The 55,239-nt window shown below is 56.9% G+C and carries 57 protein-coding genes and 1 pseudogene (1 of these 58 only partly in view); 33 read left to right on the forward strand and 25 right to left on the reverse strand.

The genetic code is table 11. The features are described from left to right. Positions 1-15, reverse strand: the beginning of a protein-coding gene (locus ACQ4OB_RS07840) for a hypothetical protein (RefSeq protein ID WP_430955420.1). 525 nt of this gene lie to the left of the window's left edge; only the first 15 of its 540 coding nucleotides appear in the window; it begins with the start codon at positions 13-15; the stop codon falls past the left edge of the window. A gap of 144 nt (positions 16-159) precedes the next feature. Between ACQ4OB_RS07840 and ACQ4OB_RS07845 the strand changes: the two genes are divergently transcribed. Together ACQ4OB_RS07845 and ACQ4OB_RS07850 are read left to right on the forward strand one after the other, a co-directional pair. Further along, positions 160-483, forward strand: coding sequence for a hypothetical protein (locus ACQ4OB_RS07845; protein ID WP_430955421.1), 324 nt, complete (start codon positions 160-162; stop codon positions 481-483). A 56-nt stretch (positions 484-539) separates the two neighbouring features. Continuing rightward, positions 540-1,577: a hypothetical protein gene (locus ACQ4OB_RS07850; protein ID WP_430955422.1), complete on the forward strand. Its 1,038-nt coding sequence runs from the start codon at positions 540-542 to the stop codon at positions 1,575-1,577. A gap of 137 nt (positions 1,578-1,714) precedes the next feature. Here ACQ4OB_RS07850 and ACQ4OB_RS07855 read toward each other — a convergent pair whose 3' ends face one another. From ACQ4OB_RS07855 to ACQ4OB_RS07875, 5 genes are all read right to left on the reverse strand, one after another. Continuing rightward, complete coding sequence (locus tag ACQ4OB_RS07855; protein WP_430955423.1) at positions 1,715-2,536, reverse strand: metal-binding protein; 822 nt, start codon at positions 2,534-2,536, stop codon at positions 1,715-1,717. Positions 2,537-2,594: 58 nt separating this feature from the next. Beyond that, positions 2,595-3,923, reverse strand: a complete 1,329-nt coding sequence (locus tag ACQ4OB_RS07860; protein ID WP_430955424.1) for a hypothetical protein — start codon at positions 3,921-3,923, stop codon at positions 2,595-2,597. 489 nt (positions 3,924-4,412) lie between these two features. Beyond that, positions 4,413-4,994: a recombinase family protein gene (locus tag ACQ4OB_RS07865; protein ID WP_430955425.1), complete on the reverse strand. Its 582-nt coding sequence runs from the start codon at positions 4,992-4,994 to the stop codon at positions 4,413-4,415. A 127-nt stretch (positions 4,995-5,121) separates the two neighbouring features. Beyond that, positions 5,122-5,328 carry a hypothetical protein gene (locus ACQ4OB_RS07870; protein ID WP_430955426.1) on the reverse strand — a complete coding sequence of 69 codons (207 nt, stop codon included), beginning with the start codon at positions 5,326-5,328 and terminating at the stop codon, positions 5,122-5,124. Between the two features lie 294 nt (positions 5,329-5,622). After that, a complete protein-coding gene (locus ACQ4OB_RS07875; RefSeq protein ID WP_430955427.1) occupies positions 5,623-5,871 on the reverse strand; it encodes a helix-turn-helix domain-containing protein in 249 nt (82 codons plus the stop codon). 238 nt (positions 5,872-6,109) lie between these two features. Here ACQ4OB_RS07875 and ACQ4OB_RS07880 point away from each other — a divergent pair, with 238 nt between their 5' ends. Next, a complete protein-coding gene (locus tag ACQ4OB_RS07880) occupies positions 6,110-6,304 on the forward strand; it encodes a hypothetical protein (RefSeq protein ID WP_430955428.1) in 195 nt (64 codons plus the stop codon). A gap of 424 nt (positions 6,305-6,728) precedes the next feature. On the opposite strand, the gene ACQ4OB_RS07885 is transcribed toward ACQ4OB_RS07880, so the two are convergent. After that, the gene (locus tag ACQ4OB_RS07885) at positions 6,729-7,595 is read right to left on the reverse strand and encodes a helix-turn-helix domain-containing protein (protein ID WP_430955429.1); all 867 of its coding nucleotides are present in this window, start codon (positions 7,593-7,595) and stop codon (positions 6,729-6,731) included. A 310-nt stretch (positions 7,596-7,905) separates the two neighbouring features. Here ACQ4OB_RS07885 and ACQ4OB_RS07890 point away from each other — a divergent pair, with 310 nt between their 5' ends. The 3 genes from ACQ4OB_RS07890 (at position 7,906) to ACQ4OB_RS07900 (ending at position 10,665) form a co-directional block, all read left to right on the forward strand. Next, positions 7,906-8,820, forward strand: a complete 915-nt coding sequence (locus ACQ4OB_RS07890; protein WP_430955430.1) for a hypothetical protein — start codon at positions 7,906-7,908, stop codon at positions 8,818-8,820. Positions 8,821-9,296: 476 nt separating this feature from the next. Further along, positions 9,297-9,947 (forward strand): hypothetical protein, encoded by a 651-nt coding sequence (locus tag ACQ4OB_RS07895; protein WP_430955431.1) that lies wholly within the window; start codon positions 9,297-9,299, stop codon positions 9,945-9,947. Between the two features lie 184 nt (positions 9,948-10,131). Further along, positions 10,132-10,665: a hypothetical protein gene (locus tag ACQ4OB_RS07900; RefSeq protein WP_430955432.1), complete on the forward strand. Its 534-nt coding sequence runs from the start codon at positions 10,132-10,134 to the stop codon at positions 10,663-10,665. 13 nt (positions 10,666-10,678) lie between these two features. Here the strand turns inward: ACQ4OB_RS07900 and ACQ4OB_RS07905 are convergent, their stop codons facing one another. Together ACQ4OB_RS07905 and ACQ4OB_RS07910 are read right to left on the reverse strand one after the other, a co-directional pair. Then, entirely contained in the window at positions 10,679-12,247 is a 1,569-nt protein-coding gene (locus ACQ4OB_RS07905; protein WP_430955433.1) for a recombinase family protein, read from the reverse strand. 54 nt (positions 12,248-12,301) lie between these two features. Continuing rightward, positions 12,302-12,490, reverse strand: a pseudogene (locus ACQ4OB_RS07910) (FKBP-type peptidyl-prolyl cis-trans isomerase); the annotation flags it as partial. Between the two features lie 145 nt (positions 12,491-12,635). Here ACQ4OB_RS07910 and ACQ4OB_RS07915 point away from each other — a divergent pair. The 3 genes from ACQ4OB_RS07915 to ACQ4OB_RS07925 all read left to right on the forward strand — a co-directional run bounded on the left by ACQ4OB_RS07915 (position 12,636) and on the right by ACQ4OB_RS07925 (position 15,197). Further along, positions 12,636-13,700 (forward strand): M4 family metallopeptidase, encoded by a 1,065-nt coding sequence (locus ACQ4OB_RS07915; RefSeq protein WP_430955434.1) that lies wholly within the window; start codon positions 12,636-12,638, stop codon positions 13,698-13,700. Continuing rightward, positions 13,697-14,020 (forward strand): protealysin inhibitor emfourin, encoded by a 324-nt coding sequence (locus ACQ4OB_RS07920; protein ID WP_430955435.1) that lies wholly within the window; start codon positions 13,697-13,699, stop codon positions 14,018-14,020. Before ACQ4OB_RS07915 ends, ACQ4OB_RS07920 begins: the two co-directional genes overlap by 4 nt. 103 nt (positions 14,021-14,123) lie before the next feature. Continuing rightward, the gene (locus tag ACQ4OB_RS07925; RefSeq protein ID WP_430955436.1) at positions 14,124-15,197 is read left to right on the forward strand and encodes a diguanylate cyclase domain-containing protein; all 1,074 of its coding nucleotides are present in this window, start codon (positions 14,124-14,126) and stop codon (positions 15,195-15,197) included. A 5-nt stretch (positions 15,198-15,202) separates the two neighbouring features. Here the strand turns inward: ACQ4OB_RS07925 and ACQ4OB_RS07930 are convergent, their stop codons facing one another. Next, positions 15,203-15,667, reverse strand: coding sequence for a hypothetical protein (locus ACQ4OB_RS07930; protein ID WP_430955437.1), 465 nt, complete (start codon positions 15,665-15,667; stop codon positions 15,203-15,205). A gap of 316 nt (positions 15,668-15,983) precedes the next feature. Here ACQ4OB_RS07930 and ACQ4OB_RS07935 point away from each other — a divergent pair, with 316 nt between their 5' ends. Further along, complete coding sequence (locus tag ACQ4OB_RS07935) at positions 15,984-17,792, forward strand: monovalent cation:proton antiporter-2 (CPA2) family protein (RefSeq protein WP_074875980.1); 1,809 nt, start codon at positions 15,984-15,986, stop codon at positions 17,790-17,792. A gap of 131 nt (positions 17,793-17,923) precedes the next feature. Next, entirely contained in the window at positions 17,924-19,033 is a 1,110-nt protein-coding gene (locus ACQ4OB_RS07940; protein WP_430955438.1) for a DNA alkylation repair protein, read from the forward strand. Here the strand turns inward: ACQ4OB_RS07940 and ACQ4OB_RS07945 are convergent. Beyond that, positions 19,014-19,586 carry a cytochrome b gene (locus tag ACQ4OB_RS07945; protein WP_430955439.1) on the reverse strand — a complete coding sequence of 191 codons (573 nt, stop codon included), beginning with the start codon at positions 19,584-19,586 and terminating at the stop codon, positions 19,014-19,016. The two genes, ACQ4OB_RS07940 and ACQ4OB_RS07945, sit on opposite strands and share 20 nt — an antisense overlap. 205 nt (positions 19,587-19,791) lie before the next feature. Here ACQ4OB_RS07945 and ACQ4OB_RS07950 point away from each other — a divergent pair, with 205 nt between their 5' ends. Genes ACQ4OB_RS07950 through ACQ4OB_RS07980 form a run of 7 tightly spaced genes read left to right on the forward strand, consistent with a single transcriptional unit; the run spans position 19,792 to position 26,104 of the window. Further along, positions 19,792-20,469, forward strand: coding sequence for a thermostable hemolysin (locus ACQ4OB_RS07950; RefSeq protein WP_430955440.1), 678 nt, complete (start codon positions 19,792-19,794; stop codon positions 20,467-20,469). Beyond that, the gene (locus ACQ4OB_RS07955) at positions 20,459-21,940 is read left to right on the forward strand and encodes an AMP-binding protein (RefSeq protein WP_430955441.1); all 1,482 of its coding nucleotides are present in this window, start codon (positions 20,459-20,461) and stop codon (positions 21,938-21,940) included. Before ACQ4OB_RS07950 ends, ACQ4OB_RS07955 begins: the two co-directional genes overlap by 11 nt. Then, positions 21,937-22,611 carry a TenA family transcriptional regulator gene (locus tag ACQ4OB_RS07960; RefSeq protein WP_102616536.1) on the forward strand — a complete coding sequence of 225 codons (675 nt, stop codon included), beginning with the start codon at positions 21,937-21,939 and terminating at the stop codon, positions 22,609-22,611. The genes ACQ4OB_RS07955 and ACQ4OB_RS07960 overlap by 4 nt, the downstream gene beginning before the upstream one ends. Beyond that, positions 22,598-23,407 carry an SDR family oxidoreductase gene (locus ACQ4OB_RS07965; protein WP_074875968.1) on the forward strand — a complete coding sequence of 270 codons (810 nt, stop codon included), beginning with the start codon at positions 22,598-22,600 and terminating at the stop codon, positions 23,405-23,407. Before ACQ4OB_RS07960 ends, ACQ4OB_RS07965 begins: the two co-directional genes overlap by 14 nt. Continuing rightward, entirely contained in the window at positions 23,404-24,048 is a 645-nt protein-coding gene (locus tag ACQ4OB_RS07970) for a tetratricopeptide repeat protein (protein ID WP_074875966.1), read from the forward strand. Before ACQ4OB_RS07965 ends, ACQ4OB_RS07970 begins: the two co-directional genes overlap by 4 nt. An 11-nt stretch (positions 24,049-24,059) precedes the next feature. Further along, the gene (locus ACQ4OB_RS07975; protein ID WP_074875964.1) at positions 24,060-24,722 is read left to right on the forward strand and encodes a response regulator; all 663 of its coding nucleotides are present in this window, start codon (positions 24,060-24,062) and stop codon (positions 24,720-24,722) included. Then, positions 24,719-26,104 (forward strand): ATP-binding protein, encoded by a 1,386-nt coding sequence (locus ACQ4OB_RS07980; RefSeq protein ID WP_430955442.1) that lies wholly within the window; start codon positions 24,719-24,721, stop codon positions 26,102-26,104. Before ACQ4OB_RS07975 ends, ACQ4OB_RS07980 begins: the two co-directional genes overlap by 4 nt. A 92-nt stretch (positions 26,105-26,196) precedes the next feature. Here ACQ4OB_RS07980 and ACQ4OB_RS07985 read toward each other — a convergent pair whose 3' ends face one another. Continuing rightward, on the reverse strand, positions 26,197-27,093 hold the full coding sequence (locus tag ACQ4OB_RS07985; protein WP_102616533.1) for a LysR family transcriptional regulator: 897 nt from the start codon (positions 27,091-27,093) through the stop codon (positions 26,197-26,199). A 121-nt stretch (positions 27,094-27,214) separates the two neighbouring features. Between ACQ4OB_RS07985 and ACQ4OB_RS07990 the strand changes: the two genes are divergently transcribed. From ACQ4OB_RS07990 to lldD, 3 genes are all read left to right on the forward strand, one after another. Then, the gene (locus ACQ4OB_RS07990; RefSeq protein WP_430955443.1) at positions 27,215-28,885 is read left to right on the forward strand and encodes a GMC family oxidoreductase; all 1,671 of its coding nucleotides are present in this window, start codon (positions 27,215-27,217) and stop codon (positions 28,883-28,885) included. 133 nt (positions 28,886-29,018) lie between these two features. After that, on the forward strand, positions 29,019-30,641 hold the full coding sequence (locus ACQ4OB_RS07995; RefSeq protein ID WP_074875956.1) for an MFS transporter: 1,623 nt from the start codon (positions 29,019-29,021) through the stop codon (positions 30,639-30,641). A gap of 99 nt (positions 30,642-30,740) precedes the next feature. Then, positions 30,741-31,883: an FMN-dependent L-lactate dehydrogenase LldD gene (lldD, locus tag ACQ4OB_RS08000; protein ID WP_429533890.1), complete on the forward strand. Its 1,143-nt coding sequence runs from the start codon at positions 30,741-30,743 to the stop codon at positions 31,881-31,883. Positions 31,884-32,097: 214 nt separating this feature from the next. Here the strand turns inward: lldD and ACQ4OB_RS08005 are convergent, their stop codons facing one another. The 4 genes from ACQ4OB_RS08005 to ACQ4OB_RS08020 all read right to left on the reverse strand — a co-directional run bounded on the left by ACQ4OB_RS08005 (position 32,098) and on the right by ACQ4OB_RS08020 (position 36,610). Continuing rightward, positions 32,098-34,572 carry a TonB-dependent siderophore receptor gene (locus ACQ4OB_RS08005; protein WP_430955444.1) on the reverse strand — a complete coding sequence of 825 codons (2,475 nt, stop codon included), beginning with the start codon at positions 34,570-34,572 and terminating at the stop codon, positions 32,098-32,100. Between the two features lie 105 nt (positions 34,573-34,677). Then, positions 34,678-35,631, reverse strand: a complete 954-nt coding sequence (locus ACQ4OB_RS08010; protein WP_430955445.1) for a FecR domain-containing protein — start codon at positions 35,629-35,631, stop codon at positions 34,678-34,680. Next, complete coding sequence (locus ACQ4OB_RS08015) at positions 35,628-36,149, reverse strand: sigma-70 family RNA polymerase sigma factor (protein WP_074875948.1); 522 nt, start codon at positions 36,147-36,149, stop codon at positions 35,628-35,630. Before ACQ4OB_RS08015 ends, ACQ4OB_RS08010 begins: the two co-directional genes overlap by 4 nt. Before the next feature lie 92 nt (positions 36,150-36,241). Next, positions 36,242-36,610, reverse strand: coding sequence for a DUF427 domain-containing protein (locus ACQ4OB_RS08020; protein WP_430955446.1), 369 nt, complete (start codon positions 36,608-36,610; stop codon positions 36,242-36,244). Positions 36,611-36,870: 260 nt separating this feature from the next. Between ACQ4OB_RS08020 and ACQ4OB_RS08025 the strand changes: the two genes are divergently transcribed. The 4 genes from ACQ4OB_RS08025 (at position 36,871) to ACQ4OB_RS08040 (ending at position 40,724) form a co-directional block, all read left to right on the forward strand. Beyond that, on the forward strand, positions 36,871-38,820 hold the full coding sequence (locus ACQ4OB_RS08025; RefSeq protein ID WP_430955447.1) for a DNA topoisomerase III: 1,950 nt from the start codon (positions 36,871-36,873) through the stop codon (positions 38,818-38,820). 104 nt (positions 38,821-38,924) lie between these two features. Next, positions 38,925-39,446 (forward strand): GNAT family N-acetyltransferase, encoded by a 522-nt coding sequence (locus ACQ4OB_RS08030; RefSeq protein WP_074875942.1) that lies wholly within the window; start codon positions 38,925-38,927, stop codon positions 39,444-39,446. Positions 39,447-39,967: 521 nt separating this feature from the next. Next, the gene (locus tag ACQ4OB_RS08035) at positions 39,968-40,297 is read left to right on the forward strand and encodes a hypothetical protein (protein WP_074875936.1); all 330 of its coding nucleotides are present in this window, start codon (positions 39,968-39,970) and stop codon (positions 40,295-40,297) included. A gap of 124 nt (positions 40,298-40,421) precedes the next feature. Then, positions 40,422-40,724: a hypothetical protein gene (locus ACQ4OB_RS08040; RefSeq protein ID WP_074875934.1), complete on the forward strand. Its 303-nt coding sequence runs from the start codon at positions 40,422-40,424 to the stop codon at positions 40,722-40,724. Here ACQ4OB_RS08040 and cynR read toward each other — a convergent pair. Then, entirely contained in the window at positions 40,710-41,615 is a 906-nt protein-coding gene (gene cynR / locus ACQ4OB_RS08045) for a transcriptional regulator CynR (protein ID WP_430955448.1), read from the reverse strand. The genes ACQ4OB_RS08040 and cynR overlap by 15 nt on opposite strands. Positions 41,616-41,740: 125 nt before the next feature. Here cynR and cynS point away from each other — a divergent pair, with 125 nt between their 5' ends. Next, entirely contained in the window at positions 41,741-42,208 is a 468-nt protein-coding gene (gene cynS, locus ACQ4OB_RS08050; protein ID WP_074875931.1) for a cyanase, read from the forward strand. A 189-nt stretch (positions 42,209-42,397) separates the two neighbouring features. Beyond that, positions 42,398-43,057: a carbonic anhydrase gene (locus tag ACQ4OB_RS08055; protein ID WP_430955449.1), complete on the forward strand. Its 660-nt coding sequence runs from the start codon at positions 42,398-42,400 to the stop codon at positions 43,055-43,057. Between the two features lie 80 nt (positions 43,058-43,137). Here the strand turns inward: ACQ4OB_RS08055 and ACQ4OB_RS08060 are convergent, their stop codons facing one another. The 3 genes from ACQ4OB_RS08060 to glsB form a co-directional block, all read right to left on the reverse strand. After that, positions 43,138-43,488, reverse strand: coding sequence for a BON domain-containing protein (locus ACQ4OB_RS08060; protein WP_074875927.1), 351 nt, complete (start codon positions 43,486-43,488; stop codon positions 43,138-43,140). Between the two features lie 166 nt (positions 43,489-43,654). After that, the gene (locus ACQ4OB_RS08065; RefSeq protein WP_430955450.1) at positions 43,655-45,157 is read right to left on the reverse strand and encodes an aldehyde dehydrogenase family protein; all 1,503 of its coding nucleotides are present in this window, start codon (positions 45,155-45,157) and stop codon (positions 43,655-43,657) included. A 162-nt stretch (positions 45,158-45,319) separates the two neighbouring features. After that, positions 45,320-46,228, reverse strand: coding sequence for a glutaminase B (gene glsB, locus ACQ4OB_RS08070; protein WP_076031393.1), 909 nt, complete (start codon positions 46,226-46,228; stop codon positions 45,320-45,322). A 493-nt stretch (positions 46,229-46,721) separates the two neighbouring features. Between glsB and ACQ4OB_RS08075 the strand changes: the two genes are divergently transcribed. The 3 genes from ACQ4OB_RS08075 to ACQ4OB_RS08085 all read left to right on the forward strand — a co-directional run bounded on the left by ACQ4OB_RS08075 (position 46,722) and on the right by ACQ4OB_RS08085 (position 48,335). Then, entirely contained in the window at positions 46,722-46,940 is a 219-nt protein-coding gene (locus ACQ4OB_RS08075) for an HvfA family oxazolone/thioamide-modified RiPP metallophore (RefSeq protein ID WP_074875921.1), read from the forward strand. 54 nt (positions 46,941-46,994) lie between these two features. Then, entirely contained in the window at positions 46,995-47,510 is a 516-nt protein-coding gene (locus ACQ4OB_RS08080; protein WP_430955451.1) for an HvfX family Cu-binding RiPP maturation protein, read from the forward strand. A 126-nt stretch (positions 47,511-47,636) separates the two neighbouring features. Then, on the forward strand, positions 47,637-48,335 hold the full coding sequence (locus ACQ4OB_RS08085) for a dienelactone hydrolase family protein (RefSeq protein WP_430955452.1): 699 nt from the start codon (positions 47,637-47,639) through the stop codon (positions 48,333-48,335). Positions 48,336-48,472: 137 nt separating this feature from the next. Here ACQ4OB_RS08085 and ACQ4OB_RS08090 read toward each other — a convergent pair whose 3' ends face one another. From ACQ4OB_RS08090 to ACQ4OB_RS08100, 3 genes are all read right to left on the reverse strand, one after another. Further along, on the reverse strand, positions 48,473-49,447 hold the full coding sequence (locus ACQ4OB_RS08090) for a nitrilase-related carbon-nitrogen hydrolase (RefSeq protein WP_430955453.1): 975 nt from the start codon (positions 49,445-49,447) through the stop codon (positions 48,473-48,475). A gap of 104 nt (positions 49,448-49,551) precedes the next feature. Then, positions 49,552-50,484 carry a GlxA family transcriptional regulator gene (locus ACQ4OB_RS08095; protein ID WP_430955454.1) on the reverse strand — a complete coding sequence of 311 codons (933 nt, stop codon included), beginning with the start codon at positions 50,482-50,484 and terminating at the stop codon, positions 49,552-49,554. Positions 50,485-50,626: 142 nt separating this feature from the next. Further along, a complete protein-coding gene (locus ACQ4OB_RS08100; protein ID WP_074875912.1) occupies positions 50,627-50,827 on the reverse strand; it encodes a YbdD/YjiX family protein in 201 nt (66 codons plus the stop codon). A gap of 173 nt (positions 50,828-51,000) precedes the next feature. Here ACQ4OB_RS08100 and ACQ4OB_RS08105 point away from each other — a divergent pair, with 173 nt between their 5' ends. Both ACQ4OB_RS08105 and ACQ4OB_RS08110 read left to right on the forward strand, forming a co-directional pair. Further along, positions 51,001-51,486 (forward strand): adenosine-specific kinase, encoded by a 486-nt coding sequence (locus tag ACQ4OB_RS08105; protein WP_074875910.1) that lies wholly within the window; start codon positions 51,001-51,003, stop codon positions 51,484-51,486. A gap of 67 nt (positions 51,487-51,553) precedes the next feature. Then, positions 51,554-52,606: an alpha/beta hydrolase family protein gene (locus tag ACQ4OB_RS08110; RefSeq protein ID WP_430955455.1), complete on the forward strand. Its 1,053-nt coding sequence runs from the start codon at positions 51,554-51,556 to the stop codon at positions 52,604-52,606. Between the two features lie 136 nt (positions 52,607-52,742). On the opposite strand, the gene ACQ4OB_RS08115 is transcribed toward ACQ4OB_RS08110, so the two are convergent. Both ACQ4OB_RS08115 and ACQ4OB_RS08120 read right to left on the reverse strand, forming a co-directional pair. Beyond that, positions 52,743-53,312, reverse strand: coding sequence for a DJ-1/PfpI family protein (locus ACQ4OB_RS08115; protein WP_430955456.1), 570 nt, complete (start codon positions 53,310-53,312; stop codon positions 52,743-52,745). 208 nt (positions 53,313-53,520) lie between these two features. Further along, positions 53,521-54,000 (reverse strand): GNAT family N-acetyltransferase, encoded by a 480-nt coding sequence (locus ACQ4OB_RS08120; protein WP_430955457.1) that lies wholly within the window; start codon positions 53,998-54,000, stop codon positions 53,521-53,523. A gap of 695 nt (positions 54,001-54,695) precedes the next feature. Here ACQ4OB_RS08120 and yecR point away from each other — a divergent pair. After that, positions 54,696-55,166, forward strand: coding sequence for a YecR family lipoprotein (gene yecR, locus ACQ4OB_RS08125; protein ID WP_430955458.1), 471 nt, complete (start codon positions 54,696-54,698; stop codon positions 55,164-55,166). Positions 55,167-55,239: the final 73 nt, after the last annotated feature.

Consider the following 55,239-nt stretch of genomic DNA (forward strand, 5'->3'; position numbering starts at 1 on the left):
CTTCAAGATAGACATCTGCTTTGCATCACCCTCTGGAATTTTTCACTGATGGCCGTTTAATGCCACGAATACTACCAGACTCCCCCGTCCGTCCTCTCAGCTTGAGCAATCCTTTCGACTCGGATACTGTCTATCCATACAGCATTTGGCGTGACTGCGATGAAAGACAATGCTCAAGATTATTTGATTGATGATTCTGGCTTTGAGCTGGGAATGCCCACGCACGTGGAAATGCTCAAGCACTACAACCAAGTGCTTGAAGCTGAGCTAGAGACAACACGCTGTGACCTACGGAAAGCCCATAAAACCATCGCCGGGTTGATCGTCATGTACCGGGACAGCTCAAAGGAGCTTGCAGCCTTGAAGATTGAACATGAACGTCTCAAGTGGACATTGAGCGACATGTACAGGCGAGAGAGTGAGAGGGAATCGGCACGCATGAGCTACCAGTACGGCGGCTACGAGAAACGCGAGAAATCCTAAGTACGCCCGCCAGCTATAATCATCCCTATAGCTGAAAGGCATAGGAGCGCGGCACTGTGGCGAATTTGGGGAAGCTTTGGGCAGGAAGAGCGTTTGGAACAAACACCGGGAATCTCGCAATCACATTTGAAAAAGACGAAGAAGAGTTAGAGGGAACTATCCGATTTGCTGACGATGACCACGGGCTCGTGGCCTACAAGGTACATGGCACGTATAACGATGAAATAGTGTTGACTGGCAATTCCATTACAGAAACAGAGGGTGTCGAATACGGCGAGCTAACCATTAAAGCAGCCCTCACCCCTGAAGGCAGCATAAGAGGGGAATGGTCAACTTCAATAGGGTCAGGTGGGCCATTCATTGCTCACCCGCACGGCGCTGGGGCCGTTAACACTGTAAAGACAGACCTTGAAATTGAACAGTTCTACACACAGTCGTACACCCTTGGTGCATTGAGCCTTTCAAAAGATGATGTGATATCACTCATGGAGATTGTGAAGAAAGACTTCAACTCTGGAGGAAAGCTGATTGTAACCTACAGAAACGGCGGTGCTGAAGTTACACGACATAGCAAAGATTTCATTGCACAGATGGACGCACTCAAAAAGCTAAACTATTTAAAGCTCTTCATACAAGAACCAGATGAGTTCGAAGTAAACAAGATCGTGCTAATCGAGTTAGCCGAACACGGCATCAACAGGATCGTTGTTCAAGGCGTACGAGAAATTTGGGTGGAAGGCAAAGCCCACACATTACGCAGTGAGCTTACAAAGAATGAAAAGAGCCTTGCTACCAACTTCAAGAAGTTCGGACTAAACCTATCTCAACTTGCACTCTTCGTCATGATAGTCGTAATGGTTGACGTCCAATCCTTCTGGATGAGAGTCGGTATCGGTGCACTCTTCCTAGCCTTGATTAAATTTGTAGGCTGGCTACACGTGACATTCATTCCCAACGCATCCATTCGCCTAACCAATGTCAAGGACACTTGGATCACTCGTTGGGGAGCGTCCATCTTCTCTTGGGTATCGGCACTCACTACCACTGTGATTGGAGGTTACATAGTCTACCTAGCAACACTGCCCCAACAATAGCTGGTAACTGAAAACACAAAGCCCTCTCATTGGCGGGCTTTTTCATTCGTTCTCACGTACCAAGGAGTTGCAAGGCGTCCTAACGACTTCTGAGCAATAGCAACGGTGAACACCCACTCCCATCCTAGCCCTGTACATTAAATCGGATAACTAACAATCGCCATGTGATCCGTGAGAAGTAACATCTGGTCACCTTCTAGTCCAGTTAGTGGAAAACTAGAATATTGGATATAACCGCTTGACAAGTCCACGTGCAATATTTGATCAGTCAGCAGCACTTTAGTAGCGCCTGCTGGATAGATACCCTTCCCTTTTTCTGTGATCGAAAATGCCAGCGGAAAGAATGAGAGAAGGCTAATACAGCAAAGATTCCCCTGATTTCGAAACGCAAACAGCTTTGCACTGATATGGCGACGGTGAGGATAAAACCAGCAGTAGATATCATGCGTATCATCAATAGCAGAATCATTCCCCATTACAAACGCTCTCAACGGATCGAAATAAGGGGCGCCTCTTGAATCTACATGACACTCTTTAACAGATGTCGCAGATAAGATATGACCAATCATAGCCCTACAGAATTTGACAGCATCAAACTTCACTGAGACATGATTGACAGGACTATTTGCGTATTTGAAATGATGCTTTATCCGAGCCGTTAACTCTTTGAATACACAAGCCACTTCCTGATCGTTAGCACCTAAATGCTTGGTATTGCATGCTAGACAGATAGTCTTAAACTTACTTCCATTAGGAGACTTGACACCTTTCACTGATGGAAGTTTTGCACCAAGCAACTCTGTTAGATGAACTTGTTCAACCCTAGTGATAGTAATGCTGCCCTTAGGCGGAACATGATCTATGCTCAGCGGTCCATGCTCACCACAAATCAGGCAGAACCCTTTCGTAATTTCGGTATGGTTGCGGCGCTCCGTAAGTCCTTTCGTGTAATCGCCCATAAATACTCTCTCTCTGCCTGCAACCCTGCCCAGTTTAGAAAGCACTCGCCCAGCACCCTCACTTTTTTATTAGTCGATGCCAAATGTATGCAGGCCGCCCCTTCATCAGTTGAAACTCCCTTAAAGCGGGTAAGGTTTCTGATAATCCTTGTGCTGCCGTTAACAACAGCGTTGATATCAGAGGTGCGACAGAACCCGTATTTATCGCAAGCCCTACCCCACAAAATGAGCTCAGGGTTCCTTTAGTGAACCCTGAGCTTATTTGACCAATTGCACTGCGTACTTCGTCTACCTGCGGCATAATTTCTTTATGGAATAGGTTCTGACATTTCCTATCAAACGACTCAGAACTCACGCCATGCAGCTCTTCACTAACTGAAACCAAAGAACCGTTGAATCGATCGAATGCACGCGGATACTTATCTCGTAGCTCTATTATTGTTTGTGGGGATTCTATATTTATAAACTCTTCATTCACGTTAAAAAATCTTACGCACGGAGATATTGGCTCAGCACTTTTTGTATGCGACAACGACAAAAGGGTAGACTCAAAGCTAGATTCAGTAATATAGGTATGTCCAAGTTTTTGAGCTAAAGACGTTTGATTGTAAATTGCTTTCAACCTTGCGATGATAGCTTGGTTAGTCGCTTGATAAGCCCATCGTTCAAATTGCTCTTGGGATAAAACTCCATTGGAATCCCAGTTCGGCTCGTAAGCAATAGTGTTGCCCGCGCCCTTCCTTGCATTCTCTATAGTTTGATGGAGAAACAAGCCTACTCCAGAGTACAGTTGATCATCTTTAAACCCGACATGCAACGCCGTCCTACGCTTAACATTTGCGTCCTCTCTGAGAATCAGCATCTGCCCATTATCATCTCTGAGGACAGATTTGAGAATTGCATGACTATGGGCGTAGTCATGAATCTCTGGAGATATAGAAGACCTGAAGGCATCCTCCGAGCGCCACAGCGGCACACTTTCGCTCGGCCTATCGTAAAAATCTATGGGGTAAACAGTTACAAAATTGTTCCTGATTAATGGGTGAAGCCAACTATAAAACTCCAAACCTTTAGATAATGCATCCATACTAATCGTAGGCTTGGACGAAACCAATGGATCATTCAATACCACTTTATTGTATACGAGCAATGAGGATAATGTGTTCTCTTTCGAGAATTTTGAGGACCAAGTGCTGAACTGGGCATTAAGTTTTGAATCGACCAAATATGCATCCACCTCAGATTCAACACTTGCTCGTCTCGCCTTAACATAACATGAAAAGCGTCGAGTCAACTCCTTATCTGGCAGCTTATAAACATCTATAACATCACCATTAGACTTCAATAGCTCGCATTCAATAAGCAGGTCTAAAGCTTGATTACTCATGTACGCCCCTAATGCTCAGTATTTCTTGGTTATACGTCTTATTGGTCGCAATCTAGTCTCATTGAATCTAGACCAAGGCGCGTAAAAAGTCACTTTTTTGTCACTCTGATTTTGCTAGTATTCAAGTAGACGACCATTTCCAAACAATATCCAAAAAACCCGCCAAAATTGAGTCAGCATTGCACTTGAATGTTTCTAGTCTTCCATCAGAAATAAGCCCGACACGTTTTCAACGAATCCAACCCCCGCCAAAATTTTCAGGGACGCCAGTTCCAAAGAGGGGGTGGGGTCATTCTGAAAAACGGTCGACCTGTCCCAGGTGCTAAGCAAAATGCACAGGGTCGATATAGAAACTCGATAAATCCATAAATAAGTTGGCCGGCTCTGAAGCTCCTACAGCCTCAGAACGAGACGTTGAAAGCGAGCATCCAACGTACTGCCGTTGGTGTGAACGCGCTACTACGAGCAGTATGCAAGCCTGAGAGGTTCTTACGCCTCCGTTGTGACCTTGTTCCAATGACGTTTGATAGTGGCAATGCCCATACCCAGCTCTATAGCTGCCTGAGCCTGCGTCATGTCCCTTGACTTGAGTCGTTGCACTAATGCAGTGGTGCTAGTGGCGTCCGGTCTACCCAGTTTCTTGCCTTCTGCCTTTGCACGGATCAATCCTTGTTGGGTACGTTCGATCAGCAGGTCACGCTCAAACTCAGCTACAGCCCCCAGCACTTGCATGGTCATCTTGCCTGCCGCTGATGTCAGGTCTACACCGCCAAGGGCGAGGCAGTGAACCCGGATGCCATTAGTGGCCAGATGCTCGACGGTTTGACGCACGTCCATAGCGTTACGACCCAGACGGTCGAGCTTGGTCACGATCAGTACGTCACCACTCTCCATGCGTTCCAGTAGCTTCTGAAATCCCGGACGTTCCTTGGCAGCCACACTGCCCGATATGGTTTCCTCTACTACTCGTTTTGGTTGCACATCGAAGCCAGCGGTCTTGACCTCCTGTACTTGGTTCTCTGTGAACTGACCAGATGTCGAGACTCGGGCATAAAGGAAGGTGCGGGACATGGTGATGATTCCGGTATCGTTTAACGTGGTATCAGTGTACCAAGGCATCAACAAATTAATATGCCTATTTTGATGATACCTAATACCGCCCATCTGGAAGGGATCGTTTAACGGTCGTTTGATGATACTAGCGACGTAGCATCCTGAGAACACTATCGATGCCTTCTGCGTTTGTATCTAGGGTCTGCAACGCAGTCAGAACATTGGTGTGTATGTCCTTGCTACCACGTTCAAGAACCCATTTGGCGAGTTCTTCAATCCCGGCACGTAGCGCGATTTGGTTGAGAGCAATGAGTTCCAGTACGTCAGCAATGGTGGCGTTGTGGTCAGTCATGAGGAATCGTCCTTGATGAGTGTGAGGGAGCCTAACGACGCCCTCACAGTGATGCTACTTACCCTTTGGTTTTGTTGGCTTCGTTGGTTTCGCTGGCTTATCGGTCTCCCTTACGGTTTCCCTTGGCCTACGCCTAGCTTCCTCTGGAGTTACGTACTCCCCGCTTACCGCATCACGATATCTTGTTGGTATATCCACTCCTTAGCAGCCAATCGCCACACTACTGGCGACACCATCAACGCTAGCTCAGGCCGGTAGTTCCGCAAGGGTTCAGACTGAGGGGAGAACGTTCTGTCATTCCTCCAACAATAACTTTTCAAACTCTGCGATCAGGTCTTGCAGGCCAATCCCCAGGACTTTGCACAAGTCGCGAAGCTGCACGATGTCCAAACGACGGGTTCCGCTTTCAACGTCGCTCATGAAGGATTGTGGACGGCCTAGAGCCTCTGAGCACTGGACTTGGGTCAGACCAGCCGCCTTCCTGTACTTCTTCAGCAGCGACAAAAGCACAGCGTGTTCGGGTCTGTAAATCGTCTTGGACATGGGGGTTTGGCTACGGGTGGGCAGCCTCACAACCTATATCCGGTTTTCAGATATCTGAATTTGGGATAAATTCAATTCCCAAGAAACGCCACTCAAACCACCAGCCATGTCGCAGGGATGAATCATGAACGAGAAGCTATTTGTACTCACCAGCCAAAAGAAGAGCACGAACCACATCTTGCACGTGATTATGACCGTGCTGACCGGAGGTCTTTGGTTGATCGTGTGGGGGCTAACCATGCGGAGCAACGACAGCCACAACAAGAAGCTCGACCAGCAAATCAACCAGATCATGCATTACAAGTCACAAGGCTTGAGCGACACCGACACCTACAAACAGATCAAGGTGGACAAGACGAACTCTGACGTGATCCAAGGGCGAGTGATTTTTGTCGTTCTGGTAGTAGTGTTCCTCTACTTCTACCTGCGGTAGTAGTTGTTGCACACGTAAAGCGGAGCTTTGAACAGTACACCTTAGCCAGCTCCGCTGGCTGGTTCGCACTGAAAGCGGCAGCTTTAATGTGAATCCAACTGAAAGAGAATCAAGCTGAAACTGTACCAAGGCCCATTCATTCACGTAGTGAAGGACCAAGAAAGAAATGTTACTTCCAAGGCCTGGCCTTGATCTGTGCAAAGTTTTCGGCTCTGCCGACCGGTAGCCCCTTTCCTTTCTTGGGGGCATTACTGAAGTAATACATGCCCCTTTACCATTTCAGAAAACTACCATTTCACCCGCGCTCCAGCTCTCGGCCCTGCCGAGCAGAGTCATACATCGAGACGTCCCGTCTCAACGTACACTGTTCGCTATCGCTCCAGTGCTCTATAGATACATGCGTCCGAAATATGACCCACCTCTGCTACGCTGCCAGTGCCAGTGTCTCGGCTTGCCACCTGCGGATGGTCTTCCTTGGTACGCCTGTCAACCGCTCGATCTCCGACTGAGATAATCCCTGGGCCAGCATGCCCATTACTTCACGCCTCTTTGGGTGCTGCATGCGAGCGGGGAACGCAATTACGCTGGTGATGGGAGCACCTATCAGCCCATCTTCGTGATCCCGCTCGTACTCTTCCGCACTCTTGAACTGGGTCAAGGTGCGAAGGTCGTAATGCAGTTTTGCCAGCTCTTCAGCACTGGGAACAGACAGCACGTCCAAATCTTCCCATTCGCATGGCTTGGGCTCCGGCTCGATGCCTTCCATCTCGTTTCGGAGAGTCTTGGGGCGGCAATCCATCATCCGAGGAATGATCAACTCCATCGCTTTAACGTAGCGGCTGGCATGTCTTTCTTCCAAAGACAGCAAATCCATCACCGTTTCTGTGGTTACTACGGGAAGACTCTCCAAGATTACTGTGAGGCTACGCACCGACAACGGCATAGACTTCCCTCCGACGCCGATAGCGCGTCCATGCCAATCCAGACGAGCCACACCTTCGATGATGTCCAGTGCAAAATCTGGATAGCGCCCCCAGTCAGTCATACAGCCGATGTACATATAGAACGGATTTTCAACCGCCTTCGGCTTTCGTCCGCTGGCACTTTTAGGATTCCGTTGCGATACAGTCTTGGGAGCGGGTGCATTTTCGATCAGCCACTTATTGGCATTAGCGGCAAATCGTGCGTTCAGGGCTTCCAATTGTGCCGGGGACAGCAGATCGGGAGTGGGAGGGGTCTTACTGTTGCTGCTTGTGTCGCTAAACAAATTCAAAACGAATGCGTGCTGCATGGGGGGCTCTCCTTCTTCAAGTTCATTTCATTGGCGTTACCTCGGGTATTGCCGGTTAGTTTTGGTAGATCGCAGGCAAAAAAATGCCGATCATCCGGCACTGCATGGGGGGCGGGATGCATCAGAGATTTAGCTGAGAGGGTGGATGATAGGCTAAATGCCATCACTCGTCAAGTTTGCTGTTGACGCCTCGTGATTTTTGTGAAACTAGTGCCGCCTCGCCCGCCGAGAATGATGGCGTGTGGCTATCCTTAGCGTGGCAGATGACGTAGGATCAGATTAATCTCGCGTCACGACCAAAAGGAATGGTATGGCACAGGTCTCAATTCCGCACGTAGCCTTTCAACTGCTGGACCCCCAACCTAAATCAGTGGCCCCTTCTACGCTCGTTGATTCTCCGCGACTTCCCCCAGAGCTTTATATCGATGATGAGCATCATGGCAGAATCTATTGCCCTGATTGTGGCGTCATGTGCAGTAGACGGCCCCGTAAAACACCCAAGCGAAAAGATGGTGTTGATGCGTTTTTCTTCCATCATCCTGGCTTTGAAGAGGTTGAGTGCCCTCATAGAAAGAAAGCTGGTGGGGGTGGCGGTGACGACGAAGGAGGTCGAGAGAAAAAGGCCATAAACTTAGTGACTTTCGCAGGCTGGAAAAGCTTGTCAGATGACGAAGTTGATGATGACTTTGATGAAAACGAACCAAAGAAGAAAAAACGTCAAGTAGAAGGCGGTTCTTCTGGAGTAGGTAACGGAATTGAGCGGTATTATGACCCGCAAGGCGGCTTGCTTAATCCCGGAGAGTTTCGCACTGTACGCAGGCTAGTTCAGCTTGCGAAGATATCATTGGATATTGCCATTCAGTTTGAGGGGGAGGAAGCCATACGTCTCCGCGACCTAATTGTGTCAGTTGATAAGGTGCAAAAAAATATAGATCGCTACTTTGGTAAGAGCTTCCTTTTCTACGGTCGGCCGACTTCAATCGTCAAGGGTAGTTTCAGTCGCGTATTTTTCAATTTCCAGAGTCCGCAAAACCAGCTTAGCGGCCACTGCGATCTTGCCATCTTCGAAAAACGGAACTGGCAAATTTTTGAGCGGGATAGGTATTACCTATTTTATGGTCTTATCGAAGGTGATGAGTCGCATTCCATTGTGCGAATAAAGGAGGCAGGTCAAATTGATCGTTTGAGTGCTTCTGCAAAAGACTCCATAGCATCTCTTCGTTAATCGCCACCTGTGATAAACAGGCTATCGCGTTATAAAACCCTTTCCAGCGGGAGAGAAAGCCCCCCGCTTGATCCAAACAGCCATGCAGGCCAGCAAACACTGGACAGAACGGAACCTGGTGATTGGAACAAAACGAAACTGATGCAGGTTTTGCTAGGGTTTATCGTGGGTTTTCGATGGTTTCTGTAGCCGATTAAAGCAGCCTCGAACTCAAACGGTTGTTACTTGGCTCAAGGAAGAGTGGGAAGTTTGGAAGTCGCTGCTAGCTTCTGTGCTAAGGGCTCTTGCGGCACACTCTGGGGTGCGGTAGACGCTTATGGCTGGACTGGCCTACACTCGTGCTTATAACACCCCACACAGCCTCTCAGGCACCATGCAGCCAGCCTCAGTACGTCTACCTATCGCGTTAATGCCACTTTGCCACTTTCAACGTGCAATGCTGATAAGATCGGTTTCCCAAATTGGAGGCATGCAGCATGGCATCGGAAGGCAAGCAATCCCCGTTCACTTTTAAGAATATTGCATTATCTGCGGCTGGTATTGTTCTTACATCGTGGGCCATTCCAAAGGCTCTGGACTACTTTCTAGATACCACCCTCCTGACAACGATACAGGGTTGGCTGCTACGTGCGTGGAACTGGGCTCTGTTGGATACGCCGATGCCAAATTGGTCACTAGTAATGATTATCGTGGTTTTAATCAGCACGCTGTGTGTCGCGATTTACTACTACCGCACCATTGAAATTGCCTATAGCGACTTAAACGAAGCAGAGCAAACAATTGACAAACTTCGCAACCCAGACCCTACCGACCTAAGTCGCTCGCAGGCCATGGTGTTAATGAATATAGCGAATTTTGCAGCAAGCGGTTTACCGCCCAGCCTGTCATCTTTGGGTTTAGGCTTGGGGTCTGGCACTGGTTTTAAACCGTTAGAACTTGAAGTTGTCATCGAGCGTCTAGCCGAGAAAGGCTATGTGCAGTTTTCGCGTTCAGCTGGCGTGTCTTCATCGTCGAGCTTAGGTACGCCATGCCTCACACTGAAGGGAAAAGAATACGTATTGGCTCGCCGGAAAAGAAATTCAGAATTGGAAGAGCAAAAGTCAAAGGCAGCAACACCTGAGAGCTAGTCGCCACCAGTTACAGTGAAAAGTTCCTACTCTGCCGTAGGGTAGGAACTAATCCGCGCGGAAACGCTACAAGCCACACGGAACGTGGCCTAGAACCAATTTATGACTGACATATTTCCGATGTGAAATCGGCTTTCAAAATCCCCTGTACAATGTCCACCTTGAAGCCATCGTGAGACATCCCATGCCAGCAAACACAACGTCCTTCGCCCCTTGGATGGTCGAGAGTGCTAACAAGTACCTACGTGCGTCTGAGATATTGTTTCGTACGGATGGGAACCTTCTTCACGTCGCTAGCATCAATGCAGCCATTGGTTTAGAGATATTGTTAAAATCGTTTGGTGCTAACGTCACAGAAAATGAAGGCACCGTGTATCAGAACTATGAGCCGAACACACCCGCTATTAGGGACGCTCATAAAATGCTCTTGGCTAATGGTGATGCTGAAAAGATATTAAATTTTCACGATCTTTTGATACTCTACTTCGCAATTCCTGAACCTGTTCGTAAAGCTGTAAACCTTCATCGATTTGAAAGAACGATAGGACATTGCCGACATTTGTTTGCTGGTAGCCGTTACGAGTATGAAGCGAAATCTCGTGTTGGGTCTGATGATTCCGCCATTCAGGCTTTAGGTGATCTTATCCCTAATGTTGTCACTTACTGCAAGCAACAGGGTTGCACTGATCCTTGGATACAGCACTACCTTGATGTTTGAGCCAAGCAGCCGTTCAAGGTTGCTGCGTGTTCTGCCTGCGAATCAGTTGGAGTAGTGGCGGCAGATTTTCGAATGCAACCGTTGGTGTAACACGATCCTTTTCAGCCAGCGTCTGAGTGGTGATCTTTCGTATCTCGCCCAAGTGTTCAACTTGATACTGTTTTGTGGTGCGATCAACACTCTTGTACAACCAAGGGTACATTTCATCTGGAGCGTTCACAGTCATTAGACCATCTGCATAGACAGTGATGCTGTAGCCCACACCCCGAAGCAATGCATTCAGCTTTACCGGATCGTCCTCAAGCATGCTGTTTTCAATCGACACAGCCCCTAGGGTATCTACAGGACTCTCTGTCCGCTCCATCACTAACAACTCCGCTTGCAGCGCCTCACGTTCAACTCTACGAGCCTCAAGCTGGCTCATAACTTCAGGTATCAAGCCAACGGTTTGGATAGCAGTAGCAAGGTCTGTAATTTTCTGTGCGACAGCTTCTAGCTCACTCTGGATCACCAGTATTCGCTTCTGGTTCACCGTCAACTGTTGTCGCTGAAACGCTGCCTCAATCGCTCTCAACGAAGTAGCAACGCGGATATGGTCAAGCACTGGCTTAGGCATGGTGCGAGCGTTCACACACCCCGCCTCTTTCAATCGCTGCCTGTTCAAGCAACGCATGCTGTGTGGACGTCCATCCTTACTTTGCATGATGTAGTTGCCACCACAGTGACCACACTTCACCAGCCCAACGAGAAGGTGCTTCGCTGTCTTCACAGGCCGTGTTGTTTTTGCTTCCTTTCCACGCTGTTGGGCACGAAGGAAAAGGTCAGGTTCGATGATTGCCGGGTAAGCGTTGGGAATGTCATTCCAGTAGCCAAGTACAGTCGGATTTCTCAGCCAGCTTTCAATGGTTGGCCCTGAGCATTTAGCTAGCTCTGGCTCTCCTGTCGCACGCATGCGAACGGCAATAGTGGCCTTACCAACGCCAGCGGTGTACAGCTCGAAAACTGTCTTCACGTGCTTGGCTATTCGCTCAATGACCACACCTTCAGTAGTGAGCCAAGTAGGCGTCATTCGCTTCACCTGCTCGCCAGCTCTCGCCTTCTCTTCTCGTATCCGATAGGACGCCGTGACTCGACGTGACAGGGTTTCAGAATACTGATTCGCTGCTTGAATCTTCGCCATCAACATATAGATGTGCGAGCCGTTTACACTGGCTCTGTTGTATTCGTTGCCATCGTCAAGGGTGATGATCGACACACCAGCGGATAGAATCGGCGTGAGCAAACGAAGCATGTCTACGGTGTCCATCCGGCCTGTTCGGTCGATGGCTTCCACCAGTACAACGTCGCCGTCTTTGATGACCCCGGCCTTGACAGCATCCAGTAGCTTACCGAAGCCGCCACCTTCTTTAGCGTGGTCGCCATGATATCCAGACTTTGCCAAGTCTTCGAATTTCAGCAAGCTAATCTGGTAATCGAGATTCCTACCCAACCAGTCTGCAATCATGGCCTGCTGGCGTTCTAGGGAGCTGCCGCCGTGTTGCCGGAAGCTGGAAAAGCGTACGTACGAGATTGCTTGTTTCATGTGATCTCCTGAGGCTGCACAGCATACCAGCCTTCAGTGTCACATATGAAAATGCTGCTCCCAACCCTTGATCACCCGCCCCGTGCCAATCACGCACTGGAATGGTTTACCCCGGCTGTAGGAAGAATCGAATTCTGTCCCGTCTTCCAGCCAGCCGCGGTATTGGGTGGTAATCAGCGCGCCTTTGACGGCGGTTTTGCCGTCACCCGGCTCAAGGTCAATGATTTGCAACTCGTCGCTCATGATTCCTACTCGTTAACAGTCGCCCGGTGTTTGGGGCGTGGACGGAGGTTTTCGCAGAAACCGGCGCGCAAGGCAATCCACGGAACCGAAAGACCGTCCTCCAGCTCACATGAATAACGTCTTCGTTTCAGGAAAGGATGCTCTGATGACCGACTCATCCCCGCTGTACAGTTTCATCCCGCCCTACATCCTCAACCGAATCATCGCCTACGGTTCCGACCATCAGCGCTCCAGCGCCCAGGCCACGCTGACCCATGTCCGTCGTCTGCGGCACAATCCCGGCCCGCCATCGCGGCCACCCGCCAAAGCGATCCTGCCGCTGTCCGGTCGCCCCGGCCTGGCACAGCGCAGTATTCATGACGCGCAAGGCAAAATGCTGCTGCCGGGTATGCCTGTGCGACTTGAAGGTCAGGCGGCAACCGGCGATCCGGCGGTCGACGAAGCCTACGACGCAATGGGTGCCAGCTATGATTTCTTCTGGAAGGTGCTGGGTCGGGACTCCATCGACAACAAGGGTTTTGCCTTGGTCGGCAGCGTGCATTACGGCCAGGATTACGAGAACGCCTTCTGGAACGGCGCGCAAATGGTGTTCGGTGACGGCGATGGCGAAATCTTCGAGCGTTTCACCCGCTCTCTGGATGTGGTCGGTCACGAGTTGACGCACGGCGTGATCGAAAGCGAAGCCGGTCTCGTTTATGCCAACCAGTCCGGGGCATTGAATGAATCGATATCGGACGTTTTCGGGGTGCTGATCAAACAACATGTACTGGGCCAGACCGTCGAAGAGGCTGACTGGCTGATCGGCGCCGACTTGTTGGCACCGGGCATCAAAGGTATCGGTTTACGCTCGATGGCCCATCCGGGCACGGCTTATGACGACCCGTTGCTCGGCAAGGATCCGCAACCGGATCACATGCGCAAGTTCGTCATCACCCAGGAAGACAACGGCGGTGTGCACATCAATTCGGGCATCCCCAATCGGGCGTTTTATCTGGCCGCGATGGCGCTGGGCGGTTTTGCCTGGGAAAAAACCGGCCGCATCTGGTACGACGCGCTGTGCGACAAGCGCCTGAGTAGCGAAGCGACATTCAGTGCCTTCGCGCAACTGACTGTCGAGCATGCCGGGCAAGGATGGGGTGCAACGGCAGTCGAGGCGGTGCGACACGGCTGGTCTGAAGTGGGCGTCGAGCTGACACCGGAGGAACGATGAAAACCTTGCCAACACTGGGCGATAACGCGGTGGTCTGTGTCTCCCGCCAGGGCGGCGTAGCGGCGATCCACAGCTTGACCCGCCCCCGAGAGATCGAATTCGCCCAATGCGATGCAGAGCAACGTAGCCGCATCTGCTCGTTGCTCGAAGGTTGCCTGCCTATGACGAGTTCATCCGCCGGCCGCGGCGATCAGCGCTTCTATCAAATCGAAGTGCGCTACCGCAGCGGCGAACAGGACGACCGGATGGTGATGAAGGTGCCTGAAGATAAAGCGCCTGGAGAATTGGTGCATCTGTGGGACAAGGGTGAGCTGCTATAAGTTTGGCGCCTCCGGTAATAGAGGCTGCTGATCGAGGGCCGTGTGAACTAACATAGGCGCACCTCTCCCGATACGGCTGATACGCGACGATGGCAAAACCTGCATGAATGTGGACTGGACCAGCGTCGCCATCGGCTCAGTGATGCTAGCCCTGATCGTCGCGTTGATCGGTCGCGAGCGCTCGCTGCAAAAGCAGCTGGCCGAGTATCGCGTACTAATCACCAGCCTGACTGACGGACAAAACATCCGTCAGGACGGTGACGCCGAACGCTTCAAGCGCAGCCAGTACTTCGCCCGTATCGGCACATGGGACTGGGACGTCGACACCGACAAGCTCTACTGGTCGGAAGCTATCTACGGCATGTTTGGCTTCAAGATCGACGAAGTAACGCCCTCCTACGCGCTGTTTTGCTCATGTGTCCACCCGGACGACCGGGCCAGGGTCCGGGCCGGGGAATTGCGCTGCCTGGATACCGGCGACAACCATGACGAGGAATATCGGGTGGTGTGGCCCGACGGCACGATCCGCTGGCTTCGGGAAACAGGCAATGTGGTCAAGAACGACCACGATGCAACGATCAAGATGATGGGTGTGGTACGCGATATCACCGAGGAAAAAGCCTCCGCCAGCTACCTGCAACACCTGGCCCATTTCGATCCGCTGACCGGTCTGCCCAATCGTCTGGTACTCGAGGAGCGTCTGTCCGAAGCGCTGGAACAGGCGCGCATCAGCGCCACGAGGGTTGCGCTGGTATTCGTCGATCTCAATGGTTTCAAGGCAATCAACGACCATTACGGCCATGCCGCCGGCGACCGGGTATTGATCACCACCGCCACGCGATTGAAGAAAATCCTGCGTTCAACGGATACCGTCGCCCGGATTGGTGGTGATGAATTTGTGGTCATCCTTCAAGGCCTGTCCCAAGGCAACAGCCTGCAAGACGAAGCCCGCAGCATCTGCCAGAAAATCTTCGTCGAACTGTCGCCACCGGTGACCATCGGCAATGATCAACGACACATCGGCACCAGCCTTGGGGTCGCGGTGTTCCCGGACCATGCGCCGAGCATGGACCGGTTGATTCATATTGCGGATCTGGCGATGTATGAGGCGAAGCGCAGTGGGAATAATCAGTATCGGTTGGGTGAACAATCGATGAGTCATAGCCGGGTCGATTGACCCCTTCAGTCCTTGCGCCGGCCGAAGGGAATGCCGTTAAACGTGTGGGTGCAGCAATGACAGTCAGGCGTCATGTGCTCGGCTTTCAGCTCAGGATTGATGATCCGCAGACACCCTTGATCATCGACATACAAGCCGCTGAAGTAGCTCGACTCTCCCAGACACACCTGCTCTTTCCTTTGGTTTTCATGCAGAGCAACCATCCAGAACACCGGTTCAGGCCGATCGAGGCGAGCCACCGTTTCGCTGAAAACCTCATCCCATTGCCTACCGACGCGAGACAGCAGAAACCGGAACAATGGCGTGTAATCGAACCCGTGCCGGCGAGTTCCATGCATCGAACCCCGTGACGCATCGTTGTTGATTTCATTCTTGGTATTGCGCTGATGCCGGTAATGCCCGGTAATTTCGTTACGCCAGACACCCCAAGTGCGGGTATTGACCTTGCGGTAGAGGGGTTTCTTGTCCAACGGGTAGCTCCTGACATCCAGTCAATGAAATCGCCGCCGAGCTTTACCGCAACCGCTGGCGATTTCAATCAGCCTTCAATGGCCAAATGTTGCTTGCGGGCTAACGCTCCACTGGCGTGATATCCACAAGCAGGCGCACTCCCACATTTATTTGCAGGGGGCGGAGATACTGTGTCCACCGCAGACCCATTGTGGGAGTGAGCCTGCTCGCGATGGCGGTAGGCCAGGCAACATCGTTATCTGTCATTGCTGACGCATGAAGCATCACCCTTTATCCTTGTCCCCCCCGCCATACCGAGTGAATGGAGTTTTTGTCATGCCCCATGAAGGCAACCTGCTGCAAGCCGCTGTCGTGTTTCTGTTCGCTGCGGTGCTCACCGTTCCCTTGGCCAAGCGTCTGCAATTGGGGGCGGTGCTGGGCTATCTGTTTGCAGGGGTGATCATCGGCCCGTCGGTGCTGGGCTTGATTGGCAATCCGCAAAGCGTCAGCCACATTTCCGAACTCGGGGTGGTGTTGCTGCTGTTCATCATTGGCCTGGAACTGTCGCCGCGACGTTTGTGGGTGATGCGCAAATCGGTATTCGGCGTTGGTCTGGCGCAGGTGTTGCTGACGGGCACGCTGATTGGTGTGCTGGCGTTGTTCGTGTTCGGCCAACCGTTGAACAGTGCGATCGTTCTGGGCTTGGGCCTGGCGCTGTCGTCTACGGCATTCGGATTGCAAAGCCTGGCCGAGCGCAAGGAACTGACCAGCCCCCACGGGCGTTTGGCATTTGCGATTCTGCTGTTCCAGGACATCGCCGCTATCCCGTTGATCGCCATGGTGCCGTTGCTGGCGGGCGGCGATCACACCAGCAGCGCGGGTGAAGGCCTCAATCACGGCTTGCGCGTGCTGGGCAGCATCGCGGTGATGGTGATCGGTGGGCGATACCTGTTGCGACCGGTGTTCCGGGTGGTGGCCAAGACCGGTTTGCCGGAAGTCTCCACGGCCACCGCATTGCTGGTGGTGATGGGCACGGCATGGCTGATGGACCTGGTCGGCGTGTCCATGGCGCTGGGGGCGTTTCTCGCCGGGTTGCTGCTGGCGGACTCCGAATACCGCCACGAACTGGAAGCGCAAATCGAGCCGTTCAAGGGATTGCTGCTGGGGCTGTTTTTCATCAGTGTCGGCATGGGCGCTAACCTGAGCCTGCTCCTGAGCGCCCCGATCACGGTGCTGGGCCTGACCCTGCTGCTGATCGCAATCAAATTGCCGCTGTTGTTCGTTGTCGGTCGGCTGGCCGGTGGCTTGGGCAAGGTCAGTGCGATTCGCCTCGGCATCGTGCTCGCGGCCGGTGGTGAATTTGCGTTTGTGGTGTTCAAGATCGGCCGCGATCAGGGGCTGTTCGAGCCGAACCTGTACGACTTGCTGGTGCTGACCATCACCTTGTCGATGGCGGTGACGCCATTGCTGTTGCTGATTTGCGCGCGACTGGTCAGCCCCAAGGTTCAACCGGTGGTGGTGCCGGAGAAATTCCGCGAAATCGATACCGACACGCCACGCGTGGTGATTGCCGGCATGGGCCGTATGGGGCAGATCGTTGCGCGGATTCTGCGCGCGCAGAACATCAAGTTCGTCGCCCTCGACACCTCGGTGGAAACCATCGAACTGTCGCGCAGCTTCGGCGGTGTGCCGGTGTTCTACGGCGACCCGATGCGCCCGGAGATCCTCAGTGCGGCCAAGGTCGAGCAGGCGGAATACTTTGTCATCGCCACCGACGACCCGGACACCAACATCAAGACCGCCGAACTGGTGCACAAACTCTACCCGCACATCAAAATCATCGCCCGGGCACGGAACCGCCAGCATGTGCATCGCTTGGTGGACCTTGGCGCCGAGGCCATTCGGGAAACCTATTATTCGAGTCTGGAAATGAGCCGCCGCACGCTGGTCGGCCTGGGGCTGACCCAGGCCCAGGCCGATGCGCGGATCAAGCGTTTCAAGCATCACGACGAGCAGGTGCTTGAGGCCCAGCACATGATTTATGACGATGCGGCGAAGGTCTTGCAGACGGCGCAGGAAGCCCGGGCGGAATTGGCGAGATTGTTTGAGTCGGATCAACTGGAAGAAGAATCAGGGAAGGCATAACTGATCGTTCCCACGCTCTGCGTGGGAATGCCGCCCGGGACGCTCCGCGTCCCTTCGCAAGTCGTGACGCAGAGCGTCACAGGATGCATTCCCACGCAGAGCGTGGGAACGATCGACATAAGGAATCCACAATGGCCGCTGACCAACCCGCTCCCGCCCTGAAAGAAATATTCAACGCCGACCGCCTCAAGCACATCGCCACCGAGATGACCGCCGTCTACCCCGCGTTCAACGCCAAGGCCTTCCTTAAACTGGCCAACGACGGACTGGCCGAATTATCCATCATGCAGCGCATGGCCCGAGTCAGCGAGTGCCTGCACGCGGTCTTGCCGTTGAACTATGAAGAAACGCTGGAAGTGCTGCGCGCCCTCGCCCCGCGACTGAACAGCGGCTTCGTCAGCATTTCATTACCGCATTACGTTGCGACCTATGGCGGACAGGCCTTCGAGCAGTCGATGGAGGCGCTGAAATATTTCACCACCTTCGGTTCCTCGGAATTCGCGATCCGCTATTTCCTGCGCAGTGACATCGAACGCTCCCTGGCGGTCATGCACGAGTGGTCCCAGGACGAAAACGAACACGTCCGCCGTCTGGCCAGCGAAGGCAGCCGCCCGCGCCTGCCATGGTCGTTTCGACTGGAACAAGTTCAGGCTGACCCGACATTGGCGGCGGCGATCCTCGACAACCTCAAGACCGACAACAGCCTCTACGTGCGCAAATCCGTGGCCAACCACCTCAACGACATCACCAAGGATCACCCCGAATGGGTGCTGGACCTGATCGAAGGCTGGTCACTGGACAACAAACACACGGCATGGATCGCCAAACACGCCCTGCGCAGCCTGATCAAACAAGGCAATCAACGCGCGTTGGCGATCATTGGCGCGGGCGGCAAGCCTGAGGTCGAGTTCATCGATGTGAAGGTGGAACCGGCGGTGATTCGTCTGGGTGAAAAAATCACCCTGTCCTTCACCGTGAAATCCAAGGTGCAGGACTGTCAGCGACTGGTGATCGACTACGCGATCGATTACGTCAAAGCCAACGGCAGCACCTCGGCGAAGGTGTTCAAGCTCAAGGCGCTAACCCTTCCCGGCAAAGCGACCGAGTCCATCGCCCGTAGCCAGCAGATCAAGGAACTCACCACCCGTCGGCATTACGCCGGTCAACACGCCGTGCACATTCTGGTGAACGGCGAGCGCCTGGCCAGCACCGGGTTCGAGATTAGCGCTGACGTTGATTGACCGTATTGCCGGATCGACCGGGCAGCATGCGCGTCAGGGTGTTGTCGCGGACCCAATAGTGATGAAACAACCCCGCCGCCGCGTGAAAGCCGATCAGCCAGTAACCGGCGCTGCCGAGCAATTCGTGCCAATGCTTGAACTGCTTGGCCAGGTCAGGATCGACCGCCACCGGCGAAGGCAGGAAAAATCCGAAATAAGGCATCGGCTTGCCACCCGCCGACAGCATCAGCCAGGCCAATAAAGGCGTGGCGATCATCAGCCCATACAACGCCAGGTGCATCAGGTGCGAAACGCCTGTCTGCCAGACGGGCAACGTCGGCGTAATCGGCGGACGCGGGGTGAGCCGCCCGAGCAAGCGCACCCACACCAACACAAAAATGCTCAGCCCGAACAAGCCGTGCAACCCAAGAAACAAGCTCTTCAAGGCGTGTCCCTTTGGCAACAGCCCTTTGATTTCGATGCAGGCATACACGCCGACAAACAGCGCGAGCATCAGCCAGTGCAAGGTGATCGAGAGTTTTCCATACCGGTGAGCGAGTGCATCGCGGGTCATAACAGGCCTCGTGAACGTTATTTTGGCTGTCGAGTCATTCGCGCAGCCCGGTTGCGCTGTGTTGCCGAACCGATGGGCGCCACCCTGCCCGCCCAGTCTTAAGGCAATCTGAAGACTGGCCCGAGCGATCTTTCGGCCACCTTCAGACTCCGTTAAGAAATGCCTCCGATACTCCTCCCACACTTACTTGGGGAGGCGTCTTTCAATGCCCGATTTCAACTGGAACATCCCTCTGCCCCTGCATTTGGGACAAGCCGAAACATCGCAGATGAGTTTGGCCAGAGCCCTGCCGGACGAACCCCTGCGTCCCGTCTTCGAAGCCTTTATCCAGCAACGTTTCCGTAAGGCCCACGGTGCCGACATCCGTCATTTCATGCCGGAGCTGTTTGGCATGAACAACGCGTCAGGTGAACTGTGTGCGGTGGCCGGCGTGCGGCTGGCAAATAGCGAACCACTGTTTCTGGAACGTTACCTGGACGAGCCGATCGACCCGCTGATCAGTGCCGCGGCCGATTGTGCAGTAGACCGCACGGGTATCGTCGAGGTGGGCAACCTGGCCGCCAACGACACCGGCAGTGCGCGAATGAGCATCCTCGCTATCACTTACCTGCTGGCCATGGGTGGCCTGGAATGGGTGGCGTTCACCGGCAACATCGGCCTGGTGAACAGCTTTCATCGTCTGGGTTTGAAACCCGTAACCCTGTGCGCCGCCGATCCTGCGCGGCTGGGCGACGACCGCCATAGCTGGGGCAGTTACTACGAGAGCAAGCCCTGGGTGCACGTTGGCAACATCCGCGCCGGCTTCATCCATTTGCGCAATATCGGGATGTTCAATCGCCTGGGGTTGCCATCGTCGATCGAGGAATCCAGCCATGTCGCCTGAAACCGAGCGTTTCAAACAGGCCCTGCGCAGCCATGCCGAACGCAAGACCAATGCCATCGCCCTGTGGGGCGATCACCTGAAACTGGACTACGCCACGCTGTACGCAGAAGTGACGTATCGCCAGCAGCGTCTGCGCGATGAAAGCGTCAAGGTGGTTGCACTGGCCCTGGACAATGGCGTCGAAGCCATGCTCTGGGACCTGGCCGTGCTGTTTGAAGGCCTGACCTGCCTGACCTTGCCACCTTTTTTCAGCCCGGCTCAACGCAAACATTGCCTGAAGCAAAGCCAGGCCGCCCTGGTGATTGCCGAGCCAGCACTGGAAGCGGAACTGCAAATGGCAGGTTACGAAAAAACCGGTGAATTCTGGCGGTGCACCTTCAGCGGCCCGAACCGGATGCCCGAAGGCACGGCAAAACTGACCTTCACCTCGGGCACCACCGGCACACCCAAAGGCGTGTGCTTGAGCGCCGAAAGCATTCTGCGGGTTGCCCGCGAACTGGATCAGGCCAGCAAACCCACCCACCCACAGCATCACCTCGCACTTCTGCCGCTGGCGATCCTGCTGGAAAATCTGGGTTGCTACGCGGCGCTGTATGCCGGCGCGACGCTAAGCTTGCCCAGCCAGAAAACCCTGGGCATTCAGGGTGCCAGCGGTGTGGAGGTGCCGCGACTGCTCGGATGCCTGGCCACCCGTGTCCCCGAGAGTCTGATCCTGGTGCCGCAGTTGCTGTTGATGCTGGTCAGCGCCGCCGAGCAAAAAGCCTTCAGCCCCCACGCGTTGCGTTTTGCCGCCGTGGGTGGCGGTCGGGTTAGCGAAGAATTGCTGCTCCGAGCGCACCGGATCGGCCTACCGGTTTACGAAGGCTACGGACTGTCCGAGTGCGCGTCGGTGGTGTGCCTCAATCGACCAGAAGCGCGCCGCCCCGGCAGTGTCGGCCGGCCCCTGCCCCACGTGGACATTCGCCTGGCCGACGACGGCGAAGTGCTGATCAAGGGGGCGACCTTGCTCGGTTACCTCGGCGAGGCGCCGCACACCGATGAATGGTGGCCCAGCGGCGATCTTGGCGAGTTCGACCCCGAAGGCTTTCTCTACCTCAAAGGGCGCAAGAAGCATCAATTCGTTACCAGTTACGGCCGCAATGTGAACCCGGAATGGGTCGAGGCTGAATTGACCCAGCGTCGTCATATCGCCCAGGCCTTTGTCTACGGCGAAGCGATGCCAAGCAACCACGCGCTGCTCTGGCCCCATCGCCCGGATTGCACCGACGAAGAACTGGCCGCCGCCGTGGCCGAGGCCAATGAGGCCTTGCCCGATTACGCCCAGGTCCATCACTGGACCCGGCTGGATCAACCGTTCACACCCGCCAACGGTCTGCTGACCGCCAATGGCCGTCCGCGCCGGGACGCCATCGTCGAGCGTTACCGCGAGCAACTGACTGAAGCTGTCTTTTCAGAGGAATCTGCGACATGAGTTTTTTCGACACGCTGCAAGAAGCCACGCAACACGAACGCCATGAACTGTTCAATCTGCCGATCATCCGCGACGCCCTCGAGGGCAAGGTCAGCCTGGAAAGTTACCGGGCCTTCCTGGCGCAAGCCTATTACCACGTGCGCCACACCGTACCGCTGATGATGGCGTGCGGTGCCCGTTTGCCGTCGCGCCTGGAATGGCTGCGTAAAGCGGTGGGCGAGTACATCGAGGACGAATACGGTCACGAACAATGGATCCTCGACGACATCGAAGCCTGCGGCGGCGACAAGGACGCGGTGCGCGACGGTCGTCCGTCCTTGCCGATCGAATTGATGGTCAGCTTCCTCTACGACCTGATTGCCCGGGACAACCCGGTCGGTCTGTTCGGCATGGTCAATGTGCTTGAAGGCACCAGCATCGCCCTGGCCACCCATGCCGCCGACAGCATCCGCGAACGCCTGGACCTGCCGCAAAGCGCTTTCAGTTACCTCAGCTCCCATGGTTCGCTGGATATCGAGCACATGCAGACCTATCGGCGACTGATGAACACCCTCGATGATCCGGCCGACCAGGCCGCCGTGATTCATGCCTCCAAAGTGGTGTACACGCTTTACACCGACATGTTCCGCGGTTTGCCACACGCTGGAGAGAACCTGCATGCACCTGTCTGAGACTCGCGTGGTGTTGACCGGCGCCAGCGGCGGCATCGGGTTGGCAATCACTACTGCCTTGTGTGCCAGTGGCGCCCGGGTATTGGCGGTGGCTCGGCATCGGGAACCGTTGGCGCCGTTACTCGAACGCTATCCGCAGCAGCTGTGCTGGATCGGCGCCGACCTGACGTTCCTCAATGACCGCCGCAAAGTGCTGGCCGCCGCCGAAGCCATCGGCGGTATCAACCTGCTGATCAATGCCGCCGGGGTCAATCACTTCGCCATGCTTGAACAGCTCGATGACAGCGACATCAACGCCATGCTGGCGGTGAACATCAGCGCGCCAATCTGCCTGACCAAGCTATTACTGCCGCTGCTCAAGCAAGCTGAAAGCGCGATGGTGGTGAACGTCGGTTCGACCTACGGCTCCATCGGCTACCCCGGTTACGCCAGCTATTGCGCCACCAAGTTTGCCCTGCGGGGGTTCTCCGAAGCCCTGCGTCGGGAACTGGCCGACACCCGCGTTGGCGTCTTGTACGTCGCGCCACGTGCCACCCGCACCAGCATGAACAGCCCGGCTGCGCAGGCCTTGAATGACGCACTCAAATCCAGTGTCGACAACCCGCAAACAGTCGCCTCGGCGGTGATGCACGCCATTGCCGGTGACCACCGCGACTTGTACCTGGGCTGGCCGGAACGCTTTTTCGTACGCCTGAACAGCCTGTTGCCAAACCTGGTGGATCGCGGCCTGCGCAAGCAGTTGCCACTGATCCGTCGCCTGAGTCAGAAACCTGATAACGAGAACCTCAAACCATGAAAAAACTCTTTGCCTGCTTGCTGATGGGCGCCTTGAGCCACAGCGCCTGGGCGCTGGACGCCGCCGATCAACAACGTCTCAATGGCATCCAGCAAAGCTGGGCGCACATTCAATACGAACTGCCGGCCGAGCAGCGCACCGCCGCGTTCGAAAAACTCGCCGGCCAGGCCTCGGCGTTCACTCGCGAACGCCAATCAGTAGCCGAAGCCTGGATCTGGTCCGGTATCGTCAGCAGCAGTTGGGCCGGCGCCCAGGGCGGGCTCGGTGCGCTGAGCAAGGTCAAGGATGCAAAAGTCGACCTGGAGAAAGCCCTGGCCCTGGACCCAAAAGCCCTGCAAGGCTCGGCCTACACCAGCCTCGGCGCGCTGTACGACCGTGTACCAGGCTGGCCCATCGGTTTCGGCGACGCCGACAAGGCCGAACAGTTGCTCAAGCAGGCCTTGCAACTGAACCCGAACGGCATCGATAGTCTGTACTTCTGGGGCGATCACCTCTACCGTCAAAAACGCTACAGCGAAGCCCGGGGCGCACTGCAAAAAGCCCTGCTGGCAGACCCAAGGCCCGGCCGGGAAACCGCCGACGCGGGGCGGCGCAAAGAGATCGAAGCGTTGCTGGCGGACGTGAACAAGAAAATCGACTGACAGGAATCTGTGTGCGCTTATTACTGATTGAGGATGACACGGCCCTGGGCGAAGGCATCCAGCAGGCCCTGGGCCGCGAAGGTTATACCGTCGACTGGTTGCAGGACGGCAGCAGCGCGTTGCATTCGCTGCTCAGCGAATCCTTCGACCTGGCAGTGCTCGACCTCGGCCTGCCGCGGATGGACGGGCTGGAAGTATTGCGTCGCCTGCGTGACAGCGGCTCCAACCTGCCGGTTCTGATCCTCACCGCGCGGGACGCCACCGAAGACCGTATCGCCGGGCTGGATGCCGGGGCCGACGATTACCTGATCAAGCCCTTTGATCTGTCCGAACTCAAGGCGCGTCTGCGGGCCTTGCTGCGGCGCAGTGCCGGCCGCGCGCAGATGCTGATCGAACACGCCGGCATCAGCCTCAACCCTGGCACCCAGCAAGTCAGCTATCAGGGCGAACCGGTGGCGCTGACACCCAAGGAATATCAGCTGCTTCACGAATTGCTCTCGCCACCGGGCCGGGTCATGACCCGCGATCATTTGATGCAGTTGCTTTACGGCTGGAACGAGGAAGCCGAAAGCAACACCCTGGAAGTGCACATCCACCACCTGCGCAAAAAGTTCTCCACCGACCTGATCCGTACCATTCGCGGTGTCGGTTACCTGGTGGAGGAGCGTCGATGACGTCCATTCGACGCCGCACCCTGACGCTGATCATCGGCCTGGTGCTCGCCGGTCTGGCGGTGATCAGTGTGTTCAACTGGAACGACAGCAACCACGAAATTGCCGAAGTCTATGACGCCCAGCTCGCACAGAACGCCCGGCTGCTGCAGGGTGTGATGCGCATGCCGCTGGCCAGCAAGGAACACGCCGAGCTGTATCAGGCGTTCAACAAAGCCCTGGGCGAAGCGGTGCCGAGCGTCGATGGCCATCCCTATGAAAGCAAGATTGCCTTTCAGGTCTGGAATCGTCAGGGCGAAGTGCTGGTGCACACCGCCAGCGCGCCCTCCTTCACCGCGCCCCCGTCGCAACCCGGTTTCAGCGATGTGGTGGATCTGAACCACCGCCATTGGCGCGCGTTCATGCTGGAAGACAAACAAACGGATTTACGGATCTGGGTGGGCGAACGCGACGATGTGCGTTCGGACCTGGTGGATAGGATCCTGCGCCATACCCTGTGGCCCAATGTGTTGGGCAGCCTGATTCTGGTGGCGTTGGTCTGGCTGGCCATTGGCTGGGGCCTCAAGCCCCTGGCCGATATGGCGGCGACGTTGCGGGCACGGCACAGCGGCTCTCTGGAACCGCTGCAACTGACCCCGCTGCCCAGCGAGCTCGAACCGATGCAAGCGGCGCTCAATCGCATGCTCACGCAAATTCAGGAAGTGCTCGGCCGCGAGCGGCGCTTTATCGCCGACGCCGCCCATGAAATGCGCACGCCCTTGGCGGTGCTGCGGGTGCATGCGCAAAACCTGTTGGAAGCCGGCACCGAACAAGAGCGCCGGGAATCCTTGGCGTTTCTGATTTCGGGCGTGGACCGAGCCAGCCGATTGGTCAACCAATTGCTGACCATGGCTCGCCTTGAACCCACAGCCGTAATGCCGGTGCTGCACTCGATCGACCTGACTCAAACGGTGCGCGACAGCCTGGCTCAGCTAACACCCTGGTTACTGAGCAAGAACCTTGAGCTGGCTTTCGACGTCACTGACCGGCCGCTGAACGTAATCGCTGACGCCGCCGCCATCGACATCGCCCTGAATAACCTGATCAGCAACGCGGCAAATTTTTCCCCCGCGCACGGCGTCATCACCGTGCGCCTCGATCAGGCTGACGGGTTCTATTCATTGAGTGTCGAAGATCAGGGGCCAGGCATCGACGAAGCTGAACGCGGCCGGTTGTTCGAACGTTTTTACAGTCGCGGTAACGTCCAGGGGGCGGGATTGGGGCTGACTATCGTCAACACCATTGCGACTCGGCTGGGCGGACAAATCACCCTGGTCAACCGGCCGGAGGGCGGGTTGCGGGCGACGCTGTCGATTCCGGACGGCCCGTGTTCCGCGATGCCCTAGGTGTTACGTGTGATCGGTGTAGCGAGGCTTACCCGCGAAGAACGAGTAGGCGGGTGTGTCAGGCCTGACGCCTTCGCGAGCAAGCTTCGCTTCTACAGCGGATTTGGGCCTAGTAATAAGTCTTGCTCGGCCTCACATAACCCCACCACGTAATCCCACAGCACCCGCAACCGCACGGACTTGTGCAGCTCACGCCGCGTGCTGATCCAGTAGCTGCGCTGAATACCCTCATCCGGCAGCAACGGCACCAGCCCAGGATCGGCGCTGGCCATGTAGCACGGCAGCACGGCGATCCCCAACCCGGAACGCGCGGCCTGTTGTTGGGCGATGACGCTGGTACTGTGAAACACCACCTGCGGATTGCGGCAGAAGCTGTTGAGGAACATCAGCTCCTGGCTGAACAACAAATCATCGACATAGCCGATCCAGGCGTGGCGACCGAGGTCTTCACGGCTGCGCAACGGTGGCGAGCGGTCCAGATACTCCTGGCTGGCGTACAGCGCCAACCGATAGTCAGTCAGCTTGCGCGTGACCAGCATGTCGGCGGCCGGGCGCTCCAGGTGGATGCTGATTTCGGCCTCGCGGTTGAGAATGCTGACAAAGCGCGGCACCGCCACCAGTTCCACTTCCAGCCCCGGATAACGTTCGAACAAGCCGTTCATGCGGCTGGCGAGGAACATGATGCCCAACCCTTCGGTCACGCCGACGCGGATCTTGCCTAACGGTGCACTCGACTGAGTGATTTCTTCCTGAGCCAGCAAGGCGACGTTTTCCATGGCTTCGGCGTGTTTGAGCAACGCTTCGCCCGCAGGGGTCAGCTCATAACCCTGGGCATGCTGGACAAACAACGCCGTGCCGAGGCTCTTTTCGATGGCCTCGATGTGCCGGGCCACGGTGGCGTGGGTGGTGTTCAAACGCCGGGCAGCGGTGAGCAAACGCCCGCTGCGCTGCAACTCGAGAAAAAACCGCAGGTCATTCCAGTCGAACATGAACCGTCCTTGAAGTAAGGCTGTTTAAAAACGCACAGCGGCTGCGCAAAAACTAACATTCTTTTGACGAAAGCTAACAACTAGGATGACCGACAACAAGAACAACAACATGAGGTCATGGATGCAGACTTCCCTGGATGAATTCGACTACATCGTGGTCGGTGCCGGCCCGGCCGGTTGTTTGCTGGCCAATCGGTTGTCGGCCGATCCGCAGAACCGCGTGCTGCTGCTCGAAGCCGGCGGCCGCGACAACTATGCGTGGATTCACATCCCCGTGGGTTACCTGTTCTGCATCGGCAACCCGCGCACCGACTGGTGCTTCAAGACCGAAGCGCAACCCGGCCTGCAAGGTCGCACCCTGAGTTACCCGCGTGGCAAGGTGCTCGGTGGTTGTTCCTCGATCAACGGCATGATCTACATGCGCGGCCAGGCTGGCGACTACGACGGCTGGGCGGCGCAGGGCAATCCCGGCTGGAGCTGGAACGACGTGCTGCCGTTGTTCAAAAAAAGCGAAAACCATTTTGCTGGCGACTCGGAGTTTCACGGCGCAGCCGGGGAATGGCGGATCGAACGTCAGCGGCTGTCGTGGCCGATTCTCGATGCCTTCCAAAGCGCCGCCGAGCAAACCGGCATCGCCAGCATCGATGACTTCAACCAGGGCGACAACGAAGGCTGCGGCTACTTCCAGGTCAATCAGAAGGCCGGTATTCGCTGGAACGCGGCCAAGGCGTTTCTCAAACCGATCCGCAACCGCCCCAATCTCACCGTGCTGACCAACGTCGAAGTGGATCGCGTGCTACTGGAAAACAGCCGTGCATCGGCGGTCAGCGCGCGTTGGCAGGGTCAGGCGAAAACCTTCAAGGCGCGCAAAGAAATCGTGCTGTGCGCCGGTGCCGTCGGCTCACCGAGCATCCTGCAACGTTCCGGGATTGGCCCTCGCTCGCTGCTGCAAAAACTGGGGATTGGCGTTGCCCATGAACTGCCCGGCGTGGGTGGCAACCTGCAAGATCACCTGCAATTGCGCCTGATCTACAAACTGGAAAACGCCCGTACTCTGAATCAAATTGCCGGCAGCCTGTGGGGCAAGATGGGCATGGGCCTGCGCTACCTGTATGACCGCAGCGGCCCGCTGTCCATGGCGCCGAGCCAACTCGGGGCCTTCGCCCGTTCGGGACCGGAGCAGACGTCGGCGAATCTCGAGTACCACGTTCAGCCGCTGTCTCTGGAGCGTTTCGGTGAGCCATTGCACGCCTTCCCCGCCTTCACGGCGTCGGTGTGCGATCTGCGCCCGCAAAGCCGTGGTCGCATCGAGATTCGCTCCACCGATCCGCAGGAAGCGCCACTGATTCAGCCCAATTACTTGAGCCATCCGCAGGACTTGCGGGTGGCAGCAGACGCGATTCGCCTGACCCGCCGCATCGTCGCCGCACCGGCCTTGCAAGCGTTCAAACCGGTCGAGTACTTGCCCGGCGACAGCTTGCAGAGCGATGAAGAATTGCATGAAGCCGCCGCCCGCATCGGCACCACGATTTTCCACCCGGTCGGCACCTGCCGCATGGGCAATGACGTGGACGCCGTGGTTGATGCGCAACTCAAAGTCCATGGCATCCCAGGCCTGCGCATCGCCGACGCCTCGATCATGCCGCGCATCACCTCGGGCAACACCTGTTCGCCTACGCTGATGATTGCCGAAAAGGCAGCACAAATGATCCTTAACACTTCGACTGTAAACCTATCCCCTGTGGGAGCGAGCCTGCTCGCGAAAGCGGTGGATCATTCAACATCGAGTTGACTGACACGACGCCATCGCGAGCAGGCTCACTCCCACAAGGATCGCACTAGATTCGCGGATGTTGGAATGACCCCTGCAAGGAATACGCAACACCAGTGGAACAAAAAAAACAATCACTGTGAGGGATACCGATATGTCAGAACATGTTCAGCCCCTGGAAGCCGTGCGTAGCGCGGGCACCAGCAAGGAAACCCAGAAAGTCATCTTCGCCTCGTCGCTCGGGACAGTCTTCGAGTGGTATGACTTTTTCCTCTATGGCGCCCTCGCGGCGGTGATCAGCAAACAGTTTTTTGCCGGGGTCAACGACACCACGGCGTTCATCTTTGCGCTGATGGCCTTCGCTGCCGGCTTCATCGTGCGGCCGTTCGGCGCCTTGGTGTTCGGCCGGTTGGGGGACATGATCGGGCGTAAATACACCTTCCTTGCGACCATCATTCTCATGGGCGTGGCGACCTTCTGCGTCGGGCTGTTGCCGACTTATTCGAGTATCGGCATTGCCGCGCCGATCATCCTCGTGGTGCTGCGCATGCTTCAGGGCCTGGCCCTGGGCGGTGAATACGGCGGCGCTGCGACCTATGTCGCGGAACACGCACCGATGGGTAAACGCGGTTTCCACACCAGCTGGATTCAGTCCACCGCAACCCTCGGCTTGCTGCTGTCGCTGCTGGTGGTGCTCGGTTGCCGCTACTTCACCGGTGACCAGTTCGAAGTCTGGGGCTGGCGGATTCCGTTCCTGTTCTCGATCATTTTGCTGGGCATCTCGACCTGGATTCGCATGAGCCTGCACGAGTCGCCGGCGTTCGTGAAAATGAAAGAGGAAGGCAAACTCTGCAAATCGCCGCTGCGCGATTCCTTCGGCAAATGGGAAAACCTGAAAGTCGTGCTGATCGCCCTGTTCAGCATCAACGCTGGACAAGCCGTGACCTTCTACGCAGCGCAGTTCTACGTGCTGTTCTTCCTCACCCAGTTCCTGAAAATGGACCCGGCGTTGGCCAACAGCCTGCTGATCGTCAGTGTGATCATCGGCGCACCGTTCTTCATTTTCTTCGGCTGGCTGTCGGACAAGGTCGGGCGCAAACCGGTGCTGATGATCGGCCTGCTGCTGGCCACCGCACTGTACTTCCCGATCTTCAAATCCATCGCCCACTACGCCAACCCGGCCATTGACCAGGCCAGCCGTCAGGCACCGATCACCGTACTGGCGGACCCGGCCACCTGCACCTTCCAGTTCGACCCGGTGGGCAAGGCGAAATTTGACAGCCCTTGCGACAAGGTCAAAACCTTCCTGGTGAAACAGGGCCTGCCCTATAACAGCGAAGCTCTACCGGCCGGCAGCGCCGTACAGGTGAGCGTCGGTGACGTGAAGCTCGAAGGCTACGATGAAGCGGCCCTGCGTGGCGCCGTGACGTTGGCCGGGTATCCGTCACAAGCCGATACGCAGCAGGTCAACAAGTCCATGATCGTGATGTTGATGGTGGTGCTGATCATCATTTCGGCCATGTGCTACGGCCCGCTGGCAGCGCTGATGGTCGAACTGTTCCCGACCCGCATCCGCTACACCTCGATGTCCCTGCCGTACCACATTGGTAATGGCTGGTTCGGCGGTTTCCTGCCAACGGTGTCGTTTGCCTTGGTGGTGTACACCGGGGATATCTTCTACGGGCTGTGGTACCCGGTGTTGATAACCGGGGTGAGCCTGGTCGTTGGGATGATCTGCTTGCGTGAGACCAAGAACGTGGATCTGGATACCAACTGACAGCAGTGCAAAAAAACGCCCCGCAATGCGGGGCGTTTTCGTTAATCTGGCTCTACGCTCGACGAAACCATCGCCCCGCCACTCACAGACCGAGGCACCATGATCATTTCATCCGCATCTGACTATCGCGAGGCAGCACGTCGCAAACTCCCGCGTTTTTTGTTTGATTACATTGATGGCGGCGCCTACGCAGAGCATACGCTGAGGGCCAATAGCGCTGATCTGACCGGCATCAGCCTGCGTCAGCGCATTCTGAAAAACGTCGAAACCCTGAGCCTTGAAACCACTCTCTTCGACCAACCGCTTTCGATGCCCATCATATTGGCCCCGGTCGGCCTGACGGGCATGTTCGCCCGTCGTGGCGAGGTGCAGGCGGTGAAAGCAGCGGAGAACAAAGGCATCCCGCTTTGCCTGTCAACGGTTTCGGTGTGCTCGATCGAGGAAGTCTCGGCACAAAGCCAACAGTCCATCTGGTTTCAGCTGTACGTGTTGAAGGACAGAGGTTTCATGAAAAATGCACTGGAACGGGCGAAGGCCGCCGGTGTGAAAAACCTGGTATTTACCGTGGACATGCCCACGCCCGGCGCCCGATACAGGGATGCACATTCGGGCATGTCAGGCCCTTTTGCATCATCGCGGCGAATGCTTCAGGCCATGACCAAACCCGACTGGGCATTCAACGTCGGCCTCATGGGGCGTCCACACGACCTGGGCAATATCTCGAAGTACCTTGGCAAGGCCGTCACGCTCGAAGACTACATGGGCTGGCTGGCCAACAACTTCGACCCTTCGATCAGCTGGAGTGATCTGGAGTGGATTCGTGAGTTCTGGAAAGGCCCGATGATCATCAAAGGCATTCTTGATCCTCAGGACGCCCGGGACGCGGTCAGCTTTGGCGCGGATGGCATTGTCGTGTCGAACCACGGTGGGCGACAACTGGACGGCGTGCTCTCCACCACCAAGGCATTGCCGCCCATCATGCAAGCCATCGGTAATGATTTGACGGTGCTGGTCGACTCGGGAATCCGCTCGGGACTTGATGTCGTACGGATGTTGGCGCTGGGCGCAAAAGGCGTATTGCTGGGGCGCTCCATGGCCTATGCACTGGCCGCCGATGGTCAACGCGGGGTGGAAAATATGCTGGATATCTTCGCCAAGGAAATGCGCGTCGCCATGACCTTGACCGGGGTGACCTCGATTAGCCAGATTGATGAATCCACGCTGGTGGATGCTGTTCGATGAGAGATCAAAAGCCAAAGCCTGGCGCGGTATCTGTAGGAGCGAGCCTGCTCGCGAAAAACGTCCGGACACCGCGTTCATTCAGACTGCACGCGTTATCGTTCACGTCCTTCGCGAGCAGGCTCGCTCCCACAGGGGGAATGCGTACGCTTTAAGCAGCCGTGACCGAAGAAACGGATATGCCCCCAACATCAAGTGAACAGCATCACCATCACCGTCAGAAACTCGCCTTGACCGACACCATGAAGTTGCGAGGATCACCGTAGTAATTACCGAAGGTCTCGGTACCGATAGTGGCGTAGTAACGCTTGTCGAACAGGTTGTTGCCGTTCAACGCCACCGACCAGGTGTCATCGATGCGGTAGCCGATGCGACCGTTCCAGATCGCATAACCCGACTGGCTGATCTTTTCCCCGCTGACCGGAGACACCCGGAAGTTATCGCTCTGCGCGTTGACCCCAGCACCGACAGTGAACCGCTCGAGTGACCCGCTCAGGGCATAATCGCCCCACATGCGCAACACATGCCGAGGCACATAACTGTTGAACGCTGCGCCATTGAGACTGGTGTCGATGTCGTCGAGGGTCTTGGTCTGCGTGTAGGTGTAACCCGCGAGCAATTGGAGTCGCTCGATGACTTCACCACTGATCTCGGCCTCGAAACCCTGGGCGCGAACTTTTCCGGCGTTGACGTAGCAGTAGCCATCCGATGACGGGCAACTTGAGTTGTAGTCAGTCTGCGCCTGGTCCTTCTGGATAGTCCGGAACAGGTTGAAAGAGCTGTTCAGGCGACCGTCGAACCAGGCGCCCTTGATGCCCAACTCATAGCTCTGGCCTACGAGCGGTTTGAGAGCGGACCCGTCTTCCGATCGAAAATTGCCTTGCGGGGTAAAAATATCCGAGTAGCTGGCGTAGGCCGTCAGGTTTTCGTTCAGGTCCAGCAGCAGGCCGGCAAACGGCGTGACCTGGCCCGTCTCCGTAGTGCTGGAGTGTTCCGAGGTGCCGGAATTAATGAACACCGAATCGGTGTCTGAGCTGTACCAACTCACCCGACTGCCAGCCACCAGGGTCAGAGGATCCGCCAGCTTCAGGCGCAACGTAGAGTAAACGCCCTTCTGCCGGATGACTGAATTGACCGGCCCACCGCGTGACGAGTTGTCGATGAAGTAACTGTCGTCCGGCTCCGGAATATGCTTGTCGGGATTGAACACATTCTGTCGCTGCGGCAGAAACGCCACCGAGTAGAAGTCGTCTTTTTTCGAATGGCTGGCGTTGAACCCCACCACCAATTCATGTTGCTGACCGAACGCGCCGAACTTGCCATCCACGTACGCGTCAAGTCCGTAATCGACCTGATCGTAGTCGTACATGCTACCGAGGACGCCGGTGGTGCCTACGCCGGGTGTCACCGATCCGGAGGCGAACGCGTATTTGATGTCCTGAGTGTTCTTTGTATAAACGCTGGCGACCTTCAACGCCCAGTCTTCATTGATCTGATGTTTCAGGTCGCTGAAGACGGTGGTTCGCTGGCTGCGCCAGGTGTTCCAGGAAGGGTCGAGGCAGGTCGAGCGACTGAGTTTCAGATCACTGCCGTCCTTGTAACGCGGCAGGCCGCCCCAGCAAGGGCTGGCGTCGATGTCTTCATAGGCAACGCCCAGGCCGAGGGTTGTATCGGGATTCAGATCGACGTCGAGCGCGCCGTAGTACACCTGGTCCTTGCGACTGGCGTCGTCAACAAAATAGTGTCGGCTCTGCTCGGCGACGACGGCGCGTCCGCGAATGGTGCCGGACTCATTCAGCGGGCCACCGGTGTCGACCTGTCCACGATAGTTGTCCCAGCTGCCGCCGGACAGCGTGATGTCGGTATGTGGATCGGCCTGACCGCGCTTGCGAACGAAGTTCACCCCGCCAGCGGTGCCACCCGAGCCTTTCATCATCCCCGCGGCCCCCCGCAGGATTTCGACCCGATCGTAATACGCCATGTCACCGCTGAAACTGTCGGCCTGGACATAGAGATTGCCCATATCCAGCGGCACGCCGTCGTACTGGTACTGGCCCGACATCCGGAACCCGCGCGAATAGAAATATTTGCCGCCCATGGTCGAGTCGTAGACGGTAATGCCCGGGGTCTTTTCCATGACCTGATCGATGGTGTTGAGGTTCTGGTCATCGAGCATCTTGCGGGTCATCACCGTGATCGATTGCGGTGTCTCTTTCAGGGAGTGCTCACCCTTGCCGATAGTCACCGCTCCCGTCGTGTATGAGCCGCTGTTCTCGGTAGTCGCGCCCAGCATCTGCCCATTGATGTTGGTAGCACCCAACTCCAGCGCCGAACCGGCAGCGGGAACTGGCCGCAGTACGTAAGTGCCATTGGCCTGGGGATTGGCTTGCAGGCCGCTGCCGCCAAGAATGCGCGCGAAGCCTTCACTGACCCCGAACGCACCTTTGAGCCCGGGAGATTTCAACCCTTCGGTTTGTCGCGCATCAAAGGAAATGGCGGCACCCGCAGCACTGGCGAAATGGCTGAGGACTTCGGTCAGGCTGCCAGGCGCAATGTCGAAGGACTGCACCGAATTTTGTTGTTGCGCCGGGGCTGCGGTCGCTGCAACTGGCCATACGCACATCGACGTTGCCACGACTAATCCGACCTTCACTGCAATCGCCAGACGACCTGGCGTGTACACCCGAGACATGCTTACCCTCCCCCAAAACCAATCAATAAAAACTCACTGAGGGATGAGCCGAACGATGTGTATGAAAAGTGCAAAGGCAACAAAACTTTTTGTGCGCTGCGTGCGCTACTGCAAATCGCTACCCGAAACAGTGACCCAGTAACGGCTGTATCGGCTGACGCGAAGGGAGAAACCGCTCTCCAGCGCGGCCAGCGCCAGGTCGGTGTCATCGATGGGAAACGCGCCAGACACCCTTAAATTGGCAATGCGCGGATCACAACGCAGCACCCCGGTGCGATAGCGCGAAAGGTCGGCCAACAACTCGTCCAAGGGACGATCGATGGCGATGATACTGCCTCGCTGCCACGCGCCTGCCGATGCATCGTTGCGCCGTACCGTCCCCAGCGAGATGGCATTGAAGCCGATAGCCTGGCCAGCTTCGAGGCGCACGGTCGATCCACCGCCAGAGGTGACTTCCACCGCTTTCTCAAGCACCGCCACCTCGCCACTCTCACTTTGGGACCGAACGATAAAACGCGTCCCCAGCGCCAGCACCTCGCCATGGCGGGTGACCACCTTGAACGGCCGCTGCGAAGGATCGACAGCGGTGGTGACGAGAATCTCGCCCCGCAACAGTTCCAGCACGCGTTGATGAGTGTCGAAACGCAGGTTGACCACGGTGTCGGTGTTCAGCAGCAACGAACTGCCATCCGCCAGACGAAACTCCCGGCGCTCACCCACGGCGGTGCGGAAATCGGCAAGCAGGTCTTGGGTTGTTTCACTGCGCCATCCGGACCAGCCCAGCGAACCGGCCGACGCCAATACCAACACACTGCGCAATACCTGGCGGCGGGATCGCTCGGCCCCCCGCAAGGCCGGCGAAGCCAGGGCGCCCGGCACGCTGCTCATCTGCTCGCCGACAACGGCCATGCGCTGCCAGGCCTGGCGATGTGCAGGATCAGCAACCAGCCAGTCATTCCACGCCGCACGATCCGAATCGGTCGCGACGCCGGACTGCAGCCGGGCGTACCACCGGGCGGCGATGCTGATCGCCTTTAACTCGACGGGCGACAGGCTCATGCGAGCTGCAACCGGATCTGCATCAGGCAGCAATGTTCCATGGCCTTGGCCATGTGATTGTTGACCGTGCGCACGCTGACACTCAGGCGCTCGGCAATTTGCGGATAGGTCAGGCCATCGAACTGAGACAGGATGAACGTTTGCTTGACCTTCGGCCCCAGCCCTTGCAGCAAACGGTCGATTTCCATCAGGGCCTGCAACAGGATCGCCTGTTCCTCCAACGAGGGCTGTTGCCATTCGGGCATGGCGGCCAAGGCTTCCAGATAGGACTGCTCCAGCGAGCGCCGACGGAACAGATCGATCAGCAAGCCCTTGGCGATCATTGACAGGTAAGGTCGCGGCTCGCGAATCTCCAGCGCGTTGCGCGCCTTGATGACCCGGACGAAGGTGTCCTGCGCCAGGTCCGCCGCATCGAAGGCATTGCCCAGCCGTTTGCGCAGCCAGCCGTTGAGCCAACCGTGATGGTCGCAATACAGATCATTGACAGCGCTGCGCAGGGACAAATCGTTGACGGTCATGACAATAGAATAATTCGCGAGTGATAATGACTCGCATTGTCATCCGTGCAGGCGGTGATTGGCAATAGCCACCTTAGGCAAAAACCACCCTCTCACTCTAAGTCCTTGAGCACCTCAAACGTGACTTGATCGGGATAGAAGGCCATATAGCCGCGAATCTGCTCGACCGACACTTTGGGGTCTTCATAGCTCCACACCGCGTTAGCGCCCTCATGTCCCGGGATTTGCAGACTGAAATAGCTGGCATCGCCCTTATAGGGGCAATAACTCGTGTGATCGGTGCGGGCAAAGTACTTTTCATCGATGTCTTCACGCGGTACGTAATACACCGGAGGGTAGTTGGCCTCGAGCAACACCAGCGCTCGTGCGGACGCGGCCACCTGGATGCCGTGAAACTTCACAAGCAGGCAGCCCGGCTGCTCTGCAATGGTGATGACAGGACTAGGACCGGTGCTTTTCATGAAATACGTTCCTCATGACGGTGATGGACCTGCAGGTGCGAGCGATGCGCGATTTATTAGGTATACCTCATGTTTTGCACTCATGACGGCTTCGCAGCCGAACGGGAGAGAGCCTCCTCGCCGATAGCGATCAGTGGGCTGAGAAGTCTGTGCAATGAATCGCAACGCACCAACTGTACATCCATACAGATAAAGATTGCCCCATCGCTCTTCAGCCGCCATCCTGTGCACCTCTCGACAGTTGATGAGCGATGGTGGTTATGCGGCTGTACCTCTGTGAAAAACCTTCCCAGGCCAAAGACATTGCGGCCGTCCTCGGCGCCAGGCGTCGTGGCGACGGCTGCTGGCTGGGAACGGACGTCACGGTAACCTGGTGCATCGGCCATCTGCTGGAAACCGCGCCGCCCGACGCCTATGACGCGCGTTACAAGCGATGGGTGCTGGCGGACCTGCCGATCATTCCAGAGAAGTGGAAAATGACCGTCAAGCCGCGTACGGCCAGCCAATACAAAGCGGTCAAGCGGCTGCTCGGCGAGGCCAGCGAACTGGTGATCGCCACCGACGCCGACCGTGAGGGCGAGATGATCGCCCGGGAACTGGTGGAGCATTGCCGTTATCGCGGGCCGATCCAGCGGCTATGGCTGTCGGCGCTGGACGATGCATCGATCCGCAAGGCATTGGCGGCACCGAAGCCGGGGGCAGAGACCTTTAGCCTTTACCATTCGGCACTCGGGCGCTCGCGGGCCGACTGGCTGATCGGGATGAACATGAGTCGGCTGTTCACGCTGTTGGGGCGTCAGTCCGGTTATCAGGGCGTATTGCCGGTCGGTCGGGTGCAAACGCCGACCCTGCGCCTGGTGGTGGATCGCGATCGCAGCATCGCCGATTTCGTGCCAGTCGCCTATTGGGCCATCGATGTGCAACTGCTGCACGACGGCACTACGTTCACCGCCCAGTGGCGTGCAGCCTCAGAGGTTTGCGACGATCAGGATCGCTGCCTGAATCAGGCGTTGGCGCAGCAAGCAGCGGCGGCAATCGGCATTGCGGCGAGTGCCCGGGTGATCAAACTGCGTACCGAGCGAATGCGCGAAGTGGCCCCCCTGCCCTTCGATCTGGGCACCTTGCAGGAAGTCTGCTCGAAGAAGCTCGGGCTCGGCGCCCAGGAAACCCTCGACATCGCCCAGGCGCTGTACGAAACCCACAAGGTCATCACCTATCCACGCAGCGACTGCGGTTATCTGCCCGTGAGTCAGCACAGCGAAGCTCCGGGCATACTTGCTGCGCTGAGGCAGGCTGATCCGGCGCTGAACGCCTTGAACGATTTCCTCGAGCCCCAGCGTCGCTCAAGGGCCTGGAACGACGCCAAGGTCAGCGCTCACCACGGCATCATCCCCACCGCTGCGGCGAAAAACCTCGAGCGGCTGGCGGGCAAGCAGCGGGCGGTCTACACCCTGATCCGCGCGCGTTACCTGGCGCAGTTTCTGCCCAACCATGAATACGACAGGACCCAGGCCGACTTCGACTGCGCCGGTGAAGCCTTGCGTGCCGTCGGCAAGCAGATCGTCGAGCCCGGCTGGAAACGCGCCCTGCCCGAGGCCCTCGCCCCGGCCAAGGGCCGGGAAGCACCGCCGCCGCAAACATTGCCGGCATTGGCTGAAGGACGTGACTGCGCAGTGGCCGACGTCAAGCTCAAGGACCTCTGGACGCAACCACCCAAACCGTTCACCGAAGGCGACCTGATCAAGGCGATGAAGAACGTCGCCAAACTGGTGGAAGATCCGCTGCTCAAACAGAAACTCAAGGACACCACCGGCATCGGCACTGAAGCGACCCGCGCTTCGATCATCCAGGGCCTGCTCGACCGGGGTTATCTGATCAAGAACGGCAAGGCCCTGGCCGCCACCCCGGCCGCGTTCAGCCTGATCGATGCCGTGCCGCGAGCCATCGCCGACCCGGGCACCACAGCCATTTGGGAGCAAGCGCTGGACATGGTGCAGAGCGGCGAGATGAGCCTGGAAGAATTCGTCACCAAACAGGCCGCGTGGATGAGCAAACAGGTGGCCCGTTGCGCCGGGCTGAGCCTGACCATCAGCGGACCGGCAAGCCCCGCCGGGCGCGGTGCAACACCGTGGAAAAACAAACGCAAGCCCGCCAAACGCAAGCCCTCGACGGGTACCAAACGCGCGGCAAAACCGGCGAGCAAGACCTGAGGGGATTTCGAGCGAGCCTGAATGGACTATGTTCTTCAGAGTCAGCTGAGATACTCCCCAAGTTACGCACCAGGCAACAACCCTGCTTTCTGCGAGGTACGATCATGGCGACAATCAGCAGCCAGCCCTTGATTGAACTGCACGCCGCACAGCGCGACGAACTGGAAACGATTGAAAACCTGATGCAGTTCTACCTGTATGACTTCAGCGAGTGGCTGCCGCTGAAGCTCGGTGAGCATGGCTTCTTCAACGCTCAGCCCAAACCGGGCTACTGGCGCAACCCCGCCACCCGGCCGTTTTTGATCAAGGTTAATGGAGAATTGGCCGGTTTCGTGACGGTGGATGATGAAACCCAAGTTCCCGGCGCCGAGTACAACATCGGCTACTTCTTTGTCAGTCGACGCTTTCGTGGCCAAGGCGTCGCGAAGTTTGTCGTTTCCGCCCTCTTGAGCCGGTTCCCCGGTCAATGGCAAATTTTCCACCTCGACGTGAATCAACCTGCGCAGCGGTTCTGGGCTCGGGTCCTGCCTGATCTCACCCATGGCGAGTTCACCCTGCATCAGCAGCCGGTAGACGGTTATCCCTGCACCGTTTACCGATTCCAGACATCGCTGCCATCGTCCTGACTGGCGCGTTCCCCTAGCGCTTTTTAATTCCAAACAACTTTGTCCGACAATATGTAGTGACCAAAAATAATCACTACAAAACCGTTGACGCCTCCGATTTGCCCTTGCATGATGCAGACGTCTCCCCGATCGGGAGTACAGGCAACACGTTTGAGCAAGCTCGTCTGACCGCCGAGCTGTTTTTCCCGGATACACGCTGCCCACAAGGCAGATTGAAGAAGCTGACCTGGCCTGAACGTCCAGTACAAGGACGAGAAGCGCTGGCGATCAATCCTCATGAAGCTTGTGACCGACCCCTTAAAAGGTTGGCAGTGGCCTGAAGGTTTTCGCTGCTTCTCCTCGTTGTGACGCTATTGCGTAGCAGTTATTCAACACGACTACATGCAACAGACGCGGGACCCCGTCAATTTGGCGGCTGACTGCTGACGTCCTGGTTTCGGTGCCAGGGATCAACTAACCGATGGGCTACCTGTATTAGCGAATCAACTTTGAAAGATCACCAAATGGTCAAGGGGCTTACTATGAATCTGAACAATCAACCCACTATCGATGAACTGGCTCATCTGTTCGCTGCGCAAAAAGACAGCCATGACAGCCATATTCTGTGGATCAGCAAGTCGGGCCAGGTGCATATCGACTGCCTGTCGCCTCACGCTCATGAAGCGGAGTTCGACAAGAACAACCAGAACCTGCTCGCCCGACTGAAGATGTACCGTCGCGGCCAAGGCTATGTCGGCAAGAAAGCCGCGGCTGACAAGGACTTCATCGGTAACGTTCTGCAAACGCTGAAACAGGCGTGGGCCTCGATGCAGAACCAGAACGAAGTTCGGGTGATTGACCGGTTCTACTGACACCTGCACACCCCATCCATAAAAAGGCCTCGCTCGTTACATCGAGCGGGGCCTTTTTGTTTGCCTCATGCGCACCAAACACCGCTATCGTTAACCGTGTGCACTGGATCATTGGAGGTTTGTGATGAACATACAACTGACAGGCTTGCTGTTACTCGTAATGGCTAGTGCTGCCCATGCAAACACCGTCACCGGCGTGCCGTTGTTCGATGCTGACTGCCCCGGCAACATCATTGTTCATGCGGATCAGGACGGACCGGTGTTGATCAATAGCAAGGAAGCCGAGACCAAAGCCATTGACGATCGCCGTTTCGAAGCCAGGGGTTCGGGCGTCATCATCTCGATCACTCTCTCCGATGACGACTCGGTCACGGTGTCCTCCACGGGCAAGGCGCCCAATGGTGTGTGTGAATTAATAGAAGACTGACGTCGTCGACTCACCGGCAGCCGCACCCAACACCAGCTCCATAAAAGCCACCGACGCTGCGCTGTGATAGTTGTTTTTGCGTCGAAGCAGCGCGGCCCCTCGTTTGGGCGACTCGCCCAACAACGGGATTTTGCGCAACGCCCGGTCCTCGGTGGCAATGGGCTCAGGAAGAATGGTGGCGATGGCCGTGTGCCGAATGACTTCCAGCAAGGTACTCACCGAATTGACCTCGATCACCACCTTCGGCGTGATTTGCTCCTGGGCAAAGTACTCATCAATGCGGGTACGAGTAACGAAATCGGGGGTCAACAACGCAAACTCCAGTTTCGCGACCTCTTGCGCGGACAACGCGACCTGGCTTTCGTATAACGGGTGATCACGCCCCACCATGACGCCCAAGGTCTCGGTAAACGCCGGGATCGACTCGATGTCAGCATTTCTGACCTGGGTAAACGCGATGGCGATGTCCAGTGAGTCATCCACCAGCCCCGCCTCGATGTCATCCATCGACAGCTCGAAAATCTGTAGATGGATGTTTGGATACCGCGTCAGGTAATCGCGCACCAGCGGCCCCACCAGGTACGCCATGAACGTTGGGGTCATGGCCAGTCGCAGGGTGCCTCGGGACAAGTCCTTTACGTCATGCAGCGCACGTTTGCCTGCCTCCAGTTCCACCAGCACCCGACGAGCACATTCGATGTAGGCCTCTCCCGCATCGGTGGGTTTCACCGTGCGCGAGGTTCGATCGAACAGGCTGACGCCCAGGGTTTCTTCCAGTTGCCGGATCTGTTGGGACAGGGTCGGCTGCGAAACGTGAAGTGCCTCGGCGGCGCGGGTGAAACCGCCGTGGTCGGCGACCGCCAGTAAATAGCGCAAATGTCGGAGCAGCATGAGGAAACCACCATCTATAGGCTGTGCTTATGCGCTGCATTGTATATCGGTCTTGGACGCTATGGATCGATCGGCAGAAGATGGCTCCACACCCAAGCAACCTCACTCCCGACAGGAGAATCACCATGCAACAGTCCCACGCCTACAGCGACCCAAGCCTGGCCCTGACCACGTCGATCCTCGATGCAAAAGCGCGCAAAAACCTGTCATGGCAGGACCTGACTGACGGCACCGGCCTCGGGCTGGCCTACGTCACTGCCGCCCTGCTCGGTCAGCACCCGCTGCCGGAAAGCGCCGCCAAAGTGATTGGCGAGAAGCTGGACCTGGACGCCGACACCGTTGCCCGCCTGCAGATCATCCCGTTGCGCGGCAGCCTCTCGGGTGTCCCGACCGACCCGACCATCTACCGCTTCTACGAAATGATCCAGATTTACGGCACCACCCTCAAAGCCCTGGTTCATGAGCAATTCGGCGACGGCATCATCAGTGCAATCAACTTCAAGCTCGACATGAAAAAAGTCGAAGACCCGGAAGGCGGCTCCCGCGCGGTGATCACCCTCGACGGCAAGTTCCTGCCACTGCGTCCGTTCTAAACGGATGACAGGCGAGTCGAGTTTCCACCTGTGACACACGATTCCCTGTAGCAGCTGCCGAGCCTGCGAGGCTGCGTTCGGCTGCGCAGCAGTCGCCTGGATCTGGCGAGGACTACGTCCTCGAACGCAGCCTCGCAAGCTCGGCAGCTGCTACAAAACAATCATTTGATTCACGTAGAGGACATCGCCATGAAAGCGCTCATCGAAGGTTTTTTGAAGTTCCAGAAAGACGCCTTTCCACAACGCACCGACCTGTTCAAGCACCTGGCCACCACCCAGCATCCGGGCACGCTGTTCATCACCTGCTCCGACAGCCGTGTCGTGCCAGAACTGCTGACCCAACAAGAACCCGGTGAACTGTTTGTGATCCGCAATGCCGGCAACATCGTGCCCTCCTACAGCCCTCACCCCGGCGGTGTGTCGGCTACGGTCGAATATGCGGTCGCGGTGCTTGGAGTCACCGATATTGTGATCTGCGGGCACTCGGACTGTGGCGCCATGACCGCCGTCGCCAAGTGCACATGCATGGACCACTTGCCCGCCGTCAGCGGCTGGTTGCAACACGCCGAGTCAGCGAAAGTCATCAACGAATCGCGTCCGCACGCCAATGAAGCGGCGAAGGTGAGTTCAATGGTTCGGGAGAATGTCATCGCGCAACTGGCCAATATCCAGACGCATCCGAGCGTGCGCCTGGCTCAGGAGAAAGGCCTGTTGAATTTGCATGGTTGGGTCTACGACATCGAGACCGGTTCCATCGAGGCACTGGATGCCGACAGCCACCGTTTTGTGGCGCTCGCCGAGTATCCGGACACCTGCGCCCTTCAAGCCCGAGCCATAGAAGCAGCCTGAAGTGTGTATCCATTGGCAGATAGACGATCGACGCAACGCTCCCGGCTCACGGGAGCGTTGCACTGACACCATCGACCGGGTTATTTATCGTCGATCCTTGTTGACGATTGTGGCCGACTCTCAGGGGCCTCTTCCGCGTTGGGTGGTTGTTGAGTACTGCCTGGCGTGAACACGTGAGTCAGCAAGTCTCTGGCATCCACTTCGACAACCCCCGGAACCGAACGGGCCAAAGCAACCGCCCGCTCACACTGTTTGTGGGTGTTGACGCGACCGCTCAATGCCACCGTCCCCCCATGGGTTTTCACATGGATTTGCAGGCCAAAGCTGGGTTCGGCCATTGCCAGGGCTGACTTCACCCTGGCGGTAATCCACGTGTCGTGAACGCCCCTTTCCAGATCATGAGAGTATTGTTGGAAGGAATGAAGTTTCATGGTGTAACCCTCTCTCCGTCATCTGGTGCACTGCCCGTCCCTTGGCGGTGCAACCTTGACGCTCGGGCGAGCGTTATGGACATCTGATTCGTTTGGAGTGCTCGCCACGCCCGTACGGACGCACATTAAGTATAGTGCGGCCGTTGACTGGGATCGTGGTGCTGGATCAGCGTTTGACCGACAGATCCATCTGGGTCATGCGACTGCGGATCGTGAACACCCCATCTCCCGAGAGAATCGCACTACGAGCAAACAGGCGACCGCTCTCCCAGTTCGAAAGCCCCAGTTCCGGCTTGTTCAGTGCGTACTGTCCGTCGACCCAGCGGGTAATCCCGTTACCGACAAAAGGTGCGTTGACCGCGTTGTAGAAGCGGTCCTGAGCCGCTGCATCTTCACTGATCAGCGACACGGTGAACTGCGGGCTATAGCGATTGAACAAGGCGATGGCGCTGTCCAGGTCATCGACAATCTTCAGGCTGACTTCCGGGGTTTCTTCCCATTCCCACTCGCGGCCCAACTGGTCCTCGGGCAGCGGTTCGGCCAACGCTTCGGTCTGATAGCCTTCGGCGCGGTACACCTCAACACTGGCGGTCTGCCAATCGGTCGGCAGGTATTGCTCGCTGCCTTCGGCAATGTGCAATTTGCAGCCCTGCCCGCGAGCGGTGCCGGCCTGTTGCAGCGCGTCGAGGAACAGCGGCAACAGTTGTGCGACACGGTCACGGTGAATCAGGCAGACGTTCATCGTGTTGCAGACTTTGCGATCCAGCGAGTTGCGCACTACCGCGGCAAAGCGCTGGGCATCGGCATCCTTGTCGGCGATCAGCCAGGCGCCACCGGTGCCGTGCAGGCTGACGGCGGTGCCGGCCTGTTGGGCGATGCTGCCCAACTGGCTGACGGCGCGCCCCGAGCCACGGGCCACCGCCAGTGACAGGCGTCGGTCGGCGAACATTGCCCAACCGGCCGCGTGATTGACGCTTTCTACCAGCGACACCGCGCCGGCAGGCAACCCTGCGTCGCTCAGTGCCGGATTCAGCGCGTGGGTGACGATGGCTTGCGCCGTGCCCAACGCATCGCTGCCGATTCGCAACACCGCTGTGTTACCTGTGCGCAACACACCGGCGGCGTCGGCGAAAACATTCGGCCGGCCTTCGAAGACGAACGCGACGATGCCCAGCGGAGAAACCACTTGCTCGACTTTCCAGCCGTCATGCTCGACGCAACTGACCACCTTGCCGCGCGTAGCCGACGCATCGCGCCAGGCCCTGAGGCCGGCGATCATGTCGCGGCGCATGCGTTCATCCGCCAGAAGGCGCGTGGTGGAGCGCCCGCGGGCCTTGGCTCGTTCGATATCGGCCAGGTTGGCGGCTTCGATCAAAGCCCAGCAGGCAGGGTCTTCCAGGCGTTGGGCGAAGCGATCGAAGAACTCGCTGATGGCTTGATCGGAAACCGCGGATATTGCGCTGAAAGCCGCTTCCGCCCGCTCGATTGCAATGGCCGCCGCTTGCTGGTCGACTACCGGAATCAGCAACAATTCGCCGCTGACCTGCTCCACCAGCAAATGGTCCCCGGGCTGAAAACGCGCGGCCAATTCGGGGCTGACCACAGAGACACGATTCCCGGCGAAAGGGATAGCTGTGCCAGCGACTAGACGTTCGAGCGCAAGAGACATGAAGCGGTTTCACCATGCAGGGGGCGGCCGGAAAATGTATAGGAAAATCCCTGGAGCGTCATTAACCGCACGCCTGGCCACTGATCGAAAACCCGGCGGCCCGTTTCCTCGCTAAAAGCATTTCCGGTTTTCCAGGATGGCCGTCGAGCGGCAGTACCGTGCCTAGAAAACCGACCAGCCAATCCGCTGACTCAGCAGCTCCAGCGCGGCCATGCCCGCGAGGGAGTTGCCGGCGGTGTTCAACTCCGGCGACCAGACGCACACGGTAAATTGCCCCGGCACCACCGCGACAATCCCCCCGCCCACGCCGCTCTTGCCCGGTAAACCGACGCGATAGGCAAAGTTGCCGGCTTCATCGTAGAGGCCGCTGGTGGCCATGATCGAGTTGACTTGCTGGGTCTGGCGCGCGGTGAGGATTTGTTCGCCGCTGTGCTTGCAGAAACCATCGTTGGCCAGGAAACAGAACGCCCGCGCCAGGTCCACGCAGCTCATGCGCAGCGCGCAATGGCTGAAATAACTGCGCAGCACCGCTTCGACATCGTTGTGAAAATTGCCGAACGATTGCATCAGGTAAGCCATCGCAGCATTGCGCGCGCGATGCTGGTATTCCGACTCGGCGACCTTGCCATCTACCATGACTTGCGGGTTGCCGGACAGCCGACGGACAAAGTCGCGCATCGACAGCGCCGGCGCGGCAAAGCGTGACTGGTTGATGTCGCAGATCACCAGCGCACCGGCGTTGATGAAGGGATTGCGCGGTCGCCCGCGTTCGAATTCCAGTTGCACCAGCGAATTGAACGGTTGGCCGGAAGGCTCGTGACCCAGGCGCGTCCAAATGGTTTCGCCGGAGTGTTCGATGGCCTGCACCAGGCTGAACACCTTGGAAATACTCTGCACCGAGAACAGCGTATGGGCGTCGCCGGCGCAATACAGTTCGCCGTCATTGCCGTACACCGCGATGCCCAACTGATCGGCCGGCACTGTACCGAGGGCGGGAATATAGTCAGCCACCTTGCCCTGGCCGATCAGGGGACGAACTGCGTCAAGGATCTCGTTCAACAGCGCTTGCATGCCGGGTTCCGAAGTCTCGCCCCATGGGATCGCGGGGACACAGACGCTAGACGCCACTGGTCAGTGCTGGATCACAGTTTCCTGCAGGAGCATGCGATATCTGCACGACTGAAACACTACCCCTGTAGCAGCTGTCGAGCCCTAGCGAGGCTGCGTTCGGCTGCGAAGCAGTCGTGAAATCCAGCGGCTCGGTAGTCCAGGTTAATCGCGTGCACTGGGTTTACGGCTGCTTCGCAGCCGAACGCAGCCTCGCTAGGGCTCGACAGCTGCTACAGAGCTGAGCGCAGGCTCGACAGCTGCTACAGGATTTCGGGTTGGCCGAGAAATTTCAGGGTTACGTATCACAGTGTGTACAGCGCCCCTGCCGACACACCCCGCCCCTAAAACCCCTCGCCAAAGACACATCCCAGATACACCTGCTTGATGAACTGTGCCCGTCGATTGGCCGCGCCAATCAAAGCGTTCAACTCACTCAATGCTACGGAGTATCACCATGTTCAAACTCTCGACTTCTTCCTTGACCCTCGGCCTGATCATCGCTGGTGGCCTGGCCCTGTCCAACGCGGCTTCAGCCTCTGAGTCCGAGGCGTTCAGCATGAAACAACTGACCCACGGCTATAGCCAGGCCCAGGCCGACTCGGCAGAAAAACCGGCGGAAGGTAAATGTGGCGAAGGCAAATGCGGCGAAGGCAAGTGCGGCGCCAGCAAGTAACCCTTTGCGTGGGGCACCGCGGTGCCCCTCCTCCCTGACTGAACGGAGATCTCCATGACCACCTCACTCTCGTCGGCCGTAAAAGGCTTGCATCTGAAGCTCGACTGCGTCGGTAGCTGGATCGCGCCACTGACCCTGCGGGTATTCCTCGCCTGGGAGTTCTTCGAATCAGGCCTGGAAAAATTCAATGGCGAAAACTGGTTCGCCGATATTCAGGACAACTTCCCGTTCCCCTTCAACCACGTGCCAGCCACGCTGAACTGGGAACTGTCGATGTGGGCTGAACTGATCTGTGCCCTGGCCATACTGGTCGGCCTGGGAACCCGGATCTCGGCGTTGATTTTGATCGTGGTCACGGTCGTCGCGACTGCCGCCGTTCACTGGCCGGCCGATTGGTCTACATTGAGTGAGCTTGCTCAGGGTTATGCCATCAGCAATAAAGGTCACGGCAACTTCAAACTGCCGCTGATCTATCTCGCGGCCTTTATGCCGCTGTTGCTCTCGGGTGCCGGCAAGCTCAGCCTCGATGCGCTGCTGGCTCGAGTCTTCTGGCGTCGCGACAAGCGTTGAAGCGCCACCGGTATTGGCAGTGGACGGCTTCGCCGAATGATGGAAACGTATGCAGGCGCTGCCAAGCCTCAAGACTACGCAGCCCAGTAACCTTCACCCCACTCACTTGCGAAGACAGGAGCCACCATGAGCGTGACCACCCAATGGATCGAGATCGACAGCGCTGACGGCAAATTCGGCGCTTACCTGGCCATTCCGCATACCCGCAAAGGTCCGGGGATCGTGCTGATCCAGGAAATCTTTGGCGTGAATGAACACATCCGCTCGGTCGCTGAACAATACGCTGCCGACGGTTACCTGGTGATTGCACCGGACCTGTTCTGGCGCAACGGCCACCGTATCGAACTGGGTTACGACGAGGCCGGCTGGAAACGCGCCGTCGAGTTGATGAACGCCACCGACGTCGGCAAGGCACAGACCGACATCGAACTGGCCATCGACACCTTGAAAGCCCAACCGGGGCTGGACGGCGGTATCGCTTCGATTGGTTACTGCTTCGGTGGTTTGCTCTCGTACCACACCGCCGCCAATGGGCTGGTGGACGTGGCCATCGCCTATTACGGCGGTGGAATCCAGAATCAGCTGGACCGCGCCGATGAAATCGAAGTGCCGCTGCTGATGCACTTCGGCGAACAGGACAGCCATATCCCACTGGAAGCCGTGGAGAAAATCGCCGAACGTTTCGAGAACAACGATAACGTCGAAATTGTCGTGTACCCGGAGGCCGAACATGGCTTCAACTGCTCGCATCGCGACAGCTACAACCAACGCGCAGCGGCAGAGGCCCATGGCAATACGCTGATCTTTTTGGGTCAGGAACTGTAAGGCCGGAGTTTTTTAGCGCCTGTAATGGCCCCATCGCGGGCAAGTCGGATCATCGCATCGCACGCTCCCACATTGGAATGCATTTCCCCTGTGGGAGCGTGGCTTGCCCGCGATGGGGTCGATACGGTCTCAGCCGCTTAACGACAGGTTTCTTCTACCACCTCGCTCACCATCAACTTCGGATGTGCACTGCGTTCATGCACATGGCTCGTCGGTGTACGGTCGATCAACAGGCTCAACAATTCCGGGCGGCTGTAGTGACCGCGCGAATCCATCATGCGTTTGCGTCTGTCGATCAGGCCCATGTCGAGGTCGGCGATCACTTCGCCTTCGCCTTCGGTCAGCGAGCCCAGCACCACGCCGTCCGGGCTGATGATCGCGGTAAAGCAACCACCGGAAATCGGGCCGATGGGGCAACCGGTGTCGGCCATGATTTGTGCCTGTTGTTCAGGGTTCAGCCAAGCGGTGGAGTTGACTACGAAGCACGCCGCCTCCAACGCATGCTGGCGAACGCTGACTTCCATTTGTGAAGCGAACAAAGGCCCCGCAAACGATCCTGGATACATCGCCGCATGGATCTGTTCGCCGTCGGCCATCAAGGCATAACGGGCCAGCGGGTTGTAATGTTCCCAGCACGCCAACTGACCGATGCGCCCTACCGCGCTGTCGGTGGCGCGCAGACCTGAACCGTCGCCCATGCCCCAGATCATGCGTTCGTGATAGGTCGGGGAAATCTTGCGCCGATGCTGAATCAGGCTGCCGTCGGCATCGAACAACAACTGCGCGTTGTACAGCGTACCGCCGTCACGTTCGTTGACGCCGATTGAAACCACCATGCCGGCCTGTCTGGCGGCGGCGCCGATGGCCTCGGTGGCAGCCGAAGGAACAGTGACGGCCTGATCCAGCAGTTTGAGGTGTTCAGCCGCCATTTCGAAAGGCGACTGAACGAACGAGAAGTACGGGTAGTAAGGCACGATGGTTTCCGGGAACACGGCAAACTGCACGCCCTGCTCGCCGAGTTCGAGAATTTTCTGCACCACTTTGTCGACGGTGCCTTCACGGCTGTAAAGAACGGGGCTGATTTGGACGGCGGCGGCTTTTACGAGGGTCATGGCGGTGATCTCATTGAGGGAATGGACTACTTCGAGATCAAAATTACGCCAATAATATTTAGGCCGAAATGTCTAATACACCACCTTTTAGGACATTGCGAGCATCAACCGCGAGTGGCTCGCTGGATCACCTGCGGCGGCTGGCCAAATGCACGGATAAACGCTCGACGCATCCGCTCCCGATCACCAAAACCGGTATCGGTCGCCACTACGTCGATGGGGTGCCGGCCGGTTTCCATCATCAGACGCGCCGCCTCCACCCGCAGGTTTTCAATGGCCTTGGCCGGTGATTGCCCGGTTTCGGCATGGAACACGCGACTGAACTGCCGAGGGCTGAGGTTGGCGGCGCTGGCCAGTTCCTCGACTGACAGCGCGGATTTCAGGTTCTGCTTGGCATAGGCCAACGCGGCCTGGATGCGATCGGTCTTGGGCTCCAGTTCGAGCATTACCGAAAACTGCGACTGCCCTCCCGCGCGTCGGTGATACACCACCAATTGCCGGGCGACCCGCCGCGCCACTTCCACGCCCAGGTCGCCTTCAACCAGGGCCAATGCCAGATCGACACAAGCGCTCATGCCCGCCGCCGTCCAGATGTTGCCGTCATTGATGAAGATCCGGTCTTCCTCGACCTTCACCTGCGGGTACGCCTTCTGCAGCGCCGGCGCGTGACACCAGTGAGTGGTCGCCCGCCGACCGTCGAGCAACCCGGCCTCGGCCAGCGCAATCGCGCCGGTGCAGATCGAGCCCAGACGCCGGGTGGTCCGACTGGCGTTGCGCAAAAACGCCACCATGCCCGGGGATACCGGGCGGATCAGGTTGTCACCCAGCACCAGCAGCGTGTCGAACGAGCGCTGGTCGAACGCCGTGGTTTCCACGCCAAAACCGGCGGAAGTCTGCACCGTGCCGCCGTGCTCGGACAGCAAGGCAATGTTGTACGCCGGCTCGTCGGTGGCCATGTTGGCCAACTCGAACGTGGCGCACATGGCCAGGCCCAACACCTGAAAACCGGGGTAAACGATGAGTCCGATGGTGTGCATGGTGGCGGCTTTCTTTTGACCTTAAAAGTGGTCTGTCTGATTTAACAGCCACTGACATCGCGTCGCAAGATGGTCATCAGGTACTGATGCTGACCGGCATCGGCGGCTCGGCCATTGTCGATGCGTTGAACTATGCGAAGTTCTAGCAGCAACGGGTATTGCATTTTCCACGGCCGAAACGGGCCTCCTGACGCTCTCGAAAAAACGCTGAATAGCTCATGACCGGCTCGCCGGGATGATTGAGCGCCATTTGCGCAACGTAGTTATCGTAATCGGGCACTCCGACCATCAAACGGGCGCTCTGGCTGAGGAACTTCGCGACCTGCTGCAGTTTGCGGTACATGGCAATTCTCTCTATGAGTGGGGGCTGGCCCATGAAAGCGCACTGATGTATCTGCACTGTGTCAGCACCGGGGTCTTTTGTATTTTCAAGTATCAACCGCAGCGGCGATCAACGTCCGGCTCGTTCTCACGCTAGGCTGAAGATTAACGACATCGTGGAAGGAGGCGTTCGAGATGCAACTCAGCACGTTGAAAATCGATAAACCGGAAGCGACGAACTTCATTCTGGGGCAGACGCACTTCATCAAGTCCGTCGAGGACATCCACGAAGCGTTGGTCAATGCCGTGCCGGGAATCCGCTTTGGCGTGGCCTTTTGCGAAGCTTCCGGCAAATGCCTGGTGCGCTGGTCCGGCACCGATACCGCCATGATCGAACTGGCCCAGAAGAATGCGACAGCCATTGGCGCGGGCCATAGCTTCATCGTTTTCCTCGACGATGGCTTCTATCCCGTAAACGTGTTGAACGCCGTCAAAATGGTTCCAGAGGTGTGCCGTATTTTTTGTGCAACGGCCAACCCGACTGAAGTGATTCTCGTCGAGACGGAGCAAGGGCGAGCGATTCTGGGCGTGGTGGACGGCTTCTGTGCCCGTGACATTGAAGGCGAGGAAGACATCCTGTGGCGCAAGAGCCTGTTGCGGCAGATTGGCTACAAACTTTGAGCACCTTGCGTTATAAACAGGCGCTGAACTCATACCATGCACTTGTCTAATCAAGGAAGAAACGGCATTGAAAATAGCTTTTGGCGCCCTGTTGTTGACCGGGCTGACGACTCTCGCACTCGCTGACGAGAACCCTGTCGGCTTCCACGCTTCCACACTGGCGGACTCGCACAATGACCGTGCGCTAGAAATGGTCGTCTGGTACCCCAGTGCAACTACCGCAGCCACGCAAATGATTGGTGATGATGCGGTGTTCGTCGGGGCTTCTGCCGTTCGCGACGCGCCGCCTGCTGCTGGCAAGCATCCATTGCTGGTGCTCTCCCACGGGTACAGAGGTAACTGGAGCAACCAGATCTGGCTTGCCAGTGCTCTGGCTCATAGGGGTTACATCGTCGCCGCAATCAACCACCCCGGCACTACCACTCATGACCGTAGCCCTCCAGCAGCGGCGCAGTTATGGCAGCGGCCCGTTGATTTGCGCAGAGCTATTGATGGGGTCACTACTCAACCTGAAAAATTCGGCTTGGTCGCCAATGACCGAATTGCGGTGGTGGGCCATTCACTCGGCGGCTGGACCGCCCTGGAAATCGCCGGCGCCCGGTTCGATCCAGACCGCTTCGCCCATGACTGCAAAGCCCACCCGCAGTTATCAAGTTGCACCGTCTACGCAAAGATAAACCCCGCAACCACCTCGGAATCAAAGGCTGCGTTGACTGCCGATTGGCGCGATAAACGCGTCACTGCTGTGGTTACCTTGGACCTGGGCCTTTCACGGGGCATGACCGATGAAAGCCTGGCAACGCTGCCGGTACCCGCGCTGGTGATCGCTGCCGGCGTACCGTCGGAGGAGCTTCCCGCTGAGTTGGAGTCTGCCAATCTGGCCAAACGCCTGCCTTCGGCATCAAGCCGCTACGTCGAAATCAGCGACGCAAGCCATTTCAGTTTCTTGTCGGTGTGCAAACCTGGCGCGCAGGCATTGCTTGAAGAAGAAGTACCAGGCGATGGCATCATTTGCCGAGATGGCGACAACGCTCGCCCGCGCGGGGAGATTCAACAGCAAATTACATCGCTGATAGCAGAGTTTCTTCAGTCGTCTATCTACAAAGAAGACAGTTTGTAGAATCGGGGTACGAGAAACTGTCGCAGTTCAAAAAAACCGCTTGAGTAGTTTCAGCGTTCAATAGGTGACAGATTTATTTTTTCGCTAAATAGATCCGTCACCTTTTATCGGATCGGCTGTTTTTACGACCAAGCGATCACCGATGTTCCGCTGCCAACATTGACCTGAACTGAGAAATGATTTCCGAAGATAGCCCGGCACCTTCGAACACTGCGCAGGTGAAACTAACGGGTGCAGGGCCTGGAGCAGTGATGATGCGGTCTGCAACCACTGCGACCGGACTGTTTTGATAAAGCGTGCCCCCTTCATAACCTACGGCATGCTGTTTTAAGAAATCAGCGCTGTTTGAAGTATGAGGAACCGTGTCGAGAAGCCCGGCCCTGGCAAGTGCCAGCGTTCCCCCACAAATACCGGCAATTGTCGCTCCACTTGAACGACTAGCGTGAAGAAAGTCCCGGATATCCGGTGCTTCTGCGCGCTCCCAGACCATTCCTCCAATGACGACAACAACATCCGGTTTCCAGTCCAGACATTCTTGCAAACTGCTATCGACCGTTACTGCCAATCCACCTTGCGAGCGGAACTGCCCCGCAACAGGAGCGAAAAACCTGACGTCGATCCCGTAAAACGGGGACGCAGTTCCAGCAATGAAAGCGTATTCCCAGTCCGCAAAACCGGGTGTCAGTATCAATCCCACGCGTGCCATCAGTCAGAATCCTCCATGAGTGCCAATAATAAATGGCGACAACAAACATACATCAGGGGCTGTTTTTTGCCGATTTCTGCCTTTCACGACTGGCTGAAACCGACCCATTGCTGCCGGTCAGCATCGGCGGAAATTGGCCGGTTCCTGTCTGTTGTGACAGGCAGGAACCGACCTGTAATGGACATCCGACTAATAGAGAACTCGTGAATCAGTTTTCGATCCAGAGCATCGTCTGAACCGTAATATGCGGATGACTTTCTAACGGCTCCCATTCATCCATGAAAGCAAAACCTTGTTTTAGATAGAAGCTCGAGGCTCTTGCATTGTCGGGTGATACGTCGAGAAAAACGCGATCAAAGCCTTCCGCGATAGCACGAGCTTTCACAACTTCTACCAACTGAGTTGCCACTCCCGAGCCCCGTGCAGCGGGTTCAACCCACATTCCTATCAAGTTAAAGCGGTGCGCGCTATTGACTGCGGCACCGATCATTCCGATGGGCCTACCTTTCTCGAGTGCAAGCCAAAATGCTGTTCCGGTTGATGAGGCTCTAACTTTCCACTGTTCATCAGGGTATGCGGCAGCAGTTTGATAACTGACACCAAATGCCGTTGGCGCGTCCAAAAGCGCGGCCAGTCGGACTTGCTTTAGTCGCATCCAGTCCTCTGTTTCCGTCGATCGAATGTCCATGATCTTCCTTGATGGATTAGCGTCACTCAACTTCTCACAAGATAGATTAAGGGGCAACCGAGCTCGCATCGTATACGACCGCTGTTGGCCGATTTCTGCCGGTCACGACAGGCAGGAGTCGACCAGAAGCGGTCAAGGCGGATGAAATTACCTTGTACCAACCTACGATGATGTATGTAATTCCAAGCCCATTCAGTGCATAAAGTGGTTCACAGGTATGGACACCAGTACCCTCACACTCCAAGAGTTGTATCGTCCGGGAAGCTCCTCAAATGGCTGCACCGTGGTCGACAGCGGCCTCATCTGAATCGTGGCTTTCGAGCCAACCCCGATCAGTCGCGACAGGCTGAAAACGTCCAGGTATTACCTGCAAAAAACTCCTAGCGTCCGACAAAAAAATCCTAACCGTTCTGTTTCATGCGGACTAAGGTTCCCACAGGTAGTGCATCAAGCACTGATCTAGGAACTCTACGAAACTGAAAGCGTGCCACTGGTGCCTTGCTCCACGCGACCTCTTTGGGCATGGCCCCGACCGCTAGCGATACCGTCTCCGAGCCGCAGTCGCCGCAGGAGTTGGAGTGGACCTGGGGGCTAAACGGATGGCCAACATCTGGCTAAAAGCAGGCTCAATGCCAGCCCAGCGGCAAGGCTCATTGCTACCATCGTGCTTCTTGTATCTGAAAAGGATTCCCTCTATGCGTAAGTTACTTTTTCTAGTCATGCTGGCAGTTGTTGCAACGGGCTGCTCCAGCCGTAAAGACTTCTACGCAACCGGCGGGAGCAGAGCGGACGGCTCGATCGACATGGCTTACGACTTCAAGCCCTTTGAGACACCGGTCGTTGACTATAAGCAAGCTGAGTCAATTGCAAACAGCAAATGTGCGGTTTGGGGTTACAACCGCGCCGAACCCTTCGGTGGGAAAACTCAGAACTGCCAGGCCCGAGACGGCTGGGGTAATTGCACTGCAGGCCAGATGATCGTCAAATATCAATGCATCGGTAACATCACACCAGCTAACCATGCCTCAGCTCCAACGCTCACGTCGGTTCCGGTTGGTATGATGACTCCCGCTCAGTACAAGGAAGCTCGTGTGAAAGCATTGATGGATCAACACCTACCCTATGCCGAGTACCAGAAGCAGTATCAGGCGATCATGGCTGAGTAATTCCGTCGATACTGGTTCACGGTGCGGCTCAATATCTCCGAAACTCCCTGAGAGACGGCGTGAAACTGAGCCA

It is taken from the genome of Pseudomonas sp. ES4 (assembly GCF_050586665.1).
Taxonomy (GTDB): Bacteria; Pseudomonadota; Gammaproteobacteria; order Pseudomonadales; family Pseudomonadaceae; genus Aquipseudomonas; species Aquipseudomonas frederiksbergensis.

What these genes read in the sequence shown, in the direction of transcription:
- ACQ4OB_RS07845 (WP_430955421.1), top strand. Translation starts at nt 160, where the DNA reads ATGAAAGACAATGCTCAAGATTATTTGATTGATGATTCTGGCTTTGAG.
- ACQ4OB_RS07855 (WP_430955423.1), bottom strand. Translation starts at nt 2,536, where the DNA reads ATGGGCGATTACACGAAAGGACTTACGGAGCGCCGCAACCATACCGAA.
- ACQ4OB_RS07860 (WP_430955424.1), bottom strand. Translation starts at nt 3,923, where the DNA reads ATGAGTAATCAAGCTTTAGACCTGCTTATTGAATGCGAGCTATTGAAG.
- ACQ4OB_RS07865 (WP_430955425.1), bottom strand. Translation starts at nt 4,994, where the DNA reads ATGTCCCGCACCTTCCTTTATGCCCGAGTCTCGACATCTGGTCAGTTC.
- ACQ4OB_RS07870 (WP_430955426.1), bottom strand. Translation starts at nt 5,328, where the DNA reads ATGACTGACCACAACGCCACCATTGCTGACGTACTGGAACTCATTGCT.
- ACQ4OB_RS07875 (WP_430955427.1), bottom strand. Translation starts at nt 5,871, where the DNA reads ATGTCCAAGACGATTTACAGACCCGAACACGCTGTGCTTTTGTCGCTG.
- ACQ4OB_RS07880 (WP_430955428.1), top strand. Translation starts at nt 6,110, where the DNA reads ATGCGGAGCAACGACAGCCACAACAAGAAGCTCGACCAGCAAATCAAC.
- ACQ4OB_RS07885 (WP_430955429.1), bottom strand. Translation starts at nt 7,595, where the DNA reads ATGCAGCACGCATTCGTTTTGAATTTGTTTAGCGACACAAGCAGCAAC.
- ACQ4OB_RS07890 (WP_430955430.1), top strand. Translation starts at nt 7,906, where the DNA reads ATGGCACAGGTCTCAATTCCGCACGTAGCCTTTCAACTGCTGGACCCC.
- ACQ4OB_RS07895 (WP_430955431.1), top strand. Translation starts at nt 9,297, where the DNA reads ATGGCATCGGAAGGCAAGCAATCCCCGTTCACTTTTAAGAATATTGCA.
- ACQ4OB_RS07900 (WP_430955432.1), top strand. Translation starts at nt 10,132, where the DNA reads ATGCCAGCAAACACAACGTCCTTCGCCCCTTGGATGGTCGAGAGTGCT.
- ACQ4OB_RS07905 (WP_430955433.1), bottom strand. Translation starts at nt 12,247, where the DNA reads ATGAAACAAGCAATCTCGTACGTACGCTTTTCCAGCTTCCGGCAACAC.
- ACQ4OB_RS07915 (WP_430955434.1), top strand. Translation starts at nt 12,636, where the DNA reads ATGACCGACTCATCCCCGCTGTACAGTTTCATCCCGCCCTACATCCTC.
- ACQ4OB_RS07920 (WP_430955435.1), top strand. Translation starts at nt 13,697, where the DNA reads ATGAAAACCTTGCCAACACTGGGCGATAACGCGGTGGTCTGTGTCTCC.
- ACQ4OB_RS07925 (WP_430955436.1), top strand. Translation starts at nt 14,124, where the DNA reads ATGAATGTGGACTGGACCAGCGTCGCCATCGGCTCAGTGATGCTAGCC.
- ACQ4OB_RS07935 (WP_074875980.1), top strand. Translation starts at nt 15,984, where the DNA reads ATGCCCCATGAAGGCAACCTGCTGCAAGCCGCTGTCGTGTTTCTGTTC.
- ACQ4OB_RS07940 (WP_430955438.1), top strand. Translation starts at nt 17,924, where the DNA reads ATGGCCGCTGACCAACCCGCTCCCGCCCTGAAAGAAATATTCAACGCC.
- ACQ4OB_RS07945 (WP_430955439.1), bottom strand. Translation starts at nt 19,586, where the DNA reads ATGACCCGCGATGCACTCGCTCACCGGTATGGAAAACTCTCGATCACC.
- ACQ4OB_RS07950 (WP_430955440.1), top strand. Translation starts at nt 19,792, where the DNA reads ATGCCCGATTTCAACTGGAACATCCCTCTGCCCCTGCATTTGGGACAA.
- ACQ4OB_RS07955 (WP_430955441.1), top strand. Translation starts at nt 20,459, where the DNA reads ATGTCGCCTGAAACCGAGCGTTTCAAACAGGCCCTGCGCAGCCATGCC.
- ACQ4OB_RS07960 (WP_102616536.1), top strand. Translation starts at nt 21,937, where the DNA reads ATGAGTTTTTTCGACACGCTGCAAGAAGCCACGCAACACGAACGCCAT.
- ACQ4OB_RS07965 (WP_074875968.1), top strand. Translation starts at nt 22,598, where the DNA reads ATGCACCTGTCTGAGACTCGCGTGGTGTTGACCGGCGCCAGCGGCGGC.
- ACQ4OB_RS07970 (WP_074875966.1), top strand. Translation starts at nt 23,404, where the DNA reads ATGAAAAAACTCTTTGCCTGCTTGCTGATGGGCGCCTTGAGCCACAGC.
- ACQ4OB_RS07980 (WP_430955442.1), top strand. Translation starts at nt 24,719, where the DNA reads ATGACGTCCATTCGACGCCGCACCCTGACGCTGATCATCGGCCTGGTG.
- ACQ4OB_RS07985 (WP_102616533.1), bottom strand. Translation starts at nt 27,093, where the DNA reads ATGTTCGACTGGAATGACCTGCGGTTTTTTCTCGAGTTGCAGCGCAGC.
- ACQ4OB_RS07990 (WP_430955443.1), top strand. Translation starts at nt 27,215, where the DNA reads ATGCAGACTTCCCTGGATGAATTCGACTACATCGTGGTCGGTGCCGGC.
- ACQ4OB_RS07995 (WP_074875956.1), top strand. Translation starts at nt 29,019, where the DNA reads ATGTCAGAACATGTTCAGCCCCTGGAAGCCGTGCGTAGCGCGGGCACC.
- lldD (WP_429533890.1), top strand. Translation starts at nt 30,741, where the DNA reads ATGATCATTTCATCCGCATCTGACTATCGCGAGGCAGCACGTCGCAAA.
- ACQ4OB_RS08005 (WP_430955444.1), bottom strand. Translation starts at nt 34,572, where the DNA reads ATGTCTCGGGTGTACACGCCAGGTCGTCTGGCGATTGCAGTGAAGGTC.
- ACQ4OB_RS08010 (WP_430955445.1), bottom strand. Translation starts at nt 35,631, where the DNA reads ATGAGCCTGTCGCCCGTCGAGTTAAAGGCGATCAGCATCGCCGCCCGG.
- ACQ4OB_RS08015 (WP_074875948.1), bottom strand. Translation starts at nt 36,149, where the DNA reads ATGACCGTCAACGATTTGTCCCTGCGCAGCGCTGTCAATGATCTGTAT.
- ACQ4OB_RS08020 (WP_430955446.1), bottom strand. Translation starts at nt 36,610, where the DNA reads ATGAAAAGCACCGGTCCTAGTCCTGTCATCACCATTGCAGAGCAGCCG.
- ACQ4OB_RS08025 (WP_430955447.1), top strand. Translation starts at nt 36,871, where the DNA reads ATGCGGCTGTACCTCTGTGAAAAACCTTCCCAGGCCAAAGACATTGCG.
- ACQ4OB_RS08030 (WP_074875942.1), top strand. Translation starts at nt 38,925, where the DNA reads ATGGCGACAATCAGCAGCCAGCCCTTGATTGAACTGCACGCCGCACAG.
- ACQ4OB_RS08035 (WP_074875936.1), top strand. Translation starts at nt 39,968, where the DNA reads ATGAATCTGAACAATCAACCCACTATCGATGAACTGGCTCATCTGTTC.
- ACQ4OB_RS08040 (WP_074875934.1), top strand. Translation starts at nt 40,422, where the DNA reads ATGAACATACAACTGACAGGCTTGCTGTTACTCGTAATGGCTAGTGCT.
- cynR (WP_430955448.1), bottom strand. Translation starts at nt 41,615, where the DNA reads ATGCTGCTCCGACATTTGCGCTATTTACTGGCGGTCGCCGACCACGGC.
- cynS (WP_074875931.1), top strand. Translation starts at nt 41,741, where the DNA reads ATGCAACAGTCCCACGCCTACAGCGACCCAAGCCTGGCCCTGACCACG.
- ACQ4OB_RS08055 (WP_430955449.1), top strand. Translation starts at nt 42,398, where the DNA reads ATGAAAGCGCTCATCGAAGGTTTTTTGAAGTTCCAGAAAGACGCCTTT.
- ACQ4OB_RS08060 (WP_074875927.1), bottom strand. Translation starts at nt 43,488, where the DNA reads ATGAAACTTCATTCCTTCCAACAATACTCTCATGATCTGGAAAGGGGC.
- ACQ4OB_RS08065 (WP_430955450.1), bottom strand. Translation starts at nt 45,157, where the DNA reads ATGTCTCTTGCGCTCGAACGTCTAGTCGCTGGCACAGCTATCCCTTTC.
- glsB (WP_076031393.1), bottom strand. Translation starts at nt 46,228, where the DNA reads ATGCAAGCGCTGTTGAACGAGATCCTTGACGCAGTTCGTCCCCTGATC.
- ACQ4OB_RS08075 (WP_074875921.1), top strand. Translation starts at nt 46,722, where the DNA reads ATGTTCAAACTCTCGACTTCTTCCTTGACCCTCGGCCTGATCATCGCT.
- ACQ4OB_RS08080 (WP_430955451.1), top strand. Translation starts at nt 46,995, where the DNA reads ATGACCACCTCACTCTCGTCGGCCGTAAAAGGCTTGCATCTGAAGCTC.
- ACQ4OB_RS08085 (WP_430955452.1), top strand. Translation starts at nt 47,637, where the DNA reads ATGAGCGTGACCACCCAATGGATCGAGATCGACAGCGCTGACGGCAAA.
- ACQ4OB_RS08090 (WP_430955453.1), bottom strand. Translation starts at nt 49,447, where the DNA reads ATGACCCTCGTAAAAGCCGCCGCCGTCCAAATCAGCCCCGTTCTTTAC.
- ACQ4OB_RS08095 (WP_430955454.1), bottom strand. Translation starts at nt 50,484, where the DNA reads ATGCACACCATCGGACTCATCGTTTACCCCGGTTTTCAGGTGTTGGGC.
- ACQ4OB_RS08100 (WP_074875912.1), bottom strand. Translation starts at nt 50,827, where the DNA reads ATGTACCGCAAACTGCAGCAGGTCGCGAAGTTCCTCAGCCAGAGCGCC.
- ACQ4OB_RS08105 (WP_074875910.1), top strand. Translation starts at nt 51,001, where the DNA reads ATGCAACTCAGCACGTTGAAAATCGATAAACCGGAAGCGACGAACTTC.
- ACQ4OB_RS08115 (WP_430955456.1), bottom strand. Translation starts at nt 53,312, where the DNA reads ATGGCACGCGTGGGATTGATACTGACACCCGGTTTTGCGGACTGGGAA.
- ACQ4OB_RS08120 (WP_430955457.1), bottom strand. Translation starts at nt 54,000, where the DNA reads ATGGACATTCGATCGACGGAAACAGAGGACTGGATGCGACTAAAGCAA.
- yecR (WP_430955458.1), top strand. Translation starts at nt 54,696, where the DNA reads ATGCGTAAGTTACTTTTTCTAGTCATGCTGGCAGTTGTTGCAACGGGC.